The 55,850-nt window shown below is 69.3% G+C and carries 53 protein-coding genes (1 of these 53 running past the window's edge); 29 read left to right on the top strand and 24 right to left on the bottom strand.

Going from position 1 to position 55,850, the window contains the following annotated elements:
- Together VFV21_RS09045 and VFV21_RS09040 are read right to left on the bottom strand one after the other, a co-directional pair.
- Positions 1-150, bottom strand: partial view of a DUF2256 domain-containing protein gene (locus VFV21_RS09045; RefSeq protein ID WP_329669101.1) — the 5' portion only. The gene continues 15 nt to the left of window position 1, outside the view; 150 of the gene's 165 nt are visible here — the first part of the coding sequence; it begins with the start codon at positions 148-150; its stop codon lies off the left edge, out of view.
- Positions 140-3,010 (bottom strand): diguanylate cyclase, encoded by a 2,871-nt coding sequence (locus VFV21_RS09040; RefSeq protein ID WP_329669100.1) that lies wholly within the window; start codon positions 3,008-3,010, stop codon positions 140-142. Before VFV21_RS09040 ends, VFV21_RS09045 begins: the two co-directional genes overlap by 11 nt.
- An 86-nt stretch (positions 3,011-3,096) precedes the next feature.
- On the opposite strand from VFV21_RS09040, the gene VFV21_RS09035 reads away from it, so the two are divergent.
- Positions 3,097-3,858, top strand: a complete 762-nt coding sequence (locus VFV21_RS09035) for a pyridoxine 5'-phosphate synthase (RefSeq protein WP_329669099.1) — start codon at positions 3,097-3,099, stop codon at positions 3,856-3,858.
- On the opposite strand, the gene VFV21_RS09030 is transcribed toward VFV21_RS09035, so the two are convergent.
- The 13 genes from VFV21_RS09030 to dnaA all read right to left on the bottom strand — a co-directional run bounded on the left by VFV21_RS09030 (position 3,855) and on the right by dnaA (position 18,458).
- The gene (locus tag VFV21_RS09030) at positions 3,855-4,250 is read right to left on the bottom strand and encodes an ExbD/TolR family protein (RefSeq protein ID WP_329669098.1); all 396 of its coding nucleotides are present in this window, start codon (positions 4,248-4,250) and stop codon (positions 3,855-3,857) included. The genes VFV21_RS09035 and VFV21_RS09030 overlap by 4 nt on opposite strands.
- Positions 4,251-4,391: 141 nt before the next feature.
- The gene (locus tag VFV21_RS09025; RefSeq protein WP_034214201.1) at positions 4,392-4,805 is read right to left on the bottom strand and encodes an ExbD/TolR family protein; all 414 of its coding nucleotides are present in this window, start codon (positions 4,803-4,805) and stop codon (positions 4,392-4,394) included.
- A 12-nt stretch (positions 4,806-4,817) separates the two neighbouring features.
- Positions 4,818-5,231 carry a biopolymer transporter ExbD gene (locus VFV21_RS09020; RefSeq protein WP_329669097.1) on the bottom strand — a complete coding sequence of 138 codons (414 nt, stop codon included), beginning with the start codon at positions 5,229-5,231 and terminating at the stop codon, positions 4,818-4,820.
- A 29-nt stretch (positions 5,232-5,260) separates the two neighbouring features.
- Complete coding sequence (locus VFV21_RS09015) at positions 5,261-6,055, bottom strand: MotA/TolQ/ExbB proton channel family protein (RefSeq protein ID WP_034214205.1); 795 nt, start codon at positions 6,053-6,055, stop codon at positions 5,261-5,263.
- 52 nt (positions 6,056-6,107) lie between these two features.
- Positions 6,108-6,764, bottom strand: a complete 657-nt coding sequence (locus tag VFV21_RS09010; RefSeq protein ID WP_034214208.1) for an energy transducer TonB — start codon at positions 6,762-6,764, stop codon at positions 6,108-6,110.
- A gap of 106 nt (positions 6,765-6,870) precedes the next feature.
- The gene (locus VFV21_RS09005) at positions 6,871-8,130 is read right to left on the bottom strand and encodes a tetratricopeptide repeat protein (protein ID WP_329669096.1); all 1,260 of its coding nucleotides are present in this window, start codon (positions 8,128-8,130) and stop codon (positions 6,871-6,873) included.
- 183 nt (positions 8,131-8,313) lie between these two features.
- Positions 8,314-9,285: an alpha-L-glutamate ligase-like protein gene (locus VFV21_RS09000; RefSeq protein WP_329669095.1), complete on the bottom strand. Its 972-nt coding sequence runs from the start codon at positions 9,283-9,285 to the stop codon at positions 8,314-8,316.
- A 3-nt stretch (positions 9,286-9,288) separates the two neighbouring features.
- A complete protein-coding gene (locus VFV21_RS08995; RefSeq protein WP_329669094.1) occupies positions 9,289-10,890 on the bottom strand; it encodes a UUP1 family membrane protein in 1,602 nt (533 codons plus the stop codon).
- Positions 10,891-10,963: 73 nt separating this feature from the next.
- Entirely contained in the window at positions 10,964-12,070 is a 1,107-nt protein-coding gene (locus VFV21_RS08990; protein WP_329669093.1) for a CPBP family intramembrane glutamic endopeptidase, read from the bottom strand.
- Positions 12,048-14,495, bottom strand: a complete 2,448-nt coding sequence (gyrB, locus tag VFV21_RS08985) for a DNA topoisomerase (ATP-hydrolyzing) subunit B (RefSeq protein ID WP_329669092.1) — start codon at positions 14,493-14,495, stop codon at positions 12,048-12,050. The genes VFV21_RS08990 and gyrB overlap by 23 nt, the downstream gene beginning before the upstream one ends.
- 128 nt (positions 14,496-14,623) lie before the next feature.
- Entirely contained in the window at positions 14,624-15,706 is a 1,083-nt protein-coding gene (gene recF, locus VFV21_RS08980; protein WP_329669091.1) for a DNA replication/repair protein RecF, read from the bottom strand.
- 91 nt (positions 15,707-15,797) lie between these two features.
- On the bottom strand, positions 15,798-16,898 hold the full coding sequence (gene dnaN / locus VFV21_RS08975) for a DNA polymerase III subunit beta (protein WP_329669090.1): 1,101 nt from the start codon (positions 16,896-16,898) through the stop codon (positions 15,798-15,800).
- 234 nt (positions 16,899-17,132) lie between these two features.
- Positions 17,133-18,458 (bottom strand): chromosomal replication initiator protein DnaA, encoded by a 1,326-nt coding sequence (gene dnaA / locus VFV21_RS08970; protein ID WP_329669089.1) that lies wholly within the window; start codon positions 18,456-18,458, stop codon positions 17,133-17,135.
- Positions 18,459-18,636: 178 nt separating this feature from the next.
- On the opposite strand from dnaA, the gene rpmH reads away from it, so the two are divergent.
- The 4 genes from rpmH to mnmE all read left to right on the top strand — a co-directional run bounded on the left by rpmH (position 18,637) and on the right by mnmE (position 22,556).
- Positions 18,637-18,777, top strand: a complete 141-nt coding sequence (gene rpmH / locus VFV21_RS08965; RefSeq protein WP_026817103.1) for a 50S ribosomal protein L34 — start codon at positions 18,637-18,639, stop codon at positions 18,775-18,777.
- A gap of 50 nt (positions 18,778-18,827) precedes the next feature.
- A complete protein-coding gene (gene rnpA, locus VFV21_RS08960) occupies positions 18,828-19,265 on the top strand; it encodes a ribonuclease P protein component (protein ID WP_329669088.1) in 438 nt (145 codons plus the stop codon).
- A 51-nt stretch (positions 19,266-19,316) separates the two neighbouring features.
- On the top strand, positions 19,317-21,050 hold the full coding sequence (gene yidC / locus VFV21_RS08955; RefSeq protein ID WP_329669087.1) for a membrane protein insertase YidC: 1,734 nt from the start codon (positions 19,317-19,319) through the stop codon (positions 21,048-21,050).
- 174 nt (positions 21,051-21,224) lie between these two features.
- Positions 21,225-22,556, top strand: a complete 1,332-nt coding sequence (mnmE, locus tag VFV21_RS08950) for a tRNA uridine-5-carboxymethylaminomethyl(34) synthesis GTPase MnmE (protein ID WP_329669086.1) — start codon at positions 21,225-21,227, stop codon at positions 22,554-22,556.
- A gap of 6 nt (positions 22,557-22,562) precedes the next feature.
- Here the strand turns inward: mnmE and VFV21_RS08945 are convergent, their stop codons facing one another.
- The gene (locus VFV21_RS08945) at positions 22,563-23,750 is read right to left on the bottom strand and encodes an alpha/beta hydrolase (protein ID WP_329669085.1); all 1,188 of its coding nucleotides are present in this window, start codon (positions 23,748-23,750) and stop codon (positions 22,563-22,565) included.
- Between VFV21_RS08945 and VFV21_RS08940 the strand changes: the two genes are divergently transcribed.
- Both VFV21_RS08940 and VFV21_RS08935 read left to right on the top strand, forming a co-directional pair.
- On the top strand, positions 23,749-23,970 hold the full coding sequence (locus tag VFV21_RS08940) for a hypothetical protein (protein WP_329669084.1): 222 nt from the start codon (positions 23,749-23,751) through the stop codon (positions 23,968-23,970). The genes VFV21_RS08945 and VFV21_RS08940 overlap by 2 nt on opposite strands.
- Positions 23,971-24,123: 153 nt before the next feature.
- Positions 24,124-25,128, top strand: coding sequence for an energy transducer TonB (locus VFV21_RS08935; RefSeq protein WP_329669083.1), 1,005 nt, complete (start codon positions 24,124-24,126; stop codon positions 25,126-25,128).
- Positions 25,129-25,246: 118 nt separating this feature from the next.
- On the opposite strand, the gene VFV21_RS08930 is transcribed toward VFV21_RS08935, so the two are convergent.
- From VFV21_RS08930 to VFV21_RS08915, 4 genes are all read right to left on the bottom strand, one after another.
- Entirely contained in the window at positions 25,247-26,422 is a 1,176-nt protein-coding gene (locus VFV21_RS08930; protein ID WP_329669082.1) for an ABC transporter permease, read from the bottom strand.
- On the bottom strand, positions 26,419-27,153 hold the full coding sequence (locus tag VFV21_RS08925; protein WP_329669081.1) for an ATP-binding cassette domain-containing protein: 735 nt from the start codon (positions 27,151-27,153) through the stop codon (positions 26,419-26,421). The genes VFV21_RS08930 and VFV21_RS08925 overlap by 4 nt, the downstream gene beginning before the upstream one ends.
- On the bottom strand, positions 27,150-28,595 hold the full coding sequence (locus tag VFV21_RS08920) for an alpha/beta fold hydrolase (RefSeq protein ID WP_329669080.1): 1,446 nt from the start codon (positions 28,593-28,595) through the stop codon (positions 27,150-27,152). The genes VFV21_RS08925 and VFV21_RS08920 overlap by 4 nt, the downstream gene beginning before the upstream one ends.
- A gap of 99 nt (positions 28,596-28,694) precedes the next feature.
- Positions 28,695-29,447, bottom strand: coding sequence for a ferredoxin--NADP reductase (locus VFV21_RS08915; protein WP_329669079.1), 753 nt, complete (start codon positions 29,445-29,447; stop codon positions 28,695-28,697).
- Between the two features lie 117 nt (positions 29,448-29,564).
- On the opposite strand from VFV21_RS08915, the gene VFV21_RS08910 reads away from it, so the two are divergent.
- A complete protein-coding gene (locus VFV21_RS08910; protein ID WP_329669078.1) occupies positions 29,565-30,515 on the top strand; it encodes an ABC transporter ATP-binding protein in 951 nt (316 codons plus the stop codon).
- The gene (locus tag VFV21_RS08905; RefSeq protein WP_329669077.1) at positions 30,512-31,279 is read left to right on the top strand and encodes an ABC transporter permease; all 768 of its coding nucleotides are present in this window, start codon (positions 30,512-30,514) and stop codon (positions 31,277-31,279) included. The genes VFV21_RS08910 and VFV21_RS08905 overlap by 4 nt, the downstream gene beginning before the upstream one ends.
- Positions 31,280-31,282: 3 nt before the next feature.
- Here VFV21_RS08905 and VFV21_RS08900 read toward each other — a convergent pair whose 3' ends face one another.
- The gene (locus tag VFV21_RS08900; RefSeq protein WP_329669076.1) at positions 31,283-32,521 is read right to left on the bottom strand and encodes an adenylate/guanylate cyclase domain-containing protein; all 1,239 of its coding nucleotides are present in this window, start codon (positions 32,519-32,521) and stop codon (positions 31,283-31,285) included.
- Between the two features lie 138 nt (positions 32,522-32,659).
- Between VFV21_RS08900 and VFV21_RS08895 the strand changes: the two genes are divergently transcribed.
- From VFV21_RS08895 to VFV21_RS08875, 5 genes are all read left to right on the top strand, one after another.
- A complete protein-coding gene (locus tag VFV21_RS08895; RefSeq protein ID WP_329669075.1) occupies positions 32,660-33,202 on the top strand; it encodes an ECF-type sigma factor in 543 nt (180 codons plus the stop codon).
- 40 nt (positions 33,203-33,242) lie between these two features.
- Positions 33,243-35,843 (top strand): serine/threonine-protein kinase, encoded by a 2,601-nt coding sequence (locus VFV21_RS08890; RefSeq protein ID WP_329669074.1) that lies wholly within the window; start codon positions 33,243-33,245, stop codon positions 35,841-35,843.
- Positions 35,844-35,934: 91 nt separating this feature from the next.
- Positions 35,935-37,050, top strand: a complete 1,116-nt coding sequence (locus VFV21_RS08885) for an OmpA family protein (RefSeq protein WP_329669073.1) — start codon at positions 35,935-35,937, stop codon at positions 37,048-37,050.
- 31 nt (positions 37,051-37,081) lie between these two features.
- Positions 37,082-38,371, top strand: coding sequence for a hypothetical protein (locus VFV21_RS08880; protein WP_329669072.1), 1,290 nt, complete (start codon positions 37,082-37,084; stop codon positions 38,369-38,371).
- 76 nt (positions 38,372-38,447) lie between these two features.
- Positions 38,448-39,344, top strand: coding sequence for a DUF2167 domain-containing protein (locus VFV21_RS08875; protein WP_329669071.1), 897 nt, complete (start codon positions 38,448-38,450; stop codon positions 39,342-39,344).
- Positions 39,345-39,442: 98 nt separating this feature from the next.
- On the opposite strand, the gene VFV21_RS08870 is transcribed toward VFV21_RS08875, so the two are convergent.
- Positions 39,443-40,243 carry a TatD family hydrolase gene (locus tag VFV21_RS08870; RefSeq protein WP_329669070.1) on the bottom strand — a complete coding sequence of 267 codons (801 nt, stop codon included), beginning with the start codon at positions 40,241-40,243 and terminating at the stop codon, positions 39,443-39,445.
- A gap of 77 nt (positions 40,244-40,320) precedes the next feature.
- Between VFV21_RS08870 and VFV21_RS08865 the strand changes: the two genes are divergently transcribed.
- The 3 genes from VFV21_RS08865 (at position 40,321) to VFV21_RS08855 (ending at position 44,627) form a co-directional block, all read left to right on the top strand.
- The gene (locus VFV21_RS08865; protein ID WP_329669069.1) at positions 40,321-41,532 is read left to right on the top strand and encodes a serine hydrolase domain-containing protein; all 1,212 of its coding nucleotides are present in this window, start codon (positions 40,321-40,323) and stop codon (positions 41,530-41,532) included.
- Positions 41,533-41,541: 9 nt separating this feature from the next.
- Positions 41,542-44,115 carry an ATP-dependent helicase HrpB gene (gene hrpB, locus VFV21_RS08860; RefSeq protein ID WP_329669068.1) on the top strand — a complete coding sequence of 858 codons (2,574 nt, stop codon included), beginning with the start codon at positions 41,542-41,544 and terminating at the stop codon, positions 44,113-44,115.
- A gap of 92 nt (positions 44,116-44,207) precedes the next feature.
- Positions 44,208-44,627, top strand: coding sequence for a hypothetical protein (locus tag VFV21_RS08855; RefSeq protein WP_329669067.1), 420 nt, complete (start codon positions 44,208-44,210; stop codon positions 44,625-44,627).
- 91 nt (positions 44,628-44,718) lie between these two features.
- On the opposite strand, the gene VFV21_RS08850 is transcribed toward VFV21_RS08855, so the two are convergent.
- Together VFV21_RS08850 and VFV21_RS08845 are read right to left on the bottom strand one after the other, a co-directional pair.
- Positions 44,719-45,474 carry a class I SAM-dependent methyltransferase gene (locus VFV21_RS08850; RefSeq protein WP_329669066.1) on the bottom strand — a complete coding sequence of 252 codons (756 nt, stop codon included), beginning with the start codon at positions 45,472-45,474 and terminating at the stop codon, positions 44,719-44,721.
- Between the two features lie 14 nt (positions 45,475-45,488).
- Positions 45,489-46,034 carry a pseudouridine synthase gene (locus VFV21_RS08845; protein WP_034212327.1) on the bottom strand — a complete coding sequence of 182 codons (546 nt, stop codon included), beginning with the start codon at positions 46,032-46,034 and terminating at the stop codon, positions 45,489-45,491.
- Between the two features lie 63 nt (positions 46,035-46,097).
- Here VFV21_RS08845 and VFV21_RS08840 point away from each other — a divergent pair, with 63 nt between their 5' ends.
- The 12 genes from VFV21_RS08840 (at position 46,098) to VFV21_RS08785 (ending at position 54,992) form a co-directional block, all read left to right on the top strand.
- Entirely contained in the window at positions 46,098-47,858 is a 1,761-nt protein-coding gene (locus VFV21_RS08840; protein WP_329669065.1) for an ABC transporter ATP-binding protein, read from the top strand.
- Positions 47,859-48,010: 152 nt separating this feature from the next.
- Positions 48,011-48,571: a hypothetical protein gene (locus VFV21_RS08835; RefSeq protein ID WP_329669064.1), complete on the top strand. Its 561-nt coding sequence runs from the start codon at positions 48,011-48,013 to the stop codon at positions 48,569-48,571.
- A gap of 279 nt (positions 48,572-48,850) precedes the next feature.
- Positions 48,851-49,273 (top strand): DUF3806 domain-containing protein, encoded by a 423-nt coding sequence (locus VFV21_RS08830; RefSeq protein ID WP_329669063.1) that lies wholly within the window; start codon positions 48,851-48,853, stop codon positions 49,271-49,273.
- Positions 49,274-49,344: 71 nt separating this feature from the next.
- On the top strand, positions 49,345-49,656 hold the full coding sequence (locus tag VFV21_RS08825; protein ID WP_329669062.1) for an immunity 53 family protein: 312 nt from the start codon (positions 49,345-49,347) through the stop codon (positions 49,654-49,656).
- A gap of 56 nt (positions 49,657-49,712) precedes the next feature.
- A complete protein-coding gene (locus VFV21_RS08820; protein WP_329669061.1) occupies positions 49,713-50,123 on the top strand; it encodes a hypothetical protein in 411 nt (136 codons plus the stop codon).
- A gap of 65 nt (positions 50,124-50,188) precedes the next feature.
- Positions 50,189-50,638, top strand: coding sequence for an isoprenylcysteine carboxylmethyltransferase family protein (locus VFV21_RS08815; RefSeq protein WP_329669060.1), 450 nt, complete (start codon positions 50,189-50,191; stop codon positions 50,636-50,638).
- Between the two features lie 405 nt (positions 50,639-51,043).
- Positions 51,044-51,256, top strand: coding sequence for a hypothetical protein (locus tag VFV21_RS08810; protein WP_329669059.1), 213 nt, complete (start codon positions 51,044-51,046; stop codon positions 51,254-51,256).
- A 20-nt stretch (positions 51,257-51,276) separates the two neighbouring features.
- Entirely contained in the window at positions 51,277-51,645 is a 369-nt protein-coding gene (locus VFV21_RS08805; protein ID WP_329669058.1) for a hypothetical protein, read from the top strand.
- 50 nt (positions 51,646-51,695) lie between these two features.
- Positions 51,696-52,133, top strand: a complete 438-nt coding sequence (locus tag VFV21_RS08800; RefSeq protein WP_329669057.1) for a hypothetical protein — start codon at positions 51,696-51,698, stop codon at positions 52,131-52,133.
- A gap of 33 nt (positions 52,134-52,166) precedes the next feature.
- The gene (locus tag VFV21_RS08795; protein ID WP_329669056.1) at positions 52,167-52,706 is read left to right on the top strand and encodes a DMP19 family protein; all 540 of its coding nucleotides are present in this window, start codon (positions 52,167-52,169) and stop codon (positions 52,704-52,706) included.
- Positions 52,706-53,110, top strand: a complete 405-nt coding sequence (locus VFV21_RS08790) for a hypothetical protein (protein ID WP_329669055.1) — start codon at positions 52,706-52,708, stop codon at positions 53,108-53,110. The genes VFV21_RS08795 and VFV21_RS08790 overlap by 1 nt, the downstream gene beginning before the upstream one ends.
- Positions 53,111-53,348: 238 nt before the next feature.
- The gene (locus tag VFV21_RS08785) at positions 53,349-54,992 is read left to right on the top strand and encodes a PQQ-binding-like beta-propeller repeat protein (RefSeq protein ID WP_329669054.1); all 1,644 of its coding nucleotides are present in this window, start codon (positions 53,349-53,351) and stop codon (positions 54,990-54,992) included.
- Positions 54,993-55,850 lie beyond the last annotated feature (858 nt).

Genomic DNA, 55,850 nt, shown 5'->3' with positions numbered 1-55,850 from the left:
GCGCGGCGTGCCGCGCCGGCAGGCGTCGGAGCAATAGACCACGCGGTCCCAGTCGCGCTCCCATTTCTTGCGCCACTGGAACGGGCGCTGGCACACCGGGCAGGTTTTCTCCGGCCGCGGGGCGCCGGGCCGGCGGCGCTCAGCCGCCATCGGCGGCGACGCGGTTGCGGCCGGCGCGCTTGGCCACGTACAGCGCGGCATCGGCGCGTCGCAGCAAGGCATCGGGCTCCACCTGCACGTCGGGCACGAAGCCGGCGACGCCCACGCTGACGGTCATGCCGGCGTCGCTGGTGGCGATCGCGGCGCGGATCATCTCGGCGCGCCGCAGCGCTTCGTCCGGATGCACGCCCGGCAGCAGCAGGGCGAATTCCTCGCCGCCGTAGCGGGCCAACAGCTCGCGCTGCGGATCATGCTGCTGGTTCAGGCGCTGGGCGATGCCGCGCAGCTGCACGTCGCCCTCGAGGTGGCCGTGGGTGTCGTTGTAGGCCTTGAAGTGGTCGACGTCGATCATCAGCACCGACAGCGGGCGGCGCTGGTCGAGGCAGCGGAACCACTCGCGGCGCAGCCCGTTCTCCAGCGCGCGGCGGTTGGCCACGCCGGTCAGCGCATCTTCGGTGACCAGTTCGGCGAGCTTGCGGTTGAGTTCCTCGAGCTCGCGCGTGCGTTCGGCGATGCGCGATTCCAGTCGGCGGTTGGCGGCGAGATAGCGCTCGGTGCGCTGCCGCACGGCCCAGAGCGTGATCGCGACCGCGAGCGCCGCCAGCGCCACCAGGCCGAAGGCGATGACCCACCACTGTTCGTACCAGCGCGGCTCGACCCGGAAGCGGTAGTTCATCGCGGCGGCCTGGCGGCCGTTGCGGGTGCGCGCCTGCACTTCGAGCGAGTAATCGCCGGCCGCTAGGGCGCGGATGGTGAGGTCGCGGTCGGTCCAGTCGCTCCAGTCCGGCGTGACGCCGTGCAGCAGGTAGCGGAACTCGGCGCCGCTCTCCATGCTGACCATGCCAAAGCGCAGGCTCAGGCCGTAGCCGGGCGGCACCTGCACCGGATCGCCGCCCGTGCGGGTCGGCAGCGACAGGGTTTCGCCGGCGGGGCCGCGCGCGGTCACCCGCTCCATCACCAGCCGCAGCGGCTGCGGGCGGGCCTCGACCTCGTTCGGGTTGTACTGCAGCAGGCCGTCCCAGGTGGCCACGCGAAGCACGCCGTCGCGGCTCATACGCAGGTTGGAATAGCCGGCGGCGGAGCTGGCGCCTGGGTACACCTGCTGCCAGTCGTCCTCGCCGGGCGCCCGGCGCCAGAGCTGGCGGGTGGTGAACGCGAAATCGCCGAGCGGGGTGTGCTCGACCACCAGCTCGTCAGGGCGATCGACGAGGGTGGCCGGCGGGGCCTGGTCGGGCACGAAGCGATCGCCGTCGAGCCGGAAGCCGGCGCCACCGCTGACGGCGTGGATGCGGCCGTCGAGGCGGAACACGCTGGTGCCGGTGTCCGGATCGACGGGCAGCCCGCGCGCGTCGTCGAACACCTCGCGCTCGACCAGCCTGCCCGTGGCGAGATCGAGCCGCCAACGCTGCACGGGGCCGCGGCTGTCGCCCAGCCAGAGCTCGCCGGGGCCCGCCTCCTCGATGCCGTAGGCGCTGATGCCGTCGAACGGGATCGTCGCCGCGATCTGCCAGCGGCCCTCGGGACGACGCAGCAGCATCAGCTCGGAGGCGGTCGCGGCGTACACCAGGCCGGGATCGTGCTCGGATTCCATCAGGCCGTAGACGCCGTGGAAGGGATGCTCGAACAGCTTGCGCGGCTCGCGCGCGCCGGGATCAAGCACCAGCAGGCCCTCGCGGATGCCGACCAGCAGGCCGCCCTCGCTGGCGTGCAGGGCCTGGGCTTCGAAGGCGGTCCAGGGCAGGCGCTCGTTGGCGACGCCGCCGTCGGGTTGCACGGTCATGCGCTGCAGGCCGCGCGACGAAGCCAGCCAGACGGCGCCGTCGTACCACTCGAAATCATTCGGGCTGCCCACCAGCCCGTGGTCCTGGCCCAGGAAGGACCAGGGCGAGGGCAGCGAGAGGCGCACCAGGTCGCCTTCGGTGGCGACCCAGAGGCCGCCTTCGCGATCGAGGCCGAGCGCGCGCACCGCGAAACCGCCGAGGTCGAGGATCTCGCGTGGCTGCAGGTCGGCGCCGATGCGGATCAGTTCGCCGTCCTGGGTGCCGATGACCACGCTGCCGTCGTCCAGCGCCTGCGCGACATAGGCGGACTTCCCGGCGACGCGCTTGTCGGCGGCACCGGACATGCGGCGGATGCCGTCGTCGTCGGCGATGAACAGGCCGTCGTCGGCCACCATCAGGTTCCAACCCTCGCGCGGTATGACGCCGGACAGCGCGCGATCGGCGAATACTTCGCCGCCCTTGAGCAGCTCGAACTCGCCGTCGTCGAAGCGGCACACGCCCTTGCCGTTGACGCGCACCAGCAGCTGCCCGCCCACCGCATAGAAGCTGCGCACTTCGGCCGGCAGCGGCCAGCGGCGCGCGGCGCCCTCGTCGTAGGGCAGGAAATGCAGCGCCCGTTCGGTGTGGAACCAGACGCCGGCCTCGGTGGCCATCACTTCCCAGACGATGCCGACGTGGCGGTCCTCGTCGCGCAGGCCGGCGCGCGTAAGCAGTTCCTCGTAGACGAAGTCACCCTCGTCGTTGCGCACGAGCCGGCCGAAGCCGTCGTAGCTGCCGACATAGACCAGGCCATCGGTGCCGGTGGCGACCGCGCGCGCGGCGACATTGGCCGGCAGGGTGATCAGGCGCCAGTCGACGCCGTCGTAGTGCAGCACGCCGTCGTAATTGCCGACGAAGAGTTCGCCGTTCGCGCCGGTGGTGATGTCGAAGTGGCTTGGCGACGCGTGCGTTTCCTCGGAGCTGAAGTGCCGCGCCAGCGGATCGCCGGGCAAGGCCTTGGCGGTCGCCGTCGGCGCCGCCAGGCAAGCGATGGCCAGGAGCAGGGCGCTGAGCAGGGTCAGGGGCGACATGGCCGGATTATCCTCCAAGCGCCCGCCCCGTTCCGCGAAGTGACGCAGGGATTTCCGACCAGCGGGCGGCAGGGTAGGCTGCCGGCATGACCCTGCTCAGCGTGAACGTCAACAAGGTGGCCGTGCTCCGGAACTCCCGGGGCGGGCTCGAGCCCAGCGTGGTGGCGGCGGCCGAGGCGGCCATCGCCGCCGGCGCCGGCGGCATCACCGTGCACCCCCGGCCGGACCAGCGGCACATCCGTCCCGGCGACGTGCAAGACCTGGCCGGGCTGGTCGCCGGGCGCGTCGAGTACAACCTCGAGGGCAATCCGTTCGCCCCGCCCCGCCCGGGCTATCCCGGCTTCCTGCCCCTGGTGGAGGCCGTGCGCCCCACCCAGGCCACCCTGGTGCCGGATGGCGATGGCCAGCTCACCTCCGACCATGGCTTCGACCTGGCCCGCGACGCCGTGCGGCTGGCGCCGCTGGTGGCGCAGCTCAAGGCCTGGGGCGTGCGGGTTTCGCTGTTCATGGACGCGGGCGCCGAGGGCCTGGCGCTGGCGGCCGGCATGGGCGTGGACCGGATCGAGCTGTACACCGGGCCCTTCGCCGAAGCGCACGCGGCGGGCGACGCCGGCGCCGCGCTTGCGGCCTGTGCCCGCACCGCCCGCGAGGCCCAGGCGCTCGGGCTGGGCGTGAACGCCGGCCACGACCTGAGCCAGGCCAACCTCGGCGATTTCCTGCGCGGGGTGCCGGGCGTGCTCGAGGTGTCGATCGGGCACGCGCTGTTCGGCGAGGCCCTGCACCAGGGCCTGGGTCCGACCGTCCGGGCCTACCGCGGCATCATCGCCGCGGCGGCCGGCGGGGCCTAGTCGGCCAATCCGTACTTCTCGATGCCCGAGCGCTCCACGGCGGCTAGCGCGCTGGCGGCCGACTGGTAGTCGGCCTCGGGATCGATCTCGATCCGCAGCACGAAGCCGGGCTGGGCGTCGCCGATGACCTTCAGCGCGGCCGGCAGGGCCTGGGCCGTCACCGGGTCGCCAGCCAGGCGGAAGAGATCGCCCCGCTCGACGGCCAGCACCACCTGTTCGCTGGGCGGCGGCGGATTCCGGTCGGGTTGGGATAGCCCCATCGGTATCCGGAAGTCCATCAGCGGGGCGGTGACCATGAAGATCACCAGCAAGACCAGCATGACGTCGACCAGGGGCGTGATGTTCATCTCCGACATCGTGTCGGAAGCGGTCCGTGCGGCGGTGAAGGCCATGGCGCTACTCCTTCCGGGGGTCCCGTTTTTCTTTTACGCCCGCCGGAACGTCCTCGCAAGCCGGGGTGCGGTGCCTGGGCACCGGAGCCAAAAAAAACGCCGCCCGGAGGCGGCGTTGCTGCAGGTGCGGGAAGCGCGGCCTTACTGGCCGGGTTCCACGAAGGAGATTTTTTCCATGCCGGAGTTCTTGGCCCGGGACAGGACCTTGGCCAGCATTTCGTACTGCGCGTCGGGGTCGGTCTCGATCTCCAGCGTCGGCTGCATGGCGCGTTCCGCCTCCACTTCCAGCGACGACTGAAGCACCGAGATCGGCATCGGCGAGTTGTTCCAGGTGATGGTGCCACCCGCTTCGATCCGCAGGCGGATCGGCTCGGGCGGATCCTTCGGCTGCGGCGGCGGATTGGACGTCCGCTGCGGCAGGTCGACCTGGATCTGGTAGGACAGGGCCGGCGCAGTGACCATGAAGATGATCAGGAGCACCAGCATCACGTCCACGAGGGGCGTGACGTTGATGTCGGCCATCGGGCCGCTGCCGGCGTTGGACGAGAATGCCATGTCAGTCTTTCCTCAGCGCTCGGGGGTGGACACGAAGCCCACCTTGCGGATACCGGCCACGCGCACCTTCTTCACCACGTCCGCGATGATCCCGTAGCGGGTGACGTTGTCGGCGCGCACGTCCACCTGCGGCTGCGGGGTGCGCTGGGCCAGGACGGCCAGGCGCGCCTCGAGCATGTCGGTGGAGACCTTCTCGTCGTTCCAGTAGACCTGACCGCTGGCCTCGATCGCCAGCGTGATCGGCGGCTGGTCGATTTCGGGCTTCTGCTCCAGGGTGGCCTGGGGCAGGTCGACCTTGACCTTATGCGACATCAGGGGCGCCGTGATCATGAAGATGATCAGCAGCACCAGCATCACGTCCACGAGGGGCGTGACGTTGATGTCGGCCATCGGGCCGCCACCGCCGGAATTACTTGAGAAGGCCATGCCTGCGGCTCCTGGTTAGACCGGTTGACTCAGCGCTTGGCCGGCACGTCGCCGACGCGCGAGCCGGTGGCGAAGAAGTCGTGCAGGTCGTGCGCGAAGGTATCGAACTTGGCGTAGGTGTTGCGGTTGGCGCGGTTGAAGGCGTTGTACGCCAGCACGGCCGGGATCGCGACGAACAGGCCGAAGGCGGTCATGATCAGCGCCTCGCCCACCGGGCCGGCGACGGCGTCGATGGAGGCCTGGCCGGTGGCGCCGATCTTGATCAGGGCGCCGTAGATGCCCCACACGGTGCCGAGCAGACCGACGAACGGGGCGGTCGCGCCGACGGTGGCCAGCCAGGTCATGCCGTTCTCGAGCTTGGCGCTCTCGCGGGTGACGGCCTGGCGCAGGGCGCGGTCGATGAACTCCGAGCGGTTCAGGGCGTCGACGAGGCGGCTGCCCTCATGGCGCTGGTGGTGCGCGGCGGCCTGGGCGCAGTCGAGCGCGATCTTCGAGAACGGCTCGTTGGCCGGCTGCTCTTCCATGAAGCGGATGGCGTCCTGCGCGTTCGGGGTTTCCCAGAAGGTGCGGACGACGGCGTCGGCGCGGTTGGAGACGACGGTGTTCTTGATGAAGTTCACGATCGTGTACCACCACGAGCCGAACGACATCACGACCAGCATCAGGAAGACCACCCAGGAGACGATGAACTCGCCCGGGGCGGAGGTCATTTCCTTGAACAGGTGGGCAAAGCCCATCTGGTTGAGGGCTTCGGCGTTGTTGGCAGCGCCGCCAACGGCGGCCGGCGCAGCGGCGGCGACGGTGAGGAGGATGTCCTGCAGCATAAGGGTGCCTTTCTTGTGTGATTGACCGTTACGGGATGAACGTTTTTATTGCTTAGCCGGGATTGAAGTTCACGGGCACCAGGACGTCGCCACCGACCTTCTGGCCGCCGCGCATACCCGGGTTGAACCTCCACTTGCGAGCGGCATCCATGGCCGCGCGATCAAGGTTGCGGTTGCGGCTCGAACGCTGGATCTGCACGTCGAGCACGTTGCCGGAGGCATCGATGGTGACGCGCAGCATGACGGTGCCGCCGATGCCGTCGCGCAGTTCCCGGGCCGGGTAACGCGGCGGGTTCATGGCGCGGCCGCTGATGTCCTCGGACGGGCTGAAGTCGGCGGGCGGGGCCGGCGGCGCGGGCGGAGCCGGCGGCGGGGCCTCGATGTCGATCGGGCTCGGGTCGTCGAACACGACCGGCGGCTCTTCCGGCGGCGGCGGGACCGGCGTCGGCTTGGGCTGCTCGACGATCTTCTGGACGACCTTCGGCGGCTCCGGCGGCGGCGGCGGCGGCGGCGGGGGCGGCGGCGGCGGCTCGATGAAGCTGACCTGGGTCACCTCGTCGGGCTTCTCGGCCTTCTCCGGGGTCGCCACGGGGATCAGCATCAGCATGAACGCGATCGCATGCAGCGCGATGGCGAAGGCATTGCCGCCGATGCGAGCCCAGCTGATGCCCTGGGGCTTGTCTTCGTATTTGTAATTCTTGTCCGTCATGCGGGTGGCGGCTCGAGCTCTCTGGTCTGCCGGCGTTAAGCCGTGACCCGCCGGGGAGCGGCGGGAACTTGTTAGCTTATACCAAGGTTACCGGTTTACCAACCGATCAACGGGAAATCTGGGCCAGGGCCTTTTCGGCCTGTTCGCGGGTCGCGGGGTCCTTGGCGGCCTCCCGGTACGCGGCCTTGGCGCCGGCCATGTTCTCCGAATAGTACTCGGACCGGGCGATGACCATCCACGCGGTGCCCGGGCTCTTCACGCCCTTGGCGATCGCCGCGCGGGCGGCGGCCAGGGCCTCCGGGTTGCGGTCTTCCTGGCTCAGCACCTGGGCCAGGAACACGCCCGGCTCGCCGTCCGTGGACAGGTCGGCGGCCTTCTGGGCGGCCGAGATGGCCGGAGCAATGTTGTCGCCGAAGTAATGGGCCTGGGCCAGCATCGTGTAGTACTTGGCCTCCTGCGGCAGGATGCCCTTGGCCAGGCCTTCCTCGAGCACGGCGGCGGCCTGCGCCTCCTGCTCCATGTTGTAGTAGGTGGAGAAGATGCGCTCGTAGTCTTCCGCCTCGTTGAGCAGGCCACGCTTGCGGGCGCCGTCGAGCAGGGCCACGGCCTTCTCGGGCTGGTCGTTGTTGCTGTAGAGCAGGGCCAGGTTGGAGATGGCGCGCTTGTCGTCCGGGTTCTTGGCGAGGATCGACTCGCCCAGGGCGATGGCCTGGTCGTCCTGGCCGAGCTCGGCGTAGGCGGCCAGCAGCATGGAGTTCCACTGGGGCTGGGCCTCGCCCTTGAACTCGGTGGCCTTCTTGATGGACTCGATCGCCTCGGCGTACTTGCCGTTGTTGTAGAAGCTCGACGCCTGCATGGCGTAGACGTCGGGGTTCTTGGTCGAGGTCTCGGCGATCAGGCGGGCCAGCAGCGGATCGGCCTTGTCGAACTGGCTCGCGTTCACGTACAGCGCGGCCAGGTTGATCATCACGTTGTAGTGGTTGTCGTTGACCAGGGCATCCTCGGCGATCGCGCGCTCGAAGTAGTCGATGCCGCGGGCCTCGTCGTCCATCGACACGGCGACGGTGCCGGCGGTCATCATCGCGATGGCCTTGTCGTAGGGCTTGGCCCGCTCGTTGTTGATGATCTCTTCGGCGAGCGCCAGGGCTTCCTGCTCGCGGCCCTCTTCGGTGTAGATCGACTGCAGCTTCTGGTGCTGCTTGGCCAGGCGCGGCGCGTAGCTGCCGGTCGGCGACTTGCGGGTGGCGTCCGGGTAGAGCGCGACCGGCTCGCCGCGCTTGCGCTGGGCGTCGGCGTCGGGCGCCGCGAACGAGGCCGTCAGGAAGACGGCAAGCGCGACGATCTTGAGCGTATGTAGGGCCTTCATTTCGTGACTCCTTGGCGCCGCGCCGAGCGCGGTGTGGGTCAGCAAGGGTAACGGGGAACGCCTGCCCGGCTCAACCCGGCTGTCCTGTCGGACCGTTCGCCCCCGTATCCATTTCTCTTGGGCGAAGCTTGACCGCTGCCGGCGGCCCGGGTCTTAAATCGGCGTGAAAGGCGCGGGCGCCGTTCAGCCGGTGGTGGGGAAATTGTCGATGGCGAACTGCACCCGCTCCGCCGGATCCTTCGACAGCGCGCCGCGGTCGCGCAGTGCCTCGACCTTGCGCAGGCGGTGCTCGAGGCCGTTGCCGTTCGCCATCTGGATGGCGAGGCCAGGGCGGGCGTTGAGCTCGAGGATCATCGGGCCCTTGTCGCGGTCGAGCACGAAGTCGACGCCGACGTAGCCGAGGCCGGACAGTTCGTAGCAGCGCGAAGCCATCTGCAGCAGGTCGCGCCAGTGCGGGATGGCGAGGCCGACGATGCTGTGCTCGGTGTCGGGGTGTTCGCGGATGATTTCGGTGCCCCACACGCCGCGCTTGGTCTTGCCGGTCGGGATGTCGATGCCGACGCCGATCGCGCCCTGGTGCAGGTTGGCCTTGCCATCCGACAGACGCGTGGGCAGCCGGATCATCGCCATCACCGGATAGCCCAGGAAAACGATGATGCGTACGTCCGGAACGCCTTTGTAGCTGACGTTGTCGAAGATCGGGTCGAACTGCACGCAGTACTCGACGATCAGGTGGTCGGGCTGGCCGCCGAGCGAGAACAGGCCGGAGAGACCGTTCGAAAGATGGTGTTCGAATTCGTCGCGGGTCATCAGCGAGCCGCTGGCGCGCCGGTACTTGTCGCCGCGGCGGCCGGAGATGACCAGGATGCCGTCGCCGCCGGAGCCGTGCGCCGGCTTGACCACGAAGCTGTCGCGGGATTTGAGCTTCTCGTGCAGCTCGGCGATCTCGTGTTCCTCGCGCACCACCGCATACAGGTCGGGCACCGGCAGGCCGACCTGCAGCGCCAGTTTCTTGGTCAACAGCTTGTCGTCCACGCGCGGGTAGAACTTGCGCGGGTTGTGCATCAGCACGTAGTGCGCGTTGCGCTGGCCGATGCCCATCAGCCCGATTTGTCGGAGGCGCTTGGCGACGCGGAAGGGGTTGAACCAGCCCATGGCTCAGACCTTGCCGGAGGACGCGGTGTCGGTGGCGTCGGCCGGCGACGGCGGGGGCGTGATCGGATCCGGGTCGCGTGCCAAGGCGCGGAAACGGAACAGTTCGTTCAGGCGATAGCCCGAATAACGGCCCAGCAGCAGCGCGAAGGCGAACAGCACCAGCAGGGTTTCCGGGTACACGAACACCAGGTGCTCGAGCGGCCGCCAGCTCATGACCAGGTAGGCCAGCGCGGCGACGATCAGGGTGCCCACGCCTTCGCGGATGGCGGTGCCGGCGCCGCGCTCGTCCCAGGCCACCGACATGCGCTCGATGGTCATGGCCATGATCACCATCGGGAACAGCGCCACCGACAGGCCGACCTCCAGCCCCAGGCGGTTCGACAGCACGCTGACCGCGGCCATCAGCAGCACCACCAGGATCAGGATGGCGGTCAGGCGCGGCACCAGCAGCAGCCGCAGGCGCTCGAGGTAGAAGCGCACCAGCAGGCCGAAGCCGACCACCAGCACGAACAGGGTGATGCCGGCCACCAGCGCGGTTTCACGGAACGCGAGCGCGATCAGCACCGGCATGAAGGTGCCGTAGGTCTTCACGCCGACCAGGTTGCGCAGCAGCAGCATGATGAAGGCGCCGATCGGCACCATCAGCAGCACGCGGTAGGTGTCCTGCGCCTGCAGCGGCAGGCTGAGCAGGGAGTAGCGGACGAGGTTGGCGTCCTGCACCTCGAGGCGGCGCTCGGCGATGGCCATGGCGTCGGCCGAGTTGCGGCTGACCGAGAACATCAGCGACGCGGCGGCCTCGCTTTCCATCTGCAGCACGCGGCGGTCGCTGCTGCTCCAGAGGAACAGGTCGGACGGCAGGCCCTCGGCGAAGGTGCGCGGATCGATGATGGTCCACGCCAGGCCGTCGTGCACCATCAGCCACGGCTGCAGGCGGCCCTCGCCTTCGCGCGGCTCGTCGGTCAGCTGGATGCCGTGGATCACGCGCGCGGGGATGCTGCGGCGGGCCAGCAGCTGCACGGCGAAATAGGCGCGGTCGCTTTCGTCGGCGCCATAGCGCTCGGACAGCAGGGCCACTTCCTCGCTGGGCGTGGCTTCGCCGAGCCGGCGGAGCAATTCGCGGGCATAGGTGACGTTGTTGATCGAGCCCTCGCGCACCTGCAGCAGCAGGCTGTCCGCGGCGGTGACGTAGGGCTCCTCGAGCTCGGGCGGCGACGGGATGACCGGATCGAAATCGAGCAGCGCCTGCTCCTGCTCCTGGCTGCGGACGATCGTGGCGCGGTAGTAGAGGTCCTGCTCGCCGACGACGCGGCGGTTGGCCCACTGCACCTCGCGGCCTTCCGGGTTCGACGACTCGAGCTTGGAGTAGCCGCGGGCGATGAAGCGCTCGTCGAGCACCGCGAAGCCGGGCGTGTAGGAGGGGATCTGCAGCGTCACCGCGTTGGCGGCCGCGCGCGGCTGGTACTCGACGTGCGCCTGCACCGTCCACACCTGCACCTGCGCATCCGGCTGCAGCGGGAACTTGAGCACGCTCCACTTGTAGTACATGGCCGCGCACGCGATCGCGATGATCGAGAAGGCCAGCAGGTAGAGGTGGCGTTTGCTCATGGGTATCCAGTTCGGGTTCCGGGAACCGCCGGTTTTCCCCGGCCGGCGGCGAGGCGCAAGTGTAACCCCGTAGTCAGGAGGTCGAATACGCCAGCAGGCCCAGCGCCACGGCGTTGCCTACCCCGTGCGCCAACGCGACCGCGGCGAAGCGCCCGGTCCGGAGGTAGAGCAGCCCGAAGGCCAGGCCCATCGCCACGTAGATCCCGGCCATGGCCAGCTGTGCGAGGCGGCCGCCGTTGCCCGCCGTGAGTTCGTGCAGGAGGCCGAAGACCACGGCGCTGGCCACCAGCCCGGTGACCGCCCGCCCGGCCAGGGCGAAGCGCCGCAGCAGCACGTGCCGGAAGAACAGTTCCTCGCCCACCGGCGCGACCCCGGCCACCAGCAGGAAGGCGATGACCGGGCGTTCGTTGATCAGGGCCATCAGGGGTTCGAGGTTGCTGGGCTCCAGCGGCAGGCCCAGCTTGCGCAGGCCGAGCAACAGGCCGGTGGCGACGGCCTGCAGCAACACGCCGGCAACCACCGCCAGCGCGAGGGCGCGGCCGAGCGGCATTGGCGCCGGCAGCGAGGGCAGCGCGCGCCCGCGCACCCACCACACCAGCAGCGCCGCGAGGCCGGAGGCAGACAGCGCCAGGATCACCAGCGGGCTGGCCAGGCGCTGCGGAAGGGACTGCATCGCATCGACCAGGCTGGCCAGCGGCGACACGCGGATCTCGGTGACCGGGCAACCGGCAGCTTCCGCCAGTGCCGGCCCGTCGATGTGCGGGCGGTGGCCGGTGTGCGGATGCAGTTCGAAGTAACCGAGCACCGCGGGTTCGTGCGCGCCCTCGGCCTCGTGCGGCAGCTTCAGCACGTTCATGAACTTCGGGATCGGGCTGCCGTCGGACGCGCGCGCGGGCCGGAGTTCGCCCTGGCGCGCGAATACCTCTTTCACCGCGGCTTCGTTCCAGCGTTCGGCTTCGCAGGGCTGGAACACCAGCTGCACGCGCTGCGGGCCGTAGGGTTGTTCGCGTTGGAACTGCAGCACCAGCGGCGTGGCGAACGCGATGGTCAGCGCGAGCGTCGCGCCGAAGTACAGCAGCAGGTCCAGCACGGCGCCGCGGAACGGCGTGCCCCGCCACCAGCGCAGCATGCGGTGGCGGAGCGAACTCGCGGCGTCGTCAGACGTCGAGGTTGGCGACACGCAGCGCGTTGTCCTCGATGAACTCGCGGCGCGGTTCGACCACGTCGCCCATCAGCGTGGCGAAGATCTGGTCGGCGGCGACGGCGTCCTCGATGCGCACCTTCAGCAGGCGGCGCGTTTCCGGATTCACCGTGGTTTCCCACAGCTGCTCGGGGTTCATTTCACCCAGGCCCTTGAAGCGCTGGATCATGCGGCCCTTCTTGGCTTCCTCGAGCAGCCATTCCTGCGCCTGCACGAAGTTGGAGACGGGCTGGCTCTTGCCGCCGCGCACGAGCGTGGCGCCGGGCTGCAGCAGGCCGTTGAGCGTGCCGGCCATTTCGTTGACCTGGCGCAGCTCGCCGCCCAGCAGCTGCGCGGCGGCGAGCACCTGCGTCGCGGCCAGGCCGTGGTGCTGCTTCTGCACCACCAGCGCGCCGGCGTGGCCGTCGTCGCTGGCGGGCTGGATCGAGAAGACGTAGCGCGCGCGGCCGAGGCCGGTGGCGTTGAGGCGCTTCTCGAGTTCGCGGCACCAGGGCGCGAGGCGGGACTCATCGGCGAAATCTTCCGCGGTGAGCGGCGGCATCTCCAGCATCGTCTCGAGCACCGGCGAATCGACGCGGTGCGCGAAGCGGGCGATGGTCTCGCGCGCGGCGACGAAGTCGAGCAGCAGTTTCTCGAGCGCCGCGCCGGAAATCGCCGGCAGGCCCTCGCCCGGGCGCAGCTCCGCGTTCTCGACCGCGTTGTTGACGAGGTAGGCGTTGAGCGCACCGTCGTCCTTGAGGTACATCTCGTTCTTGCCCTGCTTGATCTTGTACAGCGGCGGCAGGCCGATGTAGACGTGGCCGCGCTCGATCAGCTCCGGCATCTGCCGGTAGAAGAAGGTGAGCAGCAGGGTGCGGATGTGCGAGCCGTCGACGTCGGCGTCGGTCATGATGATGATGCGGTGGTAGCGCAGCTTGTCCGGGTTGTACTCGTCCTTGCCGATGCCGGTGCCGAGCGCGGTGATCAGCGTGCCCACTTCGGCCGACGCCAGCATGCGGTCGAAACGCGCGCGCTCGACGTTGAGGATCTTGCCCTTGAGCGGCAGGATCGCCTGGGTCTTGCGGTTGCGGCCCTGCTTGGCGGAGCCGCCGGCCGAGTCACCCTCGACGATGAAGAGTTCGCTGAGCGCCGGATCCTTTTCCTGGCAGTCGGCGAGCTTGCCCGGCAGGCCGGCGATGTCGAGCGCACCCTTGCGGCGGGTGAGGTCGCGGGCCTTGCGCGCGGCTTCGCGCGCGCGCGCGGCGTCGACGATCTTTCCGGCGATCGCGCGCGCTTCATTCGGACGTTCCTGGAGGAATTCCTCCAGCTTCTGGCCGATCACCGATTCGACCGCGGGGCGCACTTCGGACGAGACCAGCTTTTCCTTGGTCTGCGAGCTGAAGCTGGGGTCGGGCACCTTCACCGAGAGCACGGCGATCATGCCTTCGCGCATGTCGTCGCCGGACAGGGCCACCTTGGCCTGCTTGGCGATGCCGTTCTGCTCGATGTAATTGGTCAGCGTGCGCGTGAGCGCGGCGCGGAAACCCTGCAGGTGGGTGCCGCCGTCCTTCTGCGGGATGTTGTTGGTGAAGCAGAACATCGTTTCCTGGTAGGCGTCGGTCCACTGGACCGCGATGTCCACCACGATGCCGTCCTTTTCACCTGAAGCAGAGATAACTGTTTGATGCAGCGGGGTTTTTAGGGTGGCGAGGTGTTCGACGAAGCTGCGGATGCCGCCTTCGTACTCGAACAGGTCGCGCTTGCCTTCGCCGCGCTCGTCGATCAGCTCGATTTTGACGCCCGAGTTGAGGAAGCTCAGCTCACGCAGGCGCTTGGCCAGGATGTCGTAGTGGAACTCGGTGTCGGTGAAGATCTCGGCGTTGGGCAGGAAGCGCAGCTCGGTGCCGCGCTTGCTGGACGGGCCGACGACCTTGAGCGGATACACCGGCTCGCCGACCGCGTATTCCTGCTGGTGGTGCTTGCCGTCGCGCCAGATGTCGAGCCAGAGCCTGGACGAGAGCGCGTTGACCACCGAGACGCCGACGCCGTGCAGGCCGCCGGACACCTTGTAGCTGTTGTCGTCGAACTTACCGCCGGCGTGCAGCACGGTCATGATGACCTCGGCCGCGGAGACGCCCTCTTCCTTGTGGATGTCGGTCGGGATGCCGCGGCCGTTGTCGGACACCGAGCACGAGCCGTCGTTGTGCAGGGTCACGACCAGGTGGTCGCAGTGGCCGGCCAGGGCCTCGTCGATGCCGTTGTCCACGACCTCGAACACCATGTGGTGCAGGCCGGTACCGTCGTGCACGTCGCCGATGTACATGCCCGGACGCTTGCGGACGGCCTCCAGGCCACGGAGCACGGTGATCTTGCTGGAGTCGTAGGTGTTGTTCGGGGACTGCGGCTGAATCGGTTCGTCGGTCATCGCCAATCTTGTCTCGCGTTGGGCCACACCGGCGCCCGGGCGGCTCCCGGAGAGGCCGCGGCGCGCCTATAAATAAGGTGTGGCGAGTATAGCGCGTGAGGGCGGGGTGCGCCGCCCTGCCCGGGGCCTCAGCCCTCGCAGAGCTGGCCCTGTTCCACGTGGAACCGCTTCTGTGGCGCCAGGGCGCCCGCGAGGTCATCCGGCGCCTCGGTGGCGGTCAGGATCACCTGGGCACCGGAGCTGAGCACCGACGCCAGGGCCTGGTGGCGGTGGGCCTGGTCCAGCTCCGAGGCCAGGTCATCGAGGCACACCAGGGGCCATTCGCCCTTGTCGGCGGCGAAGGCGCGGGCCTGGGCGAGGACGCAGGCCAGGGCGGTGAGCTTCTCCTGGCCTCGCGAAAGGGCCTCCCGGCCAGGGAGGCCGACGTAGTCCACCCGCCAGTCGGCGCGATGCGGGCCCAGGCTGGTGTAGCCCAGGGCGACGTCGCGCTCCCGAGCCAGCAGCAAGGCATCTTCCAGCGGGCTGTCTTCGCGGCGCCAGCCCGGCAGGAAGCGCAGGCCGGCCTCCCCCAGCTCCGGCAGGAACTCCCGGGCCGTGCTCGCCAGCACCGGCTCCAGCCGCTCCAGATAGTCGCCGCGCAGGCGGCTGAGGGATTCCCCGGCCTCGGCCAGCTCCCGATCCCACGGGGCCAGGGCCGAGGGGGCCGGCTGGCGCTTGAGCAGGGCGTTGCGTTGCTTCAGTGCCCGGGCATAGCGGCGCCAGACCGGAAGAAAGGCCGGTTCCACGTGGAACAGGGCCCAGTCCAGGAACCGGCGGCGGTGTTCCGCACCCCCGGCGATCAGTTCGTGGCTGCCGGGCTCGAAGGTGACCACGGCCAGCTCGGCGCAGAGCTCGGTCAGGCTGGGCGCGGGCGCCCCGTCCAGCCGGGCCTCCCAGTCGCTGCCGCCGTGGCGGAGCCCGGCGCGGCGAGTGCGACCCTGGCCGTCCAGCCATTCCGCATAGAGTTCGAGGTTCGGGCTGCCGGTCCTGATCAGGCCATCGCGCACCCGGCCCCGGAAGGAACGACCGTAGCCCAGCAGGTGGATGGCCTCGACCAGGCTGGTCTTGCCGGCGCCATTGCCGCCCGTCACCAGGTTAAGGCCCGGGGCAGGGCGGAAATCCACCTGCTGCAGGCAGCGCAGGCGGCGGATGTCCAGCCGGGTCAGGCGCATGACACCCCCGCCCGGTCCGGCGCCGCCGGACGCCAGAAACGAAGCCGCCCGGCGAGGGCCGGGCGGCAGGGTGCCACGGGAAACGGGCCGGTCACAGGCGCAGCGGCATCACCACGTGGCGGCTGCGCTCGTGGCTGGCCTCGCGGACGAGGGCCGACGAGTTGGCGTCGCGGAGGTTGATGATCACGAACTCCTCCCGCAGGGCGGTGAGGGCGTCGAGCAGGTAGGTGACGTTGAAGCCGATGCCCAGGCCGTCGACCTTGGTTTCCGCCTCGACTTCTTCCTGGGCCTCTTCCTGCTCCGGGTTGTGCGCGACGATGCGCAGCTGGCCCGGGCTGATTTCCAGCTTCACGCCGCGGTACTTCTCGTTCGACAGGATCGCCGCACGCTGTAGCGCGGCCCGCAGTGCCTCGCGATCGACCTTCACTTCCTTGTCGGCGCCGATCGGGATCACGGCGTCGTAGTCCGGGAAGCGGCCGTCGATGAGCTTGGAGGTAAAGGTGACGTCCTCGCGGCGCATGCGCAGGTGGTTGCGACCGACTTCCAGCTCGACCTCGCGATCGCCGCCTTCCAGCAGGCGCTGCAGCTCCAGCACGCCCTTGCGGGGCAGGATGATCTGCTTGCGGGTCTGGGCACCGGAGGGCAGGGGTGCCTCGCACAGGGCCAGGCGGTGGCCGTCGGTGGCGACGCAGCGCAGGGAGTTTTCGCGCAGGTCCAGCAGCAGGCCGTTGAGGTAATAGCGGACGTCCTGCTGGGCCATGGCGAACGCGGTGCGCTCGATGAGCTCCTTCAGGGCGGCTTCGGGGACGCGGATGCGCTCGACCAGGTCGAGGTCCTCGACCGCCGGGAAATCATTGCCGGGCAGGGTGGCCAGGGTGAACCGGCTGCGGCCGGCCTGCACCGTCACCTTGTCGCCGGTCTGGCTGAGGGTGACGCGGCTGCCGTCGGGCAGGGCGCGCACGATCTCGAACAGCTTGCGCGCCGGGATGGTGGTTTCGCCCGGCTGGGCGTCGTCCACGTCCGAACGGGCGACCATCTCGACCTCGAGGTCGGTGCCCGTCATCGACAGCTTGCTGCCTTCGACGCTGACCAGCAGGTTGGCCAGCACGGGCAGCGTCTGGCGACGCTCGACCACGTTCACGACCTGCTGAAGGGGTTTGAGTAGGACTTCTCGCGTCAGGCTGAAACGCATGCGGATCCCCAAGCTCCAAGAGTGGATATTTAAAAAAGTGGTGGTGGTGGAGGGCCGAAAATCTCCGGATAACTCATCCAACCCACTGATTCAAAACGTTTTATTCGTACCGCCAAGCCTGTGTGCCAGCTTCGGGACAGGGTGGCACAAACTGTGGATAACTTTCGGGCCCCAAAGGCGTCCCCAGCTTGTCCACAGGCCGTCCCCAACGCTTACCCGGCCAGGCGCAAGGTGTTACTCGCTCAGTTTGCGCAGCAGCTTGTCCCAGTCCTCCCGCAGCTTGCCGTCGATCTCGCGCAGTTCGCGCATGACCTTGCAGGCGTGCATCACGGTCGTATGGTCCCGGCCCGCGAAGGCATCGCCGATTTCCGGCAGGCTGTGCTCGGTGAGTTCCTTGGACAGGGCCATCGCCATCTGCCGCGGACGCGCCAAAGAGCGCGTTCGCCGCTTGGACAAAAGGTCCGCCATGCGCAGCTGGTAGTAGTCTGCCACGGTCTTCTGGATATTGCTGATGGACACCACCTGCTGCTGCGCCCGCAGCAGGTCGCGCAGGGTCTCCTGGGCGAACTCGGCGGTGATCGGCCGCGCCATGAAGTTCGAGCGCGCCGCCAGCGTGTTGAGGGCGCCCTCGAGGTCGCGCACGTTCGAGCGCATCCGCTTGGCGATCAGGTAGGCCACGTCGTCGGGCAGCTTCACCCCGCGCTCGACCGCCTTGGCGGCGATGATGGCCGCACGCGTTTCGAAATCCGGCGGCTCGATCGCCACGCTCAGGCCCCAGGTCAGGCGGGTCTTGAGCCGCGTCTCGAGGTTCTCCACCTCGCGCGGGTAGCGGTCGCAGGTCAGGATGATCTGCTGCTTGCCGTCGAACAGCGCATTGAAGGTGTGGAAGAACTCCTCCTGCGTGGTGTTCTTGCCCGCGAAGAACTGGATGTCGTCGATAAGCAGCGCGTCCACCTGCTGGAACTGGCGCTTGAACTGGTCCATCGACTTTTCCTGCAGCGCCTTCATCATTGCGCTGAAGAACTGCTCGGAGCGCAGGTACAGCACGCGCATGCCCGGGTTGTTCTGCCGCATCAGGTTGCCGGCGGCGTGCATGAGGTGGGTCTTGCCCAGGCCCGAACCGCCGTACAGCAGCAGCGGGTTGTAGGCCTTGCCCGGGTTCTGCGCCACCTGCAGCGCGGCGGCGCGGCCGAGCTGGTTGCTGCGGCCCTCCACGAAGTTGTCGAAGGTGTAGTGGCCGTCGAGGTTGCCGGCGAAGGCCGCCGCGGGCGCCGGGCGGGCCGCCGCCGGCGCGGTGCCGGCCATCGGCGCCTCGGCGCGCTTGATCGAGCCCACGGCCAGCGCGACCGGGGCCGGGCCGCCGGCGAAATGCGCCACCAGCTCGCGGATCCGGTCCAGGTAGTGCTCGCGCACCTGGTCCACCACGAAGGCGTTGGGTGCGTAGAGCGTCAGCCCGTCGGCGCGGGCCTCGGCCTGCAGCGGCCGAAGCCAGGCGTGTATCTCTTCAGCCGGCAGTTCGGCTTCCAGTCGTTCCAGGCAGCGGGGCCAGGCAGCATCCATGTTCAAGCGAAAGTCCGGGGAACAGTGGCGCCAGGGCGCCGCTGTGGATAAGTGGTCGGGGGGAGGGAGTCTAGCGCCGCGGAGCCAAGCCCGCCACGCGAGATTGGCTTGACGGGCCCGGGGCCGGGCCGCTATAGTCCCCGGTCTTTTCCGCCCAAAACTTAACCGGGGTGCCACCATGGCCACCAAGCGCACGTACCAGCCCAGCAACCTCAAGCGTAAGCGTGACCACGGCTTCCGCGCCCGCATGAAGACCGCCGACGGCCGCAAGATCCTCGCTCGCCGCCGCGCCAAGGGCCGGGCCCGCCTGGCCGTCTGACGCGTCGCCGCCGGCTTGCCGGCGGCAACCCGCGGGCCATTGCAGGGACCGTGAACACGCTCCCGCCCGCCACGACGAAGTCCTTCCCCCCGAGCGCGCGCCTGCGCGCTTCCGCCGAATTCCAGGCGGTCTTCAAAGGGGCACGAAGGCTCTCCAGCCCCCAGCTGAAGCTGCATGCCCACGTCCGGGCCGATGCCACCGTGCCTCGGCTCGGCGTTGCCGTGTCCAAGAAAGTCGACAAGCGCGCCGTCGGCCGCAACCGCATCAAGCGCCTGGCCCGCGAATTCTTCCGACACGAGCGCGGGCACTTGCCGCCCGGCGACTACGTGCTGATCGCACAGCCCGGCGCCAGCAAGCTAGGCAATGACGAGCTTCGCGCGCAGTTCCTGCAGCTGTTTGAACGCGCCCGGTCGTTGAAGCCCGCGCCCCCGCCCGGCACAATGCCGGCCACCCCGGGCGCGTCCGAACGCCCCGCCTCCGATTCCTGACCGAGACCCCGTGCCCGGCCCCGGCCCCACGCCGGCGCCCGCAGCCTGCCCATGAACCAGACCCGCTCCTTCCTGCTGATCGCCTGGCTTGCCGTCGCCACCCTCCTGTTCATGGAATGGAGCCGCGGTCCGGCCCAGCCGGCGCCGCCGCCGGTTGCCTCCGCGGCCATCGCCCCCGCCGCCGACGCGATCCCGTCGGGTGCCGACGTGCCCGATGCCGCCGCCGTGCCTTCGATCGACGCCGCCCCGGTACCCAGCGTGCCGGGCGAAGTGCCCTCGGCCACCGTGGCCGCGCCCACCCAGGGCCTGGTCACCGTCACCACCAACGTGCTGCGCCTGCAGGTGGATCCGCGCGGCGCCAGCCTGGTCGGTGCCGACCTGCTGGCCTACCCGGTCAACAAGGACAAGCCGGACGTGGTGGTGCGCCTGCTTGGCACCGACGCCCTGCACTTCTCGGTGGCGCAGTCCGGCCTGGTGGCCAATGCAGGCACCGCACCCAGCCATGAAGCGATGTTCCGCACCGAGGACGGCCGTAGCAATTACACGCTGGCCGACGGCAGCCAGGAGCTTGAGGTCCCGCTGGTCTGGGAAGACCCCGCTACCGGCCTGCGCGTTCGCAAGGTGCTGGTGCTTGAGCGCGGTTCCTACGCCATCACCGTGCGCCAGGAAATCACCAACCAAGGCAGCCAGGCCTGGCGCGGCGCCGCCTACGAGCAGCTGCAGCGCGTGCCGCCGCCGCCGACCCCGCGCACCTCCAGCCTGACCAACCCGGAGGCCTTCAGCTTCGTGGGCGCGGCCTGGTACAGCCCGGAAGAAGGCTTCGAGAAGTACAAGATCCCCGACATCTTCGAGGACGGCCCGCAGAACCGCGAGGTCACCGGTGGCTGGATCTCGATGCTGCAGCACCACTTCGCGCTGGCCTGGGTGCCGAACGAGAACGAAGCGCAGCGCTTCACGATCAGCGCGCTGCCGGGCGCCACGCCGCGTTACCTGGTGCGTGGCGTCAGCGCCCCGATCGAAGTCGGCCCGGGACTCTCGGTGACGCGCGAGTCGCGCCTGTGGGTCGGCCCGAAGCTGCAGGAGCAGATGCAGGAGCTCGCGCCGGGCCTGAAGCTGACGCTGGACTACGGCATCTTTACCTTCCTCGCGCAGCCGATGTTCGACTGGGTGCTCGAGCCGCTGCACGACCTGACCGGCAACTGGGGCTGGGCGATCATCCTGACGGTGCTGATCATCAAGCTGATCCTGTACCCGCTGTCGGCCAAGCAGTACCAGAGCTTCGCCAAGATGCGCGCGATCCAGCCGCGCATCGAGTCGCTCAAGGAGCGCTACGGCGACGACAAGCAGAAGTTCCAGATGGCGATGATGGACCTCTACAAGAAGGAGAAGGTCAATCCCGCCGCCGGCTGCCTGCCGATCCTGATCACCATCCCGGTCTTCATCGCGCTGTACTGGATGCTGCTCGAGAGCGTCGAGATGCGCCAGGCGCCGTGGCTGGGCTGGATCCAGAACCTGACCGCGCCGGATCCCTACTTCATCCTGCCGGTAATCAACCTCGTGGTGATGTACCTCACCCAGAAGATGACGCCGACCCCGGGCATGGACCCGATGCAGAAGAAGATCATGACCTTCATGCCGCTGGTGTTCGGCGTGATGATGGCCTTCTTCCCGTCCGGCCTCGTGCTGTACTGGTGCACCAACGGCATCCTCGGCCTCGCCCAGCAGTACGTCATCACCAAGCGCCACGGCGACAAGCCGGCTGCCGGTACGGCCGTTGCGAAGTAAGGCTTTTCTAGACGCGGATTAACGCGGATAAGAGCGGATAGAGCGGTTGGCACTTGAAGAGACAAGCAAAGGGGAGGCACGACGTGCCTCCCCTTTTCTTTCACCCCCCTGCTCTTTGCGTACCATTGCTCTATCCGCTCTTATCCGCGTTAATCCGCGTCCAAAAGGCCCTCAATGACCCAGCGCGAGACGATAGCGGCGATTGCGACGGCGGCCGGGGCGGCGGGCGTGGGGATCGTGCGCCTGAGTGGCGCGGGCTGCCGGGCGATCGCGGCGACGCTGCTCGGCAAGCCGCCCGAGGCGCGGCATGCGCACTACCTGCGCTTCCGCGATGCCGACGGCGCGGTGATTGACGACGGGCTGCTGATCTTCTTCCCCGGCCCGCAGTCCTACACCGGCGAGGACGTGCTGGAGCTGCAGGGCCACGGCAGCCCCGTGCTGCTGGGCCAACTGCTGCGCCGCTGCCTGGCGCTGGGCGCGCGGCCGGCGCGGCCGGGCGAGTTCACCGAGCGCGCCTTCCTCGAGGGCCGGCTCGACCTGGCCCAGGCCGAGGCCGTGGCGGATCTGGTGTCGGCGGGCAGCGAAGCCGCGGCGCGCGCCGCGCGGCGCTCCCTCGAGGGCGAGTTCTCGCGCCGCGTGGACACCGTGGTCGAAGGCCTGACCGGCCTGCGCGTCTGGATCGAAGCGGCGCTGGATTTCCCGGACGAGGAAATCGATTTCCTGGCCGCGCCCGAGCTTCAGGAAAAACTGCAGCGCGTCGCCGGCCAGCTCGACGCCCTGCGCACCGCCGCCGAGCGCGGCCGCCGGCTGGTGGACGGCCTGCACGTGGTGATCGCCGGCGCGCCGAACGCCGGCAAGTCCTCATTGCTGAACGCCCTCGCCGGCGAAGACCGCGCCATCGTCACCGACGTGCCGGGCACCACCCGCGACCTGCTCCGCGAGCGCATCCGCATCGACGGCATCGAGCTCACGCTGGTGGATACCGCGGGCCTGCGCGATGCGCCGGACGTGGTGGAGCGCGAAGGCATCCGCCGCGCCCGCGAGGAGCTGGCGAAGGCCGACCTGGTGCTGGCCGTCGTCGATGCCACCGCAACCGGGACCGATGCGTTGCCGCTGCCCGCCGGCGTGCCGGTGCTGTGGCTGCACAGCAAGGCCGACCTGTTGGACACCGTGCCCGCGCCGGCCACGCGCGCCGACGGCCGCCACCTGTGGCTGTCGGCACGCAGCGGCGCCGGCTTCGATGCGCTGCGCGCGGCACTGCGCGAAGCGGCGGGCCTGGGCGATGGCGCGGAAGGCAGCTTCAGCGCCCGCGCCCGCCACGTCGACGCCCTGCGGCGCGGGGCCGAGGCGTTGGCGCGGGCCGCCGCGCAGCTGCACCACGGCGCGGGCGAACTCGCGGCCGAGGAACTGCGCCAGGCCCAGGACGCGCTGGGCGAAATCACCGGGCGCGTGGATGCCGACGGCCTGCTCGGCCGCATCTTCGCCGACTTCTGCATCGGCAAGTAGCAGCGCTCAGGGCTCGGCCAGGCGCGCCTCGCGGAAACGCCAGAAGGTGCCACCCGCATGCTGGTCGACGACCAGGCCCTCGCGGCGTCCGGCGGGCAGGCTGCGCAGCAGCAGGTCGAGGATGTCGCGGATCACCGGCTTCGACTCCACGAAATACGAGTGCGCCAGCGTGCTCTCGTCCACGCCCGAGGCATCGATGGTCTCGATGCCGGGCAGCACGATCAGGCCGTCGCCCGAGTCGCCCGCGCGGGCGTAGCCGTGCACCTGCTTCGAGGCCTTCAGCGCCAGGTCGTTGGAGGACGCGTACAGGGTGACGCGCTTGCCCGCCTGCCGCAGCGCCGGCGCCAGGTCGCGGCGGAACACCTCGGCATCGATGTCCGGCGCGGCCAGGATGATCTCGCGGAAGCGGCCGCGCAGGTCGGGCCGCTCCAGCACCAGCGCCTGCAGCGCGCGGGTGAGGCCGCGATTGCCCATGCTGTGCGCGATCAGGTACAGGTTGTCGGCGGTGGATTTCTCGGCGAAGTCCACCAGGAAATCCTTGATGTGGGTCGTCGACCACTCGATGTTGGATTCATCGATGGTGTAGCCCGGCAGCGAGGCCTGGGAGGGCCAGCTGTAGAAGACGGATGCGCCGTCGAAGGACAGGTCGTACGACATCTGCGCCGTCCGGCGCGCGGCATCGGCGAAGGACACGTTGTAGCCGTGCACGAACAGGAAGGCGTTGCTTCCCTCCGAGCGGGCCACGCGCTGGGACAACTCCTGGAAGAACAGCGCGCGGGAGCGCCGCTGCAGCGACATCAGCACCACGTGCCGGGACGGATCCTCGGTGAACTCCAAGCGCCAGACGGACGGGGTCTCCAGCACGCCCGGCTTGTGCGCGGCGGGGATGCTGACTTCCGCCACGCCGTACTCGAGCTTGCCGCGCGCCCCGCCGTAGCGATCGGCGACGGGCGTGTTGGCGAAGTCGAGGGCGGCGGCGCGATCGGTCGCATAGAAGACGCGCAGCGTGGCGTACTTCTTCTCCGGGTCGATGGCGTTCTCCGGGATGCCATCGCGGGAGGGAAGGCGGGCCTGGCGCTGTTCCCGCTCCGCCCTCGCCGCGGCGTCGCGTTCGGCCGCGGCGCGGCCAACGTCGGCGCGCTGCTGGCTTTCGGCACGCTGCGCGGCCTCCCGGGCGGCGAGCTCCGCGGCCATGGCCGCCTCATCGGGTGACGGCGGCGGAGGAGGAGGCGGCGGCGGCGGGGGCGGTGGCGGCGGCGGTGGCGGTGGCGGTGGCGCCATGGCCGGCGGCGGTGCCGAGGCGGTCGGCGCCTGCGGCGGGCCGTCCTTCCGGGGCAGGCTGCTGCAGCCGGCGGCCAGCAGCATTCCCGCCAAGATGAACCCGACGCCGATCCCGCGCATGCGTTTCCCCTGAAATACCCGGCCCGGACGATGCTGGCGGCCGCTTCGGCCGATATGGCCTGAATCTGTGCGGCGGATCAAGCTTCGCAACGAAACCAGCTTGACAAACCGGCCAAACTCTTATGTGCTGATCGTCATGGTTTGGTGATTTTTTCAGGGGAAAGACATGACCGTTACGACTTCCACTCCGTCCCGCGCCCTGCGCTGGGGCATCGCGCTGGCGTTGGGGCTCACCCTCGCCGCCTGCTCCAAGGATGAATCGGCCCCCGCCGGCGACGCCCCCGCGGCCGCCCCGGCCCAGCCGGCCGGTCCTTCGGCCGAGGAAGTCGCCGCCCAGGAGGCCGCCCAGGCCGCCGAAGCCGCGCTGGCCAGCCTCAGCCCCGAGGAACTCAAGAGCCGCGGCAGCCAGGCCCTGCGCGAACAGCGCCTGTACGCCCCGGCTGGCGACAACGCCATGGAGTACTACCTAGCCCTGCGCGCCCGCAGCGAGAAAGTCGATCCGCTGGCTGAAAGCGCCCTGATCGACCTGATGCCCTACGCCATCATCGCCGCGGAGCAGGCCATCGGCCGCGAGGACTTCATCGAAGCCGATCGCCTGCGTGGCCTGATCGAGAAGACCGACCCGCAGACCCCGTCGCTGCCGCGCATCACCGACTCCATCGCCAAGGGCCAGGCCAGCGCCGCCGACCGCGTGGCTCAGGAAGCCGCCCGCGAAGAGCAGCGCCTGCGCGACGCGGAAGCCGCCGCCGAGCGCGCCGCCGCCGCCGCGGCCGCCGCGGCGGCCGCCCCGGAGCCGACCCCGACGCCGGCGCCGGCCCAGCCCACCCCGGCGCCCGCCACGCCGACCCCGGCTCCGGCCGTTGCCCAGCCGACGACCCCGCCGCCGGCTCCGGTCGCCACCCCGGCCCCGGCCCCGCGCGCCACCACGCCGGTCGGCATCCGCACCCCGCAGCCGGCCTACCCGGCCTCGGCGGCGCGCTCCGGCATCACCGGCGAGATCACGGTCGAAATCAGCATCGCCGCCGACGGCACGGTCAGCAACGTCCGCGTCGTCCGCGCCCAGCCGCGCGGTGCCTTCGACCGCGAAGTGCTGGCCACCGTCCGCGATTGGCGCTTCCAGCCGATGGACCAGCCGGCTACGCTGACCCGCACCTTCACCTTCCGCATGTAAGCCGCGGCAAGGCAGCAAACAGAAAAGGCCCGGCAATGCCGGGCCTTTTTTCCGCCAAGAAAAGGGGTCAGAGGAATTATTTGTTTCAAACAAATAATTCCTCTGACCCCTTTTTTGCTCAGGCGGAGACGGCGAGTTGTTCGCGGTGGTAGATGCGGACGGCGACCCACACCAGCAGCACCGCCAGGGCCAGGGTTGCGCCGAAGCTGAGCGCGAAGTCGGCCATCGCCACCGTCTCGCCGCGGGCCAGCGCCATCACCAGCACGTTCTGCGACAGCAGCGGCACCGCCGACATCCACAGTTCGCCCTTCATTGGGTTCACCATCAGGATCACCGAGGGCAGCATCGGCACCAGCATCAGCAGCGACAGGTAGGTCTGCGCCTCGCGGTAGCTCTTGGCGTAGGCCGCCACGATCGTCTGCAGCGCGGCGAAGCACATCACCAGCGGCACCATCAGCAGGCCGGCGCGCAGGATCAGGCCGGCGCCGAAGTCGATGCGCATGCCCAGCCGGTCCAGGTCGATGAACTGGAACGCGATCGAGAACGCGACCAGGCTCAGCATCATGCTGGTCATCGCAAAGCCGAACGTGGCGCCCAGCTTGCCCAGCACGATCTCGGCGCGGGTCGCCGGGTTGGCCAGCAGCGGCTCGAGCGACTGCCGCTCGCGCTCGCCGGCGGTGGTGTCGATGGCCAGGTACATGCCGCCCAGGAAGGCGCCCAGCACCAGCAGGTAGGGCAGGAACCCGAGCAGCTGGCCGGCGCGCTGCTGGTTGCTGGCCAGGTCACGATCGGCCACCACCACCGGCGACAGCAGCGCCGGGTGCAGGCCGCGTGCGGCGATGCGCAGGGAGGCGTGTTGCTGCGAGTACGCGTCGAGCAAGGCGCTGATGCGTGCCTTCGGCGCCCGGCCGTCCTGGTCGGAGCTGTCGAACAGCACCTGCACCTGCGCCGTTTCGCCCTTGCGCCAGTGCTCGCCGAAACCGGCCGGGATCACCAGCACGGCCCGCGCATCGCGCGCGCGGATGGCGGCCTCGCCGTCGGCGGGCGCGGGCTCGATCTCGACGCCCTGGCGCTTCAGCCACGCCACCAGGTTCGGCGCATGCTCGGCGCCGACCACCGGCAGCGACAGCGGCTTCTCGGCGCTGTCGAGCTGCTTGTTGATGATGAAGCCCATCATGATCGCGAAGAAGACCGGACCCAGCAGCGGGCCCATCACCAGCGCGTTGAGCACCGTCTTGCGGTCGCGCAGGTTCTCCCTGGCTTCCTTGAGGAAAACTACGATCGCGGCCTTCATGCCATCAGTCCTTCTTCGGTGCCGATCGCCTTGACGAAGGCGTCCTCGAGGTTGCTTTCACCTGTTTGCGCGCGCAGTTCGTCGGGCGTGCCCTCCGCGACCACCTGGCCGCGGGCGATGATGACGATGCGGTCGCACAGCGCCGCCACCTCCTGCATGATGTGGCTGGAGAACAATACGCAGCGGCCCTCCGCACGCAGCTGCAGCAGGAAGCGCCGCATCGCGCGCGTCGCCATCACGTCCAGGCCGTTGGTCGGCTCGTCAAGGATCACGTTGCGCGGGTCGTGCACCAGCGCGCGGGCGATCGCGGTCTTCACCCGCTGGCCCTGCGAGAAGCCCTCGGTGCGGCGGTCGATGATGTCGCCCATCTCCAGCGCCTTCGCAAGCGCCTCGGTGCGCTGCGCGATCAGCGCGTCGTCCATGCCGTGCAGCTGGCCGAAGTAGCGGATGTTCTCGCGGCTGGTCAGGCGCTTGTACAGGCCACGCGAGTCGGGCAGCACGCCCAGCCGGCGGCGCACGCCGGCCGGGTCGATGTTGGCGTCGATGCCGTCCACCAGCACCTGGCCGCGGTCGGGCTTCATCAGGGTGTAGAGCATGCGCAGCGAGGTGGTCTTGCCGGCGCCGTTGGGGCCCAGCAGGCCGGTGATCTGGCCGTCGGCGGCGGAGAAGCCGACCCCGTCCACGGCCTTCACCTTGCCGAATGCCTTGTGCAAATCGCGGACTTCGATCACGGCTCGGCTCCGTTGTAGTTGATGAAGAAGGGCGTCGCGCCCAGCGGCTCCAGGCAGCTGGCGTCCAGGCCTTCGGGGTCGAGCTTGTCGATGAACTGGCCGACCAGCCGCGGCGTGCAGCCGCGCGAGAGCATGATGTGGCCCTGGCCGGCGCCGACCAGGTGGCGCGCCTTGCCCAGCGACTTCAGCACTTCCTCGCCGTAGCGCGGCGGCGTCACCGGGTCGTACTCGCCCGAGAGCAGCAGGGTCGGGATGTCGGTGGCCAGCGGCTCGTGGAAACCCGGCGACACCGGCCCCTTCGGCCACACGCTGCACTGGTTGAGCGAGACGCTGATGATGGCTTCGCCCAGCACCAGGTCCTGGTCTTCCGGCCGCGCCTGCAGCCGCGGTGCATCCTCGGCGCACATCACCGACAGCTGCATGCCGTGGTTGATCTCGCCCGAGAGCGAATCGAACACCAGTGCCGCCTGTGCCACCAGCGATTCCGGCCGGCCCTTGGCGGCCTCGTCGAGCAGCAGCGGCAGCAGCGCCGCCGTCTCCGGCGCGTAGGCGAACAGGCGCGCGATCAGCGCCACCGCGCCTTCGTCGAGCCGGAGCTCGCGCGGCTCGTGGGTCAGCGGGTCGCGCAGCGTCACCGCCAGCGGCGTCGCCCGCGCCTGGTCGCGCAGCGTGTACAGCGTGCGGTACGGATCGCCGAAGGCCTTCGCACAGCCCGCCTGTTCGGCGCACCGGCCGAGGATCTGCTTCAGCGCCGCCTCGAGGTTGATGGCGTGCTCGCTGCCCAGCGCCAGCCCCGGCGGCACCACGCCATCGAGGACGATGCTGCGGACGGCGTCGGGCCGCTGGCGCGCGTACTCCTGCGCCATGCGGGTGCCGTAGGAGCCGCCGTAGAGATTGAGCTTCGGCGCGCCGATGGCCTGGCGCAGCGCCTCGACGTCGGCGGCGGCGACGGTGGTCGTGTACTGCGCGAGGTCCGCATCGAGCGAATCACGGCAGTCCTCGGCCATCTCCACCTGCATTTCGGCGGACGGCGTGGCGAGCTCCGCGTCCATCGGCAGCTTGCAGGCCAGCGGGTTCGAGCCGCCGGTGCCGCGCTGGTCCATGAACAGCAGGTGCCGCTTCTCGCGCACCCGCGCCAGCCCCGGCGCGACGGTGGCGAGGCTGTCCACGGCCGACTGGCCCGGGCCGCCGGCGAAGAAGATCAGCGGATCGGCGGCGGGTTCGGCGGCGCGGGACGGCAGCATGGCGACGCGCAGCGCGATCTTGCGGCCGTCGGGCCGGGCCGGGTCTTCGGGCACGTCGAGCGTGGCGCACTCGGCGCGCACGGTGGCGCCGGTGCCGGCCCGGCCGATGTCGCAGGGCGTGAACTCGAGGCTGCCCAGCGTGCGCGCCGAAACCGGCAGCGACAGCATCAGCAGGGCGACGGGAAGCAGTCTTCGCATGGTGACCTCAGGGTCGAACGGCAGGGTGTCATGTACTACAGACGGCCGTCGGCGCAAAAGGTGACAAAGGCCCCCCGACGGGCGGGCCAGGACGCGGGACTACTTGCTGCTGACGTACTTCTCGCGGCGGATGTGCGGCACCGGCAGCCCGGCGGCCTTGAGCACCTCGAAGGTGGCGTCGACCATGTTCGGGTTGCCGCAGAGGTAAGCGATGTCGCCCTCGGCGGACGGGGCGAATTCCGCCAGCACGTCCTGCACGTAGCCCTGGCGCACGTCCGGGTGCGGGTCGGCCGGCAGTTCGCGGCTGAAGCAGGGCACGAAGCGGAAGTTCGGGTGCGCGGCGGCGAAGGCGTAGAAGTCCTCGCCGTAGATCAGCTCCTCGGGCTTGCGGCAGCCGAACAGCAGCACGACCTCGACGCCGCGTTCGGCCATCAGCTCGGCCAGGCGCGGCAGCATCGCCCGGTACGGGGTGATGCCGGTGCCGGTGCCGATCAGCAGGTAGCGGCGGTTGGCATCGGACGGCACCAGGCAGAAGCGGCCGTAGGGCCCGCTGGCCTGGATCTGCTGGCCTTCGTCCATGGCCTCGAACAGCGCGGTGGCGGCGCCGCCGGCGACGTAGCTGACCGCGATCTCGATCGCCTCGCCCGGGCCCATCGCGTGGTCGTGCATGGTGGCCAGCGAGTAGCTGCGCTTGGTCGGGGTGCCGTCGGGGTAGTTGAAGTGCACCTGCACGAACTGGCCCGGGATGAAGTCGAGCGGCTGGCCATCGTCGCGGGCGAAGGCGAGGTGGCGCACGGTCGGGGCCAGCATGCGGCTGGCGACCAGGCGGAGCGGGAACTGCACGATGGCCAAGGCTGACTCCAGGATCGGGAAACTGTGTACCGCGACGACGCCGGGGACGGACCGGCGAGGCCGATATAATACGGGCCGCAGACCCCCGGCGCAGCGCCGCGGCGGTCCAGGAGCCCCATGCCAAACCATCCCGCACTCGAGATCACCGATCTCCGGAAGACCTATGCCACCGGCGTGCAGGCGCTCAAGGGCGTCTCGCTCACCGTGGCCCCCGGCGATTTCTATGCCCTGCTCGGCCCCAACGGCGCCGGCAAGTCCACCCTCATCGGCGTGGTCAGCTCGCTCGTGAACAAGACCTCCGGCGACGTGAGGGTGTTCGGCATCGACCTGCACACCCACCGTTCCGACGCCATGCGGCAGATCGGGCTGGTGCCGCAGGAGATCAACTTCAACATGTTCGAGCAGCCGTTCGACATCTGCGTGAACTACGCAGGCTTTTACGGCATCCCCCGTGCAGAAGCCGAGAAACGCGCCGAGGAGGAGCTCAAGAAGGCCCAGCTGTGGGAAAAGGCCCGCACCATGTCGCGCACCCTGTCGGGCGGCATGAAGCGCCGGCTGATGATCGCCCGCGCCATGATGACCCGGCCCAGGCTGCTGATCCTCGACGAGCCCACTGCCGGCGTCGACATCGAGATCCGCCGCGGCATGTGGAAGACCCTCAAGGAGGTCAACGCCGCCGGCACCACGGTCATCCTCACCACCCACTACCTGGAGGAGGCCGAGAGCCTCTGCCGCAACCTGGCCATCATCGACCGCGGCCAGATCATCGAGCAGGGACCGATGCGCGCGCTGCTGGCCAAGCTCGACGTCGAGGGCTTCCTGCTCGACATCGACGGCGAGCTGCCGGCCACGCTGCCGGCCATCCCCGGCGCCACCCTGGTGGCCGAGAACGCCCACACCCTGGACATCGAGATGCCGCGCGAGATGGACCTCAACCGCGTGTTCGCCGCGCTGGGCGAAGCGGGCATCCGCGTGCGCTCGATGCGCACCAAGTCCAACCGCCTCGAGGAGCTGTTCGTGCGCCTGACCGGCCAGCCCGAAGCGGCCGCCAAGGGAGCGGCCGCATGAGCCAGAACCTGACCGCCCTCAAGACCATCGCCCGCCGCGAGGTCGCCCGCATCCTGCGCATCTGGGGCCAGACCCTGGTGCCGCCGGCGATCACGATGACGCTGTATTTCCTGATCTTCGGCAACCTGATCGGCTCGCGCATCGGCACCATGGACGGCATCTCGTACATGGACTTCATCGTGCCGGGCCTGGTGATGATGGCCATCATCCAGAACGCGTACGGCAACATCAGCTCCAGCTTCTTCGGCGCCAAGTTCGGCCGCCACATCGAGGAAATGCTGGTCAGCCCGATGCCGAACTGGGTGATCCTGGGTGGCTACGTCGCCGGCGGCGTGCTGCGCGGGCTGATGGTGGGCGCGATCGTGCTGGTGATCGCCATGTTCTTCACCAAGGTCAGCGTGCCGCATCCCTTCATCACGCTGGCCACGGTGCTGCTGGGCGCGACCATCTTCTCGCTCGCCGGCTTCGTCAACGCGGTGTACGCCAAGAAGTTCGACGACATCGCCATCGTCCCGACCTTCATCCTCACCCCGCTCACCTACCTCGGCGGCGTGTTCTATTCGGTGAAGCTGCTGCCGGGATGGGCCGAGACGGCGACCCACTTCAACCCGATCTTCTACATGGTCAACGCCTTCCGCTACGGGCTGCTGGGCCAGAGCGACGTGTCCATGGCCACGGCGTTCGCGCTGATGTTCGGCTTCGTGCTGGCGCTGGGCGCGCTGGGCCTGTGGCTGCTGAAGCGGGGCATCGGGCTGCGCAGCTGAGCCTCAGCCGGCCGGCTGCAGCAGGTACACGGGCATCGCGCCCTTGCCCTTGACCTCCAGCTCGCCGCGCGGCGCCAGCGCGTAGGCGTCGCCGAGCAGGCGGGCGGTGGCCTCGGTCACCTGTACCGCCCCGGGCACGCCGTGTGATTCCATCCGCGCGGCGGTGTTCACCACGTCGCCCCACAGGTCGTAGGCGAACTTGCGCCGGCCAATCACGCCGGCCACCACCGCACCGCTGTGGATGCCGATCCGCACGTCGAGCGCGGCGCCGGTTTCGTCGCGCAGCGCGCCCACCGCCGCCACCATGCCCAGGGCCAGGTCGGCCAGCACCGCGGCGTGGTCCGCGCGCGCTTCCGGCAGCCCGGCCGCCACCATGTAGGCATCGCCGATGGTCTTGATCTTCTCCACGCCATAGCGGTCGGCCAGGTCGTCGAAGGCGGTGAACACGCGGTTGAGCAGCGCCACCAGTTCTTCGGGCGGCAGCCGTTCGGACAGGCGGGTGAAGCCCACGATGTCGCAGAACAGCACCGAGACTTCGGCGTGCCGGTCGGCGATGGCTTCGCCCGGGCGGTCCTTGAGCCGTTGCGCGATCGCCGCCGGCAGCGTGTTGAGCAGCAGGCGCTCGGAGCGCTGGCGCTCCCATTCCAGCTCGCCCTCCATCCGCGTCGCGGCGCGCTCGAACAGGAAGCCGATCGCCATCACCACCACGAACACCAGCGCGAAGTTGGCGACCAGGTAGCCGCGCAGTTCCTCGGCCGACAGCGCGTACACCGGCGCGAACCGGTTGCCGGCCTCCCACAGCGCCAGGTAGCCCAGCCCCACCGCCGCCGACAGCAGCGCCCGCTGCCGGGGCTTGCCGAAGGGCGAGAACAGGATCACCAGCGGCACCAGCAGCAGGTAGTAGTGGAAGCCCGCGCCCCAGCCCAGCAGCCACGTGGCCAGCGTGCCCTGGCCGGCCAGCTCCAGGCCGACGCCGACGGTGGCGAAGAAGTGCCAGCGCCGCGGCAGGCCGGGGCGGAACACGAAGACCCACGTTGCCAGCAGGTAGACCGGCAGCGTCAGCAGGCTGTAGATGACCAACTCGGGCACGCCGCGCCAGAGGAACCACGGCAGCAGGGCGAGGTGCGCCAGCAGGCCCAGCAGCGCACACGACGCGGCGAATACCCGCCAGCGCGCGTTCCCGGTCGCCGCGGCGTCCGGCCGTCGAAGCCGGCGCCAGGCGGCAGGCAGCCAATGCGTCATTCCTGTTCCCCCGGTGCCAATGGGCACCCCGTCCGCAGCCTAACCCATGGCCTCCCGTCGGATCGGACCGGCCGCCGGGTGGCATCGGCCGGAATCCGGCGGTAACTTCGGGAAAAACCGCCCGGACGAACTGGCGCCATGGACGTCGACATCACCCAATGGCTGGCCGATGCCCGCAACGGGGACCCGCAGGCGCTGCCGCGGGCCTTCGAGGCGCTGTACGCGGAGCTGCGCAAGCTGGCGCAGTCGCGCGTGCAGGGCGGCGACGCCACGCTGTCGCCGACCATGCTGGTGCACGAGACCTACCTGCGCCTGTGCGGCAGCGGCGAGGTCGCCCTCGAAAGCCGCCAGCATTTCTTCGCCGCCGCGGCCCAGGCCATGCGCTGGATCGTGGTGGACCATGCGCGGCGCCGGCTGGCGCAGCGCCACGGCGGCGGCCTGGTCCGGGTGGAGATGGACACCGCCGACGCCGAGGAACTGCGGCCCGACCAAGTGATCGAACTCGACCAGGCCCTCGAGCGCCTCGGCCGCGCCAGCCCCGACAAGGCGCGGCTGGTCGAGCTGCGCTATTTCGGGGGCCTCGATTTCCCGGAGCTGGCGCTGCTCACCGGCCGCTCCGAGCGCAGCCTCAAGCGTGACTGGGCCAGCGCGCGCGCCGCGCTGCACGCGATGATCGGGTGAGCGCCATGCAACCCAAGCACGCCCACGGTCAGAGGGACGCATGAGCCAGGACGATACCCAGGTATGGCGCGACGCAATCGCGCTCTATGAAGTGCTCCGCGACATGCCGTCGGCAGAGCAGTCCGCGCGCCTGGCCCAAGCTCCGGCCGCGGTGCGCGAGCGCGTGCAAAAGATGCTGTCCGCCGGCGACGGCCCGCTCGACCAGCCGCTGCCCTTCAACCGCGAACCCGCACGCCTGGGCCGCTGGGAGATCGGCGAGCTGCTCGGGCAGGGCGGCATGTCGCGCGTGTATCGCGCCCGCTCCGCCGCCCCGCCGGTCGGGCAGGTGGCCGCGGTGAAGCTGCTCGCGCTGCCAGCACCCGGCGACGATGCGTTGGCGCGCTTCCGCCGCGAGACCGAGATCCTGGTGAAGCTGCAGCACCCGGGCATCGCGCCCCTGCTCGAGGCGGGCGTCGCCGACGATGGCCGGCCCTGGTTCGCGATGGCGCTGGTCGAGGGCGAGCAGATCGATGCGTGGTGCCAGCGCCAGGCGCTGCCGATGCGCGATCGCGTGCGCCTGGTGCAGCAGGTGGCCGAGGCCGCGGCGCATGCGCATCGGCTCCTGGTCGTGCACCGCGACATCAAGCCCGGCAACGTGATGGTGGATGGCAACGGCCGCGCCGTGCTGCTCGACTTCGGCATCTCGCGCGTGCTCGAGGAAGGCGCCGCCGAGCTGACCTCCGGCGGCAGCTATCCGTTCACGCCGCGCTACGCCGCGCCGGAGCAGCGGGAGGGCGGCGCGATCTCGACCGCCACCGATGTCTACGGCCTCGGCGCGCTGCTTTACAAACTGCTGCTCGATGCCGCGCCCGAGCCTGAGGCCGGCGGCGCGCGGGTGTTCCCGGCCAAGCCGGCCCTGCCTGGCGACCTCGAGGCCATCCTTCGCAGGGCGCTGGCGCGCGATCCGCGCGACCGCTATGCCGGCGCCGCCGAGTTCAGCGCCGAGCTTGGCGCCTGGCTGGGCGGCCGGCCGGTGCAGGCGCGCCGCGGCGGCCACGGCTACCGGCTGCGGCGCTGGGTCAGTCGCAATCCTTCGCTGGCGGCGCTGTCCGCCGCGCTCGCGGCCAGCCTGGTCATCGGATTCGGCGTCAGCACGTGGCAGGCGCGCGAGGCCCGCGCCCAGGCCGAGGCGGCGCGCGACGCCCAGGCCCGCGCCGACGCGGCGCGGCAACAGGCCGAGTCCGCGCTGGCGCGCGCCACGGCCGTGCGGGATTACGTGCTCGACATCTTCTCCGGCGCCAACCCCAGCCGCGGCCCGGACGCCAGCGCCGCCGACCTGCTGGCGGCCGGCGAAGCGCTGGTGGACGACGCCCTGGAAGCGGAATCGCCGGACGTGGCGGTGGACCTGCTCAGCCTGGTGGGCAGTGCCCGCGCCACCCGGGGCGAGTACGACGCGGCGAACGCCAACTTCGAACGCGGCCTGGCGATCCTGGCGACGACCCCCGCCGTCGACCCCGCGCTGCAGTGGATGCTGCGCCTGGACTACGGATCGATCCTGCACACGCGCGGCGAGAACGCCCGCGCGGTGGCGCTGCTCAGCGAGGCGGTGGCCCGCGCGGACGCCGCGGACGCCGCGCCCCGCGACCGGATCCACATCGAAGTGCAGCTGGCGGTGGCCGAGTCGGCCGCCGGCGACAACGCCTCGGCCTTCGAACGCCTGCAGCGCCTGCGGCCGCAGGTGGAGGCCGGCGAACTGCGCGCCACCGACCTGCACCTCAAGCTCCTGGCCACCCTGACCACGGTGAACTCACTGCTGGGCAAGCCCGACGACCTGGCGCTGTTCGACGAGCGGCTGGAAATCGCACAGACCGTATACGCCAACAATCCCGGCTGGCTGTCCTTCACCCAGGTCGACGCCATCCCGACGCTGCGCAAGCTCGGCCAGTTCGAGCGCGCGCAGGGACTGGCCGACGCCGCGATCGCAACGGCCGACAAGCATTACGAGGCGCCGCACGTCATCGCCGCGATCGTCTACTGCAACGCGGCCGGGCTGGCCATCGACCGCGGCCGCGTGGACGAGGCCGAGCGGCTGATCGGCCGTACGCTGGCGATCGATGCCGCGCTTGGCCGCAAGCATGTGCACGCCCTGAGCTGCCTGCTGCACGCGGCCGAAGTGGCTTTCGTGCGCCGCGACCTGGACGCGGCGCGTCGCCACGTGGACGCCGCCGAAGCGATGCGCACGCAGCTGGGCCTGGGCACCGACACCCGCTGGCATGCCGTGGCCTGTGCCTACCGCATGCGCGCCGGGCTGCTGGCCGACGACCTGGCCGAGGTCGCGGCCGCGCGCCGCGCCTGTCCGGCGGCGTCCGCCGAGGATTCGTCGATCCGGCTCGAGGAAGCCGTGTGGGCACTGCGCAGGGGCGATGCCGCCGCGGCAAGGCCCACCGCGCCCCCGGGCGAACCGCCCCGCGATGCGCCTGCCGACCTGCGCCGCTGGCGCGTCTACCTGGCCCAGCTCGACGCCGCCGACCCGGCCGCGGCGGCGGCCCTTCGGCCCCGCCTGCTGGACGCCATCCGCGCGATGCCGGCGTCCTTCGAGCGTCGCGACTGGGCCCTGGCTTGTGTGTCCACGCCGGGACTGCCGGCCGACTGCGTGGACTGACCCGCGCCGCGGTGGCACGACTCGCCGCCGGATCCCGAATGTCATCGAACCGGGGCGCCTGCCGCCTCGCCCGACGACCCCAGGAGTCCGCATGTCCCGCCGCCTCGTTTACCTGCCGCTCGCCCTGCTCTTCGCCGCCGCGCCCGCCGCGGCCCAGGACTTCGGCGATTCCCTGAAGCGCACCGTCCAGCGCGCCGCCGAAAGCGAAGTGCGCAACGCCGCCGACCGCGAGACCCGCCGCGTCACCCGCTGCGTGCTGGGCGACGAGCGCTGCGCCCGCGACGCCCGCGCCCGCGGCGACGAGGTGCAATACACCGACCGCCGCGGCCGCGATGTCGCCGCGCCCGCCGGCGTTGCCGGCCAGCCCGCGCCGGCCGCCGCGTTCCGGGTCGAGCCCTACGCCGGGTCCAGCGTGCGCGAGGACGACACCCTGGCCTTCGATGCCTACGACTTCGTGGTGGCCCGGGAAAGCAACGGCGACCTGCGTTCGCGCACCGTCGAGGGCCGCGTCACCCGCACGCTGTACAACAATCCCTCGGGTCGCTCCACGCTGGAAATCGCGCGCAACTACGAAGACGCGCTGCGCGGCCGCGGCCTGCGCATCGTGCACCAGTGCGCCGGCCGCGAGGCCTGCGGCGGCACCGGCAACCGCGCCTCGAACTGGAACGACGTGGCCGGCATGAACATCGGCGTGGGCGGTGACTTCCGCTACGTCGCGGCCGAGGGCACGGTCGGCGCCAGCCAGGTCAGCGTCGCGGTGATGGTGAACAAGCAGCGCACCTGGGTCACCGTGGTCGAGGGCGCGGCGATGCAGACCGGCCAGGTCGGCGTGAACGCCGACGCGCTGGCGGCCGATCTGGCCGCCGGCGGCAAGGTGCGCCTGGACGGCATCTACTTCGACACCGGCAAGGCCACGCTGAAGGCCGAGTCGCGCGCGGCGCTGGCCGAGGTGGCCGAGCTGATGCGCCGCGATCCCGCGCTGCAGCTCGAGATCGTCGGCCACACCGACGGCGTCGGCGACGACACCGTCAACCTGCGATTGAGCGAATCGCGCGCGCTGGCCGTGCGCTCCGCGCTGGTGGTCGAACACGGCGTGGCCGACCGCCGCCTGCGCTCGCGCGGCGCCGGCGAGACCGAGCCGGTGGCCCCGAACGACAGCGAGGCCGGCCGCGCGCTGAACCGCCGCGTCGAGCTGGTGAAGCCGTGACGTCGCGCCGCATCGCCGAACGGGGCCTGGCGTGAACGCCCGCGGCTGGGTGGTCGTGGGCGTGGTGATCGCCGGTGGCGCGCTGGCGGCGTCTGGCGCGATGCCCTGGGGTGACCCGCCGCCGCCGATCGAGGTGGTGGAGTCCGGCAGCGACGCGGCGCGGGCCGCGGGTGAAGTGACCGCACCGACGCCGGTGGATCCGTTCGCGCCGGCCATCCCGATCGTCGAGTCCGGCAGCGACGCCGCCCGCGACCTGGTCGGCGAAACCTACGTGCCGCTGCCGCCGATGCACGACCCGTTCGAGCTGCCCTCGATCCCGGTGGTGGAGAGCGGCACCGACGAGGCTTGGATCGCGCACGGGGAGGAGATCATCAACGTCGCCGAGCAGGAGCGATTGGCCGAGCGCCGGCGTCGCATCGAGGAAACCTTCCGCGCCAACAGCCCGTTCCCGCCCAACCCGGAATCCGAGCTGGGCCGGTACCGCTTCGACCTGCGGATCCTCCAGCTTGTGGATTCTTCGCGCGGGCTGGACCGCATCACCTATTTCGCGAACACCGCCGACGGCAGCCTGCTGTTCCCGGATTGGACGCTGGACGGCCTGCTGCCGGCCGGCACGTTCGGCGACGGTGCGCTGCACTTCGTGTTGCGCCAGGCCGACGGCGACGTGCTGGCCTGCGGCGAGCATCCCGATATCGGCAACGCCTGCCTGATGCTGGGCGAGAACCTCGGCCCCGGCTTCGCCTGGCTGCGCGACATGACCCAGCACCGCCGCTTCCTCGACACGATCCCGCGCGTGCCGCAGGCCCTGGGCGAGGGCCCCGGCGGCAACGTGCAGGGCATCCGTGGCAAGGGCGAGGACATCTTCCTGCAGATGTGGGTCGGCCGGAACCCGAGCCCGATCGCGACGCAGGTGCCCTTCATCGGCGCGGGCGTGGGCGTGATGAAGGATTTCCGCATCCGCGCCAACCGCACCGTGCACCGCACGCGCTGGGAGGGCGGCGACCTCGACGGCGGCGACCTGGTGATCGACCTGGTGGAAATGGAATCCGCGCGGATGGAGCGCGACACCTCGCTGTACCGCATCGTCACCGCCTTCACCGCCCAAGGCCTGGACGAGGCGATGGCGATCGGCAACCAGGTCCCCGATTTCGTCGGCCAGGCCACCGCCATCCGGGAAGCGCTGGACGCCTGCCCCGCGGGCCGCGCCGGCAGCGACTGCCGCAAGTTCCACCGCCAGCGCATGAAGGAGCTGGACCAGCGCATGCGCGACCAGGCCCTCGACTTCGGCCGCCGCCACGGGCTTCCGGTGGACGGGGACTGACTTTCTCGCGCTTGCATCGGCGCAGGCACCGGCCAACACTGTCGCCGCCGTACTTGGCGGCGACAGGGGAAACACGATGTCGAAGATGATCCGCGGCCTCGCGATGGCGATGCTGGTGATGTTGGCCGGGCTGGCGAACGCACAGGCCGTCGAGGAAGATCCGCTGGCGGCGTTCATCGCTTCCCTGCAGTTCCAGCAGGGCGAGGTGGCCGTTCCCGAGGCCAAGGCCAGGCTGCGCCTCACCGAAGGCTTCCGCTACCTGGGCAAGGCCGACGCCCGCCGCGTGCTCGAGGAGTTCTGGGGCAACCCGCCCGACGACACCGTGCTGGGCATGCTGGTGCCGACCGCCGATGGCCTGGACAGCGACCACAGCTGGGCCGTGATCCTGACCTGGAGCGACGACGGCTACGTGTCCGACGAGGACGCCGCCGAGATCGACTACGCCGAGCTGCTAGAGACCATGCAGGCCGAGACCCGCGACGCCAACCCGGCCCGCCGCGAGGCGGGCTATCCCACCGCCGACCTGATCGGCTGGGCCCAGCCGCCGCGCTACGACGCCACCGCCAAGCGCCTGCACTGGGCCAAGCACCTGCAGTTCGAGGGCAGCGAGGGCGGCACGCTGAACTACGACATCCGCGTGCTCGGCCGCGAGGGTTACCTGAGCATGAGCGCGATCGCCGGCATGGCCGACCTCGACCGGGTCAACGACGGCATGAACGAAGTGCTGGCCATGGCCGAGTTCGAGCCGGGCCACCGCTACGCTGACTTCAACGCCGACACCGACCGCACCGCGGCCTACGGCCTGGCGGCCCTGGTCGGCGGCGGCCTGGCCGCCAAGACCGGCCTGCTGGCCAAGCTCGGCCTGTTCCTGGCCAAGTTCTGGAAGCTGCTGCTGATTGCCGGCGTCGGCATCGTCGCCCTGGTGCGCAAGTTCGGCGGCAAGTCCAAGGACGAAGGCGGCACCGCCGCCTGATCGCAGGATCCGCCCGTGGCTGGTCGGTGCGACGCCGCTCGCTCAGCGTTCGCGCCGCCCCGCCGCCGGTGGGATGGATTCGACCTCGCGCAGGCCCGTCAGCGTCGCGCGGCGGGCAGTCCGAAGAAGGCGGCGGCGGTGGCGGTAGTGGCCGCGGCGGTCACCGCCACGTCTTCGCCGCGGTCGCGCGCCAGCTCCTCGATGATGTGCGCCAGGTACATCGGCTCGTTGCGGCGGTGGCTGGGCATCGGCTTCACGGTGCGCGGCAGCAGGTAGGGTGCGTCGGTCTCGACCATCAGCCGGTCGGCCGGGATGTCCTTCACGAACTCGCGCAGGTGCTGGCCGCGGCGTTCGTCGCAGAGCCAGCCGGTGATACCGATGTGCCAGTCCTGGTCCAGGTAGTCGAAGCACTCGGCGCGGGTGCCGGTGAAGCAGTGCACCACCACCGGGCCGAGCTGGCCTTCGAAGGCCTTCATGATCGCCATGAAATCGCCGTGCGCGTCGCGCTGGTGCAGGAACAGCGGCAGCTTGGTCTCCGAGGCCAGTTCGAGCTGGCGTTCGAAGGCGCTGCGCTGCGCCGGGCGCGGCGAAAAATCACGGTGGTAATCCAGCCCGCACTCGCCGGCGGCCACGACCTCGGGCTCGGCCTGCAGCGCGCGCAGCTCGGCGATGCCTTCGGCCGTGCATTCGGTGGCGTGGTGCGGGTGGATGCCGGCGGTGGCCCAGAGCAGGCCCGGGTGCGCCTTGGCCAGCTCCAGCGCCCGCACGGCCCCGGCGCGGCTGGCGCCGGTGACCACCAGCCGCGTCACGCCGGCCAGCACCGCGCGCTGCAGCACGGCGTCGAGGTCGGCGTCGAAGCTTTCGTGGCCCAGGTTGGCGCCGATGTCGATCAATTCCATGAACGGATCCCAGTCGCGAGGCCGCAATTCTAGCCGCCGGGCGTCAACCGCGGGCCCCGGGGCGCGTTCTGGCGCCCATGACCCGATCCGGATGGCTCGTCTTCACGCTTACCCTTGGCCTTGGCGCCCTGTGCCTGCCCGGCACCGGCGCGGCGCGGCCCACGCATGACCTGCAGCCGGTGCGCGTCGCCGTGCAGGCGCTCGTGGACGACTACGCGCTCGACGGCGCCTCGCTGCGGCTGGCCCGCGAAGGCCAGGTGCTGATGCAGGAAAACTTCGGCGGCTACCGCGGCGACGAGCGCGTGGGCATCGCCTCGGCCAGCAAATGGCTGTCGGCGCTGGTGCTCGGACGGCTGGTCGAGCGCGGCGTGCTGGCCTGGGACAGCCGCGTCGGTACCTACTTCCCGGACGCGCCGGCGGCCACCCGCGCGATCACGCTGGCGCAGCTGTTCTCGCATACGTCGGGCATCTCCGTCGACGACGCGGCCTGCCTGTCCAGCCGCCTGCTGACGCTGCAGCAGTGCGCCACGCAGATCCTGGCGATGCCGCTGGCCTACGCGCCCGGCACCGGCTTCGCCTATGGCGGCAACTCGATGCAGGTGGCCGGCGCGATCGCCGAGCGCGCCACCCGCGAGAGCTGGGACAGCCTGTTCATCGCCGAAGTCGTCGAACCGCTGGGCCTCGCCGCCACCGACTGGACCGCGGGCTCGGCCTTGCCCGGCTACGTTCCGAATGCGAACCCGCGCATCGGCGGCGGCGCCCGCTCCACGCTCGAGGACTACGGCCGCGTGGTGGACATGGTGCTGGCCGGCGGCCGCCACGGCGCGACGCCCTACCTCCGCGACGTGACCCTGGCCGCGATGGCGCTGGACCGCGCCGCGGGCTTGCCGGTTTACGCGACGCCCGACGGCGCCGTCGGCTACGGCTACGGCATCGGCCAATGGGTCGAAGCCAAGGACGCCCGCGGCAACACGCTGCGCGTCTCCAGCCCCGGCGCCTTCGGCTTCACGCCCTGGGTGGACTGGCGCAACGGCAGCAACGGCGTGCTGCTGGTGCGCGGCAACGGCGCCGCGATGCGCGACGACCTCACCGCCATCGAACAGCTCGCGCTGCGCCAGCTCGACTTCCAGCGCAGCACGCAGTCGGTGAAGCGCACCGGGCGCCTGCCCGGCCCCTGTGGGAGGGACTTCAGTCCCGATCCTTGCCACAGCCAGCCAAAAGCATCGGGACTGAAGTCCCTCCCACAGGGACCCAGTTCAACGCTCGACGCGAGGCGCCGCGCTCTCTAGCCTAGCGCGGTGAAACCCGCCGCCACCCGCCCCGACTTCCCGATCGCCGAGCTGCTGCCGCAGCTGCTGGCCAGCCTCGAGGCACACCCGCGCCTCGTGCTCGAAGCGCCGCCCGGCGCCGGCAAGACCACGCAGGTGCCGCTGGCCCTGCTGTCGGCCCCGTGGCGCGGCGACGGCCGCATCCTGATGCTGGAGCCGCGCCGCGTCGCCGCGCGCGCCGCCGCGGGTTTCATGGCGCGCCAGCTCGGCGAGGCGCCGGGCGAGACCGTCGGCTACCGCATCCGCTTCGAAGCCAGGGTCAGCGCGCGCACGCGCATCGAAGTGGTGACCGAAGGCATCCTCACCCGGATGATCCAGGACGATCCCACGCTCGAGGGCGTGGCCGCGATCGTGTTCGACGAATTCCACGAACGCCACCTCGCCGGCGACCTCGGCCTGGCGCTGGCGCTGGACGTGCAGTCGCAGCTGCGCGAGGACCTGCGGATCGTGGTGATGTCGGCGACGCTCGATGGCGAGAAGCTGGCGCGCTTCCTCGACGCGCCGCGGTTGACCAGCGCCGGGCGCAGCTACCCGGTCGCGGTGTCGCATTTCCCGGCGCGGCGCGACGAGCCGCTGATGGCGCAGCTGAAGCGCTGCGTGGCCGAGGCCGTGGCGAAGCATCCCGGGGATCTGCTTGTGTTCCTGCCGGGGCAGCGGGAGATTGGGGAGGCGATGCGGGTGTTTGGGGAGTCCCCTCTCCCCAACCCCTCTCCCCTGCGGGGAGAGGGGCTCGCGACTCCCTCTCCCCTTGGGGGAGAGGGCCGGGGAGAGGGCAACGCACTCGCCGTACTGCCCCTCCACGGCGACCTGCCGCTCGAGGCCCAGACCGCCGCGCTGAACCAAGACCCCGACGGCCGCCGCCGCATCGTCCTCGCCACCAACGTCGCCGAAAGCTCGGTCACGCTGCCGGGCGTGCGCGTGGTGATCGACGCCGGCCTCGCCCGCGAGCCGCGCTACGAGCCGAACTCGGGCTTCTCGCGGCTCGACACCGTCACCATCTCGCAGGCCTCGGCCGACCAGCGCGCGGGCCGCGCGGGCCGCGTGGCGGAAGGCTGGGCCTACCGGCTCTGGCCGCAGTCGCAGCGGCTCGAGCCGATGCGCACGCCCGAGATCGCCCAGGTCGAGCTGGCCGGCCTCGCGCTCGAACTCGCCGCCTGGGGCGCCGCCGACCTGCGCTTCGTGGACGCACCGCCGCCGGGCCCACTGGCCGCCGCGCGCGAACTGCTGCAGCGGCTCGGCGCGCTCGACGCGCAGCAGCGCATCACCGCCTTCGGCCGAGAGCTGATGGCGCTGGGCACGCACCCGCGCCTGGCCGCGATGCTGAAGGCGCCGCGTGATCCGGCCGAACGCGCCCTGGCCTGCGATCTCGCCGCGCTGGTCGAAGCCCGCGATCCCCTGCGCGGACGACGCGACGACATCGCCAGCCGCTGGCAAGCGCTCGCGGCCTTCCGGAAAGGCCGCATTGGCCCGGACGCCAACCGCGGCGCGCTGGCCGCGATCGACAGCGCCGCCAAACAGTGGCGCCGCCGCCTGCGCGTGGACGCCGCGCCGCCCGACGACGCGCCCGCGCACCTGCTCGGCGACCTGCTCGCGCACGCCTTCCCCGACCGCATCGCCCGCCAGCACCCGGGCGAGCCGCGCCGCTACCAGCTGGCCAACGGCCGCATGGCGCGGATCTTCGACGACAGCGCGCTGTTCGGCGAACCCTGGATCGTGGCCAGCGAGCTGCGCTTCGAGGCCAAGGACTCGCTGGTGCTGCGCGGCGCGCCGGTGGACGAGGCGCGGCTGCAGCGCGATTTCCCCGAGCGCTTCTTCGAAGGCGACGTGGTGCGCTGGGACCCCGACGCCCGCGCGCTGATCGCCCGCCGCGAGCGCCGCTTCGACCGCATCACGCTCGAATCCAAGCCGGCCGGCCGCCCCGACCCGGCGCTGGCCGCGCAGGCCCTCAGCGACGCCGTCGGCGAACTGGGATTGGACGCGCTGCCGTGGACCGAAGGCCTGGCGCAGTGGCGCGAACGCGTGCGCTGCCTGCGCGAGTGGCTGCCCGAGCTCGGCCTGCCCGACCTGTCCGACGACGCCCTGCTGGCGAGCCGCGAGCAGTGGCTCAAGCCCGCCTTCGCCGGCAAGACCCGGCTCGACGCGCTCGACGAGGAGGCGCTGGGCGAGGCCCTGCGCTCCACCCTGGACTGGTCGCTGCGACAGAAGCTCGACACCCTGGCCCCGCGCCGCATCACGGTGCCCTCGGGCATGGAGCGTGGGATCACCTACGAACACGGCCGCCCGCCGGTGCTGGCGGTGAAGCTGCAGGAGCTCTTCGGCCTGGCCGACACCCCGCGCGTGGCCGACGGCCGCGTGCCGCTGACCCTGCACCTGCTGTCCCCGGGCGGAAAACCGCTGCAGGTGACGCAGGACCTGCGCAGCTTCTGGGCCAACACCTACCCCGAAGTGCGAAAGGAAATGAAGGGCCGCTACCCGCGCCATCCCTGGCCCGACGACCCGTGGACCGCCACCGCCACCCATCGCGCCAAACCCCGGGGCACCTGAGGCCTCCGGATGCGCGATACGCCGTTCATGTAAATGGCGGTAGGCTACAGACGCAATCGCGCTTCCCGCGCCCCATCCCTCGGAGACACGCCATGAGCAAGACGAACAAGATCGTTTCGACCGCGCTGGCCAAGTTGAACGACGGCAGCGAACTGGCCAAGAAGGCCTGGAAGAATTCCGACCTCGCCGGCAAGGCCGGCGCGTTGGTCAGCGCCGGCGCGGGCCTGGCTGCGGTGAAGAAGGGCGGCGCGGCCGCGGTCAAGACCGTGCGCAAGCACCCGGTCGGCGCCGCCGTCACCGCCGCGACCCTGGCGGCCGTGGGCGCCGCCGTCTACATGGTCAACAAGAAGAAGAAAGCCGCGGCTGCCAAGCCGGCCGCCAAGAAGGCGAGCAAGCAGGTCGCCGCGAAGAAGGCCACCGCGCCGGCCAAGAAGGCCGCGGTGAAGAAGGCCCCCGCCAAGAAGGCGGCGGCCAAGAAGGCCCCCGCGAAAAAAGCCGCCGCCAAGAAGTAAAACCTCATGTAGGAGGGCCTTCAGGCCCGAAGCTTTCCGCCGAAACGCTTCGGGCCTGAAGGCCCTCCTACAGCCCCCTGCCAGCTCGCGGTCAGTCGTCAGCCGTGCGACCGGCCTTGAGCGAAATCGGCCAGCGCACCTCGCGCCGCCGCACCGGATCACCCCAGGCCGACGCAAACGCCGAGCCGAATTCCGATACCGCATCGCGCCCGGTTTCCTTCAGGAAACGCTGGCTGCTCGACCACGTGCGCAGGTAATCCAGGTACTGCCCCAGGTCCCACTCCACCGCCATCTCGAACCGCGGCGGATCGCTGATCGGCTCGAACGGGAAGGGCAGGTGCCGGTAGCCGTCGTCCACGTGCCGCCGCTCGGGCGGCCAGTAGGGGCCGAGCCGGTGTTCGTAGAGTTCATCGAAGACGTCGTCCACGCCGTGGTCCACCCGCGTGCGGCCGTAGCACCAGAGCGCGATCACGCCGCCGGGCCTGAGCACGCGCTGCGCCTCGGCGCAAAAGCGCTCCTGGTTTAACCAGTGGTAGGCCTGGGCCGCGGTGACCAGGTCGACGCTGTGGTTGCGCAGCGCGCTGTGCTCGGCCGATTCCACCCGCCAGGTGACGCGCGGGTCGGACGGCGCAGCGGCGATCTGCGCCTCGCTGGGGTCGCTGGCGTGCACGCGCTGGAAATGGTGCACCAGGGCCAGGCTGGCCTGGCCGTTGCCGCAGCCCACGTCCCAGGCCAGGTCGTGGTGCCGGCACTGGTCGGAGATCCAGGCGAACAGCGCGTGCGGGTAGGTCGGGCGGGCGCGGGCGTAGTCGGTGGCGTGTCCGGAGAAGTGGTCCTGGAAGGCCATGCCGCGCTCCTGCGCTACTGGGTGAGTTCCCGCCACTGGCCGGGCGGCAGGCCTTCGAGCCGGTGCGGGCCGACCGCGATGCGCAGCAGGCGCAGGCAGGGCAGGCCGACCGCGGCGACCATGCGCCGCACCTGGCGGTTGCGGCCCTCGGTGATGGTGAGTTCGATCCAGCTGTCGGGCACGGTCTTGCGCGCACGCACCGGCGGGTCGCGCGGCCACAGCCAGTCGGGCGCGCCGATCAGCACCTGGGCCTTGGCCGGGCGCGTGACGCCGTCGGCCAGGGTGACGCCGCTGCGCAGCTGGGCCAGGTGTTCGTCGCCGGCCACGCCTTCCACCTGCACCAGGTAGGTCTTGGGCCAGTGGAACTTGGGCGAACTGATGCGGGCGATCAGCGGGCCGTCGTCGGAGAGCAGCAGCAGGCCCTCGGAGTCCTGGTCCAGGCGGCCGGCGGCGTAGACGTCGGGCGGCAGCGAGAACCCGGCCAGCGTCGGCCGCGGCGGCACCGTTTTGTCGGTGAACTGGCAGAGCACGCCGTAGGGCTTGTTGAAGGCAATGAGCATCGGTCCAGTGTATCCCCGTGGGACACTGTGCGCTTGCCCCCACCCCTGAATCCCGGAGATCGCATGGCCGCGACCCACCCCCTGCGCCGGCTGGCCGGCTTCGCCCGGCCCCAGCGCCGCAATGCCGTCCTGGCCACCGTCTATTCGGTGCTCAACAAGTTCTTCGACGTGCTGCCCGAGCTGCTGATCGGCGTCGCGGTGGACGTGGTGGTGAACCAGGAGGACTCGTTCCTGGCCGGCTTCGGCCTGCCCGATCCGCTGCACCAGCTGTACGCGCTGGTGGCGCTGACGGTGGTGGTGTGGGTGGCCGAGTCGCTGTTCGAATACCTGTATGCGCTGAAGTGGCGCGGCCTGGCCCAGGACCTGCAGCACGCGCTGCGGCAGGCGGCCTACGGGCACGTGCAGAAGCTGCCGCCGGCCACCATCGAGCGCGAGCGCAGCGGCCGGCTGATGGCGCTGATGAACGAGGACGTGAACCAGATCGAGCGCTTCCTCAACACGGGCGCCAACGACCTGATCCAGGTGGTGGTGTCGTCGCTGATGGTGGGCGCGGTGTTCTTCGTGCTCACCGCCGACCTGGCGGCGCTGGCGATGCTGCCGATCCCGCTGATCCTGGTCGGTGCGTTCTGGTTCCAGAAGCGGCTGGCCCCGCGCTATGCCGCCGCCCGCGAGGCCGCGGCCACGGTGTCGGCGCGCCTGGACAACAACCTGGCCGGCATGGCGACCATCCAGGCGTACACCGCCGAGGATTTCGAAGCCGCGCACCTGCGCGAGGCCTCGGACGGCTTCCGCGCCCGCAATGCGGAGGCGATCCGGTTCTCGGCGGCGATCACGCCGGTGATCCGCATGGCAATCCTGGCGGGCTTCGTGGCCACGCTGCTTTACGGCGGCATGCTGACCCTGCGCGGCGAACTGGGCGTGGGCAGCTACTCGGCGCTGGTGTACCTGACCCAGCGACTGCTGTGGCCGCTGACGCGCCTGGCCGACATGACCGATCTCTACCAGCGCGCGATGGCCTCGGTGAACCGCGTGATGGACCTGCTGGATACGCCGGTGCCGGTGCGTGGCGTTGACGCCTTGCCGTCCGGCGCACGCGGCGAACTGCGCTTCGAAGGCGTGGGGCACGACTACGAGGGGCGTCCGGCCGTGCACGCGGTGGACTTGGCCGTGCCCGCCGGTGCGACCGTGGCCTTGGTCGGCGGCACGGGCGGCGGCAAGAGCACGCTGTTGAAGCTGCTGCTGCGCTTCATCGACCCGGCGCGCGGACGCATCCTGTTCGACGGCGCCGATGTCGCCGGCCTCGACCCGGCGGCGCTGCGCCGCGCGATCGGCTACGTCGCGCAGGAGCCCTTCCTCACCGACGGCACCGTGGCCGAGAACATCGCCTACGGCGAGCGTTCCGCCGACCGCGCCCGCGTCGAGGCCGCCGCCCGCGCCGCCGAGGCGCACGATTTCATCGCCGCGCTGCCGCAGGGCTACGACAGCCCGGTGGGCCAGCGCGGCAGCCAGCTCTCCGGCGGCCAGCGCCAGCGCATCGCCCTGGCGCGCGCGCTCTACCGCGACCCGAAGGTGCTCGTGCTGGACGAAGCCACGTCGGCCGTCGACAACGAGACCGAAGCAGCCATCCAGCACTCCCTGGCCACCGCCGCGCGCGGGCGCACCACGCTGGTGGTGGCGCACCGGCTGAGCACCGTGCGGCATGCCGATGCGATCCATGTGCTGGAGGCCGGGCGGATCGTCGAGTCGGGTACGCACGATGAACTGGTGCAGCGCGGCGGAGCGTATGCGGCGCTGTGGCGGCTGCAGACGGGCGAGGTTGCGTAAGGGTCCTGCTTCCTGGTTGCCTTCGGACCGGCCCATTGCGGCCAGGCCGATGGCAGGGGGGTCGTTCGACACTTCTCGCGGGACATGGCGGCGCCACAGTCTGTGCGGAAGCGCTGGCTGGCCAGTGAACCTTCCCTCCAGGATGCCGTCGCATGGGTTTTGATTCGCGCTACCGTACCGCCGCACTCAGCTCGCTGGCCGTAACCGCGCTGGCGGCATTGCACCTGGCGTATGAACATTCCAACGGCGGCGTGGTGAGCCACCACCTGCTGGCGCGGCCCGACCTGCCGCTGATCTCGAACTGGCTGGAGCTGGCGGTGCTGCCCGTGCTGGGCTGGCTGTTCGGGTGGCGGCTGCACGGACGGTCGGCGGCCGGCTCGCCGACCCGCGCTGGCGCGCCGCGGTCGTTCTGGTTCGCCGCGGGCGGCGCGTTCGCTTACGGAGCCCTGCTCGCCGGCGGCTTTGAATTCGGCGTTTCCGACCTTACGTCCGCGCTGTTCTATGGTCTGTTCCTGATCGCGGTCGCCTTGCCGGTCTACCGCGTGGAGTTCTTGCTGGGGTTCGTGCTCGGCATGACCTTCACCTTTGGTGGCGTGTTGCCTGCGCTGATCGGAGCCGTGTTCGGGTTAATTTCACTCGGCGTCCGCCTTGTCGCGCGGGCCGTCGTCTGGGCGGCGCGCTCCGTTGGCCGTCCAACAGGCGGTGCACGATAGCCAGGTCAAACAATTGACCGGCACGCCGCCAACGTCGTGATGGGAAGTTGTCGTATCCCGACAAGTCCGGAAATTCGCCTACCTATTCCGCAATATTCAGCGCGACGCACTATGCACGGTCGCCTGCTGGATATCGCGCTGGCCTACCTGAAGCGTTCGAAGTGGCCACGACATGCATCAGGCAGAAGCCGCGACATATTCTGCTTGACGCGGGTCGTAGCCCTGTCCAACCATCCCGGAATATGCCTTCCCGGGAAGGCCTAGTAGGCGTTAGGCGCTATGGAACAGGCCATTCACCAGCTCCTCGATTCCGATCTCGCAGATCTTGAGGCCAAGCGCGACTGGGTCAGGAATCACTACGAGCAGAACGCCCGGCACAAGTACGACACCGTCCAGGGAAAGCTGAACCTGTTGGACGCCATCGTTAGCAATCGCTGGGTTGCGCCCGACGAGACTCTCAAGCTTCAGTGCCTAGGCATAACCTTGGGCGATGCACTCGCCCAGCACATGGCCTTGGTCTGGGTACTCGTCGAGGACGATGATGGCCGGGACCCGGCGCTGAGCCTTGCTGGCACAACGGTTCTTGTTTTCCCGCAGACCATGATCTCAAAGAGGGTGGAGGATGGAGAGGAGATCGATGTGTTTGAGCTGTTCAATGGCATTTGCGAGGCTATACGCAGTTCGGCAGATAATAGCGCCTAACATTTCGCTCAAGCGGACAGATCAATCGCTTCGCGATTGATGCTGCCGCTTAGCTCCAGCGTTAGGCCTTCATGGACAGTCTCGTTCAACTCCAGAAGTGGTATCTATCGCAGTGCAACGATGACTGGGAGCACGGTTATGGGGTGCGGATCGAAACGCTGGACAACCCCGGGTGGAGTTTTGATATAGACCTAGTCGGAACCTCCCTGGAGGGAAAGCATTTCGAGATCACGCACTACGGAATGTTCGAGGCGGCTGAGACCAGCGGCGACGAATGGATCATCTGCAAAGTGGAGGGCGGCAAGTTTGCTGCTCGTGGCGGGCCACTGAAGCTCGATGAAATGCTCACCATTTTTCTTCGCTGGGCTGACGCCGCGGCCTGACTAATCATTCAAGCCGCCGCCTTCGGCGCGGCTTAACTTAGACGTTAGGCCTCTTCATGCTCGTATCCGACATGGTTACAGATCTGAACGCAGCTCTCGAACAATTTCCGAGCGCTTCAAATTGGCGCGTGGGTATTGCTTGCTACGCCGAAGATCATAGTGGCGACATCAATATGATGGTCATTTCTAGCTTCGACGCGGATGGCTATGACGACTTTACATTGGTGCCAGAGGGTATGGGACTACCCATTGGCATTCAGGAGAATCCAATTACAGCTGGCTCGCTACTTGCTGCGCTAGAGTCAAATCCGAAATGGACCGCTTTTGCAGCCTACGCGATGGCTGAGTCCATTCGGCTCCCAGACGGTCGTGTCGTGACAAAGAACCTACCGCTATGGGGCACCGGCGTGCACGATGCCGCTAAGTTGGTTTACTTCTACTATGGCACCTCAAGTCCAGAGGCCTAACTTATCAATCAAGCCGATGCCTTCGGCGCGGCTTAACTAAGGCGCTAGTCCTGATGGGTGGAGCAATGTCGGCGCTCGAAGGAAAAGTCCCGCCGCCTGTTCTAGTGGTCCTGGCCGCAGCGACCATCTGGCTACTGCCCCGAGCTTTTGAGCCCCCTGGAATCCTGTCGCAGGCTGGTCTCGCGCTGGTAGTGGCGGGCCTTGCCATCAACGGTTGGCCCAAGGTCTTGTTCCGGCGCGCCGGTACCTCGGTCAGGCCGGTCCGGCCGTCGCTGGCTTCCGTGCTCGTTATGCATGGGCCTTACCGGTTCTCCCGCAATCCGATGTACCTCGGCTATGCGGTCGCCCTGCTCGGCTGGTCTGCGTGGCTGGCGCAGCCCTGGGGGCTGGTCGTGGTCGCCTTTTTCGTCGCCTACATCACTCGTTTCCAAGTAATCCCCGAAGAGCGGCATCTGTCCTGCCGGTTCCGGGCGCAGTACGCTGCGTACCGCCGGGCGGTCCGACGCTGGGCCTGAACCCTGGCAATTCATCCAAGCCGACGCCGCTTCGCAGCGCGGCTTAACACATACGTCAGTCCGCATCTGGAGCCACTTCAATGCTCAGATTCACGCTTGCAACGTTTGGACTCGGATGGGCCTTCATTCTTGCCGTCGCGGTTGGCTTGATCGCGCAAGACAGCAGGCTGGGGTTTGGCCCCTTGGCCCTATTGGGAGCCTCGACCATGGCCGGACTCATGGGCGGGTTAGAGGACCCAGAGAAACGGGCCCCATACTTTTTGCTTGCGGCTGCCGCGTTCGCCAGCGGCATGCTCTATGTGGTACTGCGCTACTTCATGTTGCTCGCCTGGGCAGGGCACTAGCGCGCGGCCTGGCTCAGGGCGCCAGGCGCCACAGGCATGATTTCGCAGATCAGGAGGAGTGATGGTAGCCGGCATCGTTCTGTTCTTCGCCTTTACCGTGTTCTGTTACTGGGCAATCTTCATGCGCGGGGCGGATGTCCTGGACCAGTTCATTGTTTCCGGGCAGTCCAGCAAGCACTTTGGTCCACGGAAGCTCAAGATCTACATTGCCGTCGCCTGGCTCTTGTGGCTCGGCCTCACGTTGCTCCAGGTCCTTTTGGGTCCAAAGACATGACACAAGTTGTCGGGTCCGCCATGAAACTACTCCCGGTAATGGCAACGGCATTGGCACTAGGCGTCTCGGAAGCAGTCGCGGCACCGCCGGAACTGTGTTCGGGTGTCGAACGCCAGACGGAACCGGAAATGCGGATTCGCGAATCGGATCTTGGCCACGCGGCTGCCGCCGCCGCGGCAAGGTGGCTGCATGAGAGGCTCCAAGAGGATCCGTTGCGCGCGGAGTTTCAAACCGGAGCGCTGAATAAGCTGAAGACCATCAACGGGCATATGCTTCTTCAGCAAGCGCTGGACGACCGAAAGGATTTCGGCGTGGGATCGGTCGAGGCAACTGAGTCGCAGGTCTCGTTTTGTAATTGGCTGGTCACGGACGGATTCTGGTGCGACTAGTCGCGCTCCGCGGGCCAAACCAAGCCGACGGCTGAGGCCCGAACTAATCCATGGCCTCTGACCTTAGGCAGACTGTCTTCGAAACCGGGAATAACGCCATGGTTAATCACCTCCTTCTTTCAAGCGCGACGGCGCTTATGCTTGCTTCATGCGCGCACACGCCGCCCAAGCCATCACCGTTGCTGGGCACCTGGACCGCCACCAGCCAGAACGCCGCGGGCTCTTCTTTCCACTTTCGCCCGGATGGCAGCGCCACCTGGAACCTGGGTCAGCCCTTCGAGATCCGGTATCTGATCAACGACTCCTCCGCGCCGACCCGTTTGGACTTGTCCGGCTTCCAGACCGGTCCACTCAAGGGGCGCACGCTCTATTGCCTGATCGAGCTAGCGAATGACACGCTCCGGATGGATTGCGAGCCCACGGCACACCCCGCCTCGTTCAACCCCGGGCAAACCCAGGTGTTTACCCGTCAATCGGGCGGCGCCTGACCCCTCGTTACAGCTGGGCCGGGCAGCCTGCCCTTGCGCCGTTTTTTCGAGCCGCGGAAGATCATCACCATGTACCGGGCGGCCACCGACGACCAGGGCCAGGTTTCGTGTTCGAGGGGAGGGCACATGGAAATGGGTACGGAAGAGAACGAAGCGATCGTCCGTGGCGTCTGCGAGCGGGTGCAGGCGGCCGTCGCCGCCGGGGAACCGATCGCCGCCCGCGACCAGCTCATCTACGACATTGATTACCTGGTCATGGAAGCCAATAGCGGCGCCTCGTACGAGCAGTACTTCCGTTGGGCGTCGCCGGAAGAAATCGGGCGCGTGGTCGCCGCTTGCCGCGCCGTTGGTCTCGACGAAGTTGCCGCCCTGACCGAACAAGCCATCGCGGTGGCTTTTCCCGACGGCATCCCCTCTGACCCTGAATCGATGGATGAAGCCACGGATTGGTCGGAGGAGCAGGAGGACCAGCTCCAGCAACTCTTCGGGAAACTGGAAGACCACAACGGCCGGATAACCAATGTACTCGGCCGCTATGCATCGGGTTCGACACCGGGTGTTTCGGAGCACTGATGAACCGTGAGAAAGGAAAGTCGATGAGCCCCAAGTACTTCGCCCTCGTGGTGGCCTGCATCGTGGGGCTCGCGCTGCTGAGGTTCGTGGAGGCGGGTTATCTGCTCAGCACCCTCCCCAGCGAGGCGGAGATGGAACAGAAGGCGGGCGCGTTCGTCGAACAGATGCGTCCGCTCCTGCCCGAAGGTGCCCAGGCCGCGGAGGGAACCATCCATTACCTGAGCCTGGCCGGCGAGCAACGGGTGCGCAGCGAACGACGGGATCGTGCCCTGGCCAATCTGCAGTTCGGCTTCTTGGCGCTGCTGCTGCTGTCGCTGCTGGCGATGGAGCGGCGGGCGGGCCAGGCGGCCGTCGCCCGGGCCGCGGCAGTGCCTGAGCAGAGTCCGGACAGCACCGCGAAATAACTGCGCCTTCCCTCCGCGGCCAACGGTCGTCCAGCATGGCCGTGGCGGCTCTAAATGGGTGAGGTCGCGTAACGGCGCTAAGCACCGCTACCCGTGACGAAAAATTCGGCTTGACGCGAACCGGGGTGCCATCGAGGCTCCCACGGGTGTCTCCTGCAGTGTCGGCTGTCGACGCGCGCCTGCCCATCATCACAACGGGGAAATGTCGATGAGGTTGATTTCGATCGGGGCATGGTCAGTGCCTGCGCTGCTGCTGATGTGGTGGGTTTCCACCGGCGAAGGCCGCGAGGCGGAGGCTCCCGAGGTGCCGCTCGTCGTCGAGACGGGCGCGCCGGAGGTGCCCCTCCTGAACAATGAATACGACGGCGCGCCCGGCGACCTCTCCACAATCCGCACCGACCTGGTGGCCACCCCTTCGCGGCTTAAGATGAGCGCCGTGCTGGGCCGGCCCATGCCTACGGCGGAGCTGGTGGTGCAGGCTTCGCAGAACGTCGCCGTGCTGCAGGCGCGGCCCACGGCCGGTGGCATTGACCGCGAGCCCACGGTCACCCGCGTCGACGGGCGCGACTTCCGCGTCCAGGTCCGCGTCGAGGACGGCCTGGCGCCGGGTACCCACCGCGGCTATGTCGAGCTCAAGACCTGCCTGGATGACGCCTGCCTCAGCGCGGTCCAGCGCGGAACCCTGTACGTGCCCTTCGAAGTGCTGGTCACCGATCCGGCGAACGCCCCGCTCGGCGAGTGGGAGACCTTCCAGCGCGATGCCGGCCATACCGGCTATGTGCCGGCGACTTTCCGTCCCCGTTCCTTCGCATACAAATGGGAATGGCGCCGGCCCACCAGCGGCACGCTTGGCTTCATCAATGCGGTGACCACGGCGCCGGGCCTGGTGTTCGTGTCCGATGACGAATACCACGGCTCGCCGAGCCTGCGCGCGCTGCGTGAAGAGAACGGCGTCGAGGCCTGGCAGCAGGTCTTCCCCAACTTCCCGGCGCTGAACCCGCCCGCCGCCGCCAGCGGCAAGGTCTACGTCGCCACCACCGGACACCAGCAGACCTTCCTGTGGGCCTTCGACGCGGCGACCGGCGCGCCGGTGTTCCAGAACGCCTTCGCCGGCCAGTGGCCGCACGTGCTGGCGCCCACGGTCCGCGATGGCCGCGTCTACACCAATGGCGGCTATTACGGCGGCGGCGTCTATGCCTACCACGCCACCGGCGGCGACCTGGAATGGTCCATGTTCAGCGGCGACGACGACATGACCACGCCGGCCGTGGACGAGTCGCGGGTGTACTTCTACGACGGCACGGCGCTCGTGACCTACGACACCGAAACCGGGCAACGGCTGTCGATCACGTCTGACCCCTACGCCCCGGGCCAGGGCTATTCGCACCACGGCGCGCCGATGCTCGGGCTGCCCGACAGCGTCACCACCTTCAGTGGCGGCGCCTTCAGCGGCCGCGCTTCGTCCAGCGTCGAGCAGTTCGGCGCGCGTTGGTTGATCAACTTCTCGGTCAAGAACAACGTGGCCCGCTGGCGCACGTCGCGGGGGTACATCACCCAGCCGGCCACGGCCAAGGGCGTCATCTACGCGGGTTCGAACCTGCCCAAGTCGTTCGACGCCATCGACGAGGCCACCGGCCAGGTGCTGTGGTCCTGGGTACCGCCGCCGTCGGACCTCAGCTTCCACCGCAACGTCATCGTCACCGACAACCTCGTCTTCGTCAGTACCAACCGCGCCATCTACGCCATCGATCTTGTGACGCGCCAGCCGATCTGGTCTTACCCCACGCCGGGCATGATGGCCATCTCGGGCAGCGGCACGCTGTACATCGTCGAGGGTGCCCGTGAGCCGACGGGGCGTTTGATTGCGATTTCGCTGAAGTAATGCGATGGGTTTGAGGCGCGCGACGGCGCCAGTGGCGAGGCAGAAGGCCCACGGATTCGTGGGCCTTCCCTTAGGTGCAGATACTCCTGCGGCATGTTGTGTTGACGAAGCTCTTCGCCATCTGCAATCGACGACATTTTGCTCCAATAACCAGTTACGCCTCTCTGCCGGGGCATATGCGGGGATCGGCCGATGTCGTGCAGGAGCGGCGTCCGGGGAACCTGTTGACGCCGGGAATGTTTGGTCTTGACGTGCGTGGATGGCCGGGAGAATCATTCGGCCATATGCCTCGATTCTGAGGTCCAATAAGAAGTTAGGTCCGCGGTGGAAGCTTTTAGGCACATCAAAGATTGGCTATCCCGAAGATCGTCTCCAAAGTGGCAGGCGATCGCCTCGGATGACGCCGGCTTCACCTCAGGTTCCCTTCAAGTCAAATGGTCCGAGATCATCTCCGTTGCGGCATTCAAGCGAGATATGCTCACGGTCGACGATGTTTGGTTCCAACTTGAGACAGACCAAGGGACGGTCATGATCTGCGAGGAGCAGCCTGGCTTCGACAAATGGGAATCGTGTCTTTGCACCGCAGTACCGGCGGTCGCGAACTGGCGCGACTTGGTCATTCAGCCGCCATTTGCAGAGAACTTCAGCATCCTCTACCGTCGCACCTAACTAATCATTCAAGCCGAACCCACTGCGTGGGTCGGCTTAACTCAGGCGTTAGGCCGTCCACCAACTTTCGAGGCAAGGATGATCATCACCCCAGTTCACGCGAGTGAAAGGCAAGAACTTCTCGACCTGGCAGTCAGGACCGGGCTGTTCTCTCCCTCAGACGCTGAGGGACTACTTGGTGGCGTTTTG

Origin of the sequence: Arenimonas sp. (assembly GCF_036275555.1) — a bacterium.
Taxonomy (GTDB): domain Bacteria; phylum Pseudomonadota; class Gammaproteobacteria; order Xanthomonadales; family Xanthomonadaceae; genus Arenimonas.
This window is presented reverse-complemented; position numbering and strand designations above follow the sequence as displayed.

Coding starts and splice junctions, on each gene's coding strand:
- gyrB (WP_329669092.1), bottom strand. CDS start 14,495: ATGACCGACGAACCGATTCAGCCGCAGTCCCCGAACAACACCTACGAC.
- mnmE (WP_329669086.1), top strand. CDS start 21,225: ATGACCCAGCGCGAGACGATAGCGGCGATTGCGACGGCGGCCGGGGCG.
- VFV21_RS08900 (WP_329669076.1), bottom strand. CDS start 32,521: ATGACGCATTGGCTGCCTGCCGCCTGGCGCCGGCTTCGACGGCCGGAC.
- VFV21_RS08805 (WP_329669058.1), top strand. CDS start 51,277: ATGAAACTACTCCCGGTAATGGCAACGGCATTGGCACTAGGCGTCTCG.
- VFV21_RS08845 (WP_034212327.1), bottom strand. CDS start 46,034: ATGCTCATTGCCTTCAACAAGCCCTACGGCGTGCTCTGCCAGTTCACC.
- dnaA (WP_329669089.1), bottom strand. CDS start 18,458: ATGGATGCTGCCTGGCCCCGCTGCCTGGAACGACTGGAAGCCGAACTG.
- VFV21_RS08825 (WP_329669062.1), top strand. CDS start 49,345: ATGGACAGTCTCGTTCAACTCCAGAAGTGGTATCTATCGCAGTGCAAC.
- VFV21_RS08935 (WP_329669083.1), top strand. CDS start 24,124: ATGACCGTTACGACTTCCACTCCGTCCCGCGCCCTGCGCTGGGGCATC.
- VFV21_RS08855 (WP_329669067.1), top strand. CDS start 44,208: ATGAGCAAGACGAACAAGATCGTTTCGACCGCGCTGGCCAAGTTGAAC.
- VFV21_RS08840 (WP_329669065.1), top strand. CDS start 46,098: ATGGCCGCGACCCACCCCCTGCGCCGGCTGGCCGGCTTCGCCCGGCCC.
- VFV21_RS08830 (WP_329669063.1), top strand. CDS start 48,851: ATGGAACAGGCCATTCACCAGCTCCTCGATTCCGATCTCGCAGATCTT.
- VFV21_RS08930 (WP_329669082.1), bottom strand. CDS start 26,422: ATGAAGGCCGCGATCGTAGTTTTCCTCAAGGAAGCCAGGGAGAACCTG.
- VFV21_RS08870 (WP_329669070.1), bottom strand. CDS start 40,243: ATGGAATTGATCGACATCGGCGCCAACCTGGGCCACGAAAGCTTCGAC.
- rpmH (WP_026817103.1), top strand. CDS start 18,637: ATGGCCACCAAGCGCACGTACCAGCCCAGCAACCTCAAGCGTAAGCGT.
- VFV21_RS08940 (WP_329669084.1), top strand. CDS start 23,749: ATGGCCGCCTCATCGGGTGACGGCGGCGGAGGAGGAGGCGGCGGCGGC.
- VFV21_RS09035 (WP_329669099.1), top strand. CDS start 3,097: ATGACCCTGCTCAGCGTGAACGTCAACAAGGTGGCCGTGCTCCGGAAC.
- VFV21_RS08875 (WP_329669071.1), top strand. CDS start 38,448: ATGTCGAAGATGATCCGCGGCCTCGCGATGGCGATGCTGGTGATGTTG.
- VFV21_RS09020 (WP_329669097.1), bottom strand. CDS start 5,231: ATGGCCTTCTCAAGTAATTCCGGCGGTGGCGGCCCGATGGCCGACATC.
- VFV21_RS08790 (WP_329669055.1), top strand. CDS start 52,706: ATGAACCGTGAGAAAGGAAAGTCGATGAGCCCCAAGTACTTCGCCCTC.
- VFV21_RS09000 (WP_329669095.1), bottom strand. CDS start 9,285: ATGGGCTGGTTCAACCCCTTCCGCGTCGCCAAGCGCCTCCGACAAATC.
- VFV21_RS08895 (WP_329669075.1), top strand. CDS start 32,660: ATGGACGTCGACATCACCCAATGGCTGGCCGATGCCCGCAACGGGGAC.
- VFV21_RS08995 (WP_329669094.1), bottom strand. CDS start 10,890: ATGAGCAAACGCCACCTCTACCTGCTGGCCTTCTCGATCATCGCGATC.
- VFV21_RS09015 (WP_034214205.1), bottom strand. CDS start 6,055: ATGCTGCAGGACATCCTCCTCACCGTCGCCGCCGCTGCGCCGGCCGCC.
- VFV21_RS09005 (WP_329669096.1), bottom strand. CDS start 8,130: ATGAAGGCCCTACATACGCTCAAGATCGTCGCGCTTGCCGTCTTCCTG.
- VFV21_RS09040 (WP_329669100.1), bottom strand. CDS start 3,010: ATGTCGCCCCTGACCCTGCTCAGCGCCCTGCTCCTGGCCATCGCTTGC.
- VFV21_RS08910 (WP_329669078.1), top strand. CDS start 29,565: ATGCCAAACCATCCCGCACTCGAGATCACCGATCTCCGGAAGACCTAT.
- VFV21_RS08890 (WP_329669074.1), top strand. CDS start 33,243: ATGAGCCAGGACGATACCCAGGTATGGCGCGACGCAATCGCGCTCTAT.
- VFV21_RS08800 (WP_329669057.1), top strand. CDS start 51,696: ATGGCCTCTGACCTTAGGCAGACTGTCTTCGAAACCGGGAATAACGCC.
- VFV21_RS08835 (WP_329669064.1), top strand. CDS start 48,011: ATGGGTTTTGATTCGCGCTACCGTACCGCCGCACTCAGCTCGCTGGCC.
- VFV21_RS09025 (WP_034214201.1), bottom strand. CDS start 4,805: ATGGCATTCTCGTCCAACGCCGGCAGCGGCCCGATGGCCGACATCAAC.
- yidC (WP_329669087.1), top strand. CDS start 19,317: ATGAACCAGACCCGCTCCTTCCTGCTGATCGCCTGGCTTGCCGTCGCC.
- VFV21_RS08945 (WP_329669085.1), bottom strand. CDS start 23,750: ATGGCCGCGGAGCTCGCCGCCCGGGAGGCCGCGCAGCGTGCCGAAAGC.
- dnaN (WP_329669090.1), bottom strand. CDS start 16,898: ATGCGTTTCAGCCTGACGCGAGAAGTCCTACTCAAACCCCTTCAGCAG.
- VFV21_RS08865 (WP_329669069.1), top strand. CDS start 40,321: ATGACCCGATCCGGATGGCTCGTCTTCACGCTTACCCTTGGCCTTGGC.
- VFV21_RS08850 (WP_329669066.1), bottom strand. CDS start 45,474: ATGGCCTTCCAGGACCACTTCTCCGGACACGCCACCGACTACGCCCGC.
- VFV21_RS09030 (WP_329669098.1), bottom strand. CDS start 4,250: ATGGCCTTCACCGCCGCACGGACCGCTTCCGACACGATGTCGGAGATG.
- recF (WP_329669091.1), bottom strand. CDS start 15,706: ATGCGCCTGACCCGGCTGGACATCCGCCGCCTGCGCTGCCTGCAGCAG.
- VFV21_RS08885 (WP_329669073.1), top strand. CDS start 35,935: ATGTCCCGCCGCCTCGTTTACCTGCCGCTCGCCCTGCTCTTCGCCGCC.
- VFV21_RS08920 (WP_329669080.1), bottom strand. CDS start 28,595: ATGCGAAGACTGCTTCCCGTCGCCCTGCTGATGCTGTCGCTGCCGGTT.
- VFV21_RS09010 (WP_034214208.1), bottom strand. CDS start 6,764: ATGACGGACAAGAATTACAAATACGAAGACAAGCCCCAGGGCATCAGC.
- VFV21_RS08810 (WP_329669059.1), top strand. CDS start 51,044: ATGGTAGCCGGCATCGTTCTGTTCTTCGCCTTTACCGTGTTCTGTTAC.
- VFV21_RS08815 (WP_329669060.1), top strand. CDS start 50,189: ATGTCGGCGCTCGAAGGAAAAGTCCCGCCGCCTGTTCTAGTGGTCCTG.
- VFV21_RS08905 (WP_329669077.1), top strand. CDS start 30,512: ATGAGCCAGAACCTGACCGCCCTCAAGACCATCGCCCGCCGCGAGGTC.
- VFV21_RS08820 (WP_329669061.1), top strand. CDS start 49,713: ATGCTCGTATCCGACATGGTTACAGATCTGAACGCAGCTCTCGAACAA.